The organism is Halorubrum sp. F4 (assembly GCF_027257195.1).
Classification (GTDB): Archaea; Halobacteriota; Halobacteria; order Halobacteriales; family Haloferacaceae; genus Halorubrum.
This window is the reverse complement of record NZ_JAPDFS010000002.1, coordinates 513,771-566,453: the sequence shown is the minus strand read 5'-3', so window position 1 is coordinate 566,453 and position 52,683 is coordinate 513,771. Positions and strand designations below refer to the sequence as shown.

General features: G+C 68.2%; 63 protein-coding genes, 1 tRNA gene and 1 pseudogene (2 of these 65 running past the window's edge). 34 read left to right on the top strand and 31 right to left on the bottom strand.

The window, feature by feature from the left end; translation table 11 throughout:
- The 3 genes in view from OKW78_RS07645 to OKW78_RS07635 are tightly spaced (at most 1 nt apart) and all read left to right on the top strand, a layout consistent with a single transcriptional unit that may run on beyond the window.
- Positions 1-65: the 3' portion of a sulfurtransferase TusA family protein gene (locus tag OKW78_RS07645; RefSeq protein WP_281194591.1), read on the top strand. It extends 178 nt beyond the left edge of the window; the window shows 65 of its 243 coding nt (coding positions 179-243); the start codon falls outside the window, past its left edge; its stop codon occupies positions 63-65.
- A gap of 1 nt (position 66) precedes the next feature.
- A complete protein-coding gene (locus tag OKW78_RS07640; protein WP_281194590.1) occupies positions 67-1,212 on the top strand; it encodes an FAD/NAD(P)-binding oxidoreductase in 1,146 nt (381 codons plus the stop codon).
- 1 nt (position 1,213) lies between these two features.
- Positions 1,214-1,864: a DUF1641 domain-containing protein gene (locus tag OKW78_RS07635; RefSeq protein WP_281194589.1), complete on the top strand. Its 651-nt coding sequence runs from the start codon at positions 1,214-1,216 to the stop codon at positions 1,862-1,864.
- 91 nt (positions 1,865-1,955) lie between these two features.
- Here the strand turns inward: OKW78_RS07635 and OKW78_RS07630 are convergent, their stop codons facing one another.
- The 3 genes from OKW78_RS07630 to OKW78_RS07620 form a co-directional block, all read right to left on the bottom strand.
- Positions 1,956-3,767, bottom strand: coding sequence for a GLUG motif-containing protein (locus tag OKW78_RS07630; protein ID WP_281194588.1), 1,812 nt, complete (start codon positions 3,765-3,767; stop codon positions 1,956-1,958).
- Positions 3,768-3,979: 212 nt separating this feature from the next.
- A complete protein-coding gene (locus OKW78_RS07625) occupies positions 3,980-4,567 on the bottom strand; it encodes a DsrE/DsrF/DrsH-like family protein (RefSeq protein ID WP_281194587.1) in 588 nt (195 codons plus the stop codon).
- A gap of 1 nt (position 4,568) precedes the next feature.
- A complete protein-coding gene (locus OKW78_RS07620; RefSeq protein ID WP_281194585.1) occupies positions 4,569-4,823 on the bottom strand; it encodes a sulfurtransferase TusA family protein in 255 nt (84 codons plus the stop codon).
- Between the two features lie 265 nt (positions 4,824-5,088).
- On the opposite strand from OKW78_RS07620, the gene OKW78_RS07615 reads away from it, so the two are divergent.
- The 6 genes from OKW78_RS07615 to OKW78_RS07590 all read left to right on the top strand — a co-directional run bounded on the left by OKW78_RS07615 (position 5,089) and on the right by OKW78_RS07590 (position 10,415).
- Positions 5,089-6,291 (top strand): MBL fold metallo-hydrolase, encoded by a 1,203-nt coding sequence (locus tag OKW78_RS07615; protein ID WP_281194584.1) that lies wholly within the window; start codon positions 5,089-5,091, stop codon positions 6,289-6,291.
- Between the two features lie 57 nt (positions 6,292-6,348).
- Positions 6,349-6,873 (top strand): YeeE/YedE family protein, encoded by a 525-nt coding sequence (locus tag OKW78_RS07610; RefSeq protein ID WP_281194583.1) that lies wholly within the window; start codon positions 6,349-6,351, stop codon positions 6,871-6,873.
- 17 nt (positions 6,874-6,890) lie between these two features.
- Positions 6,891-7,328 carry a YeeE/YedE family protein gene (locus OKW78_RS07605; RefSeq protein WP_281194738.1) on the top strand — a complete coding sequence of 146 codons (438 nt, stop codon included), beginning with the start codon at positions 6,891-6,893 and terminating at the stop codon, positions 7,326-7,328.
- 112 nt (positions 7,329-7,440) lie between these two features.
- Positions 7,441-8,724 (top strand): M20 family metallopeptidase, encoded by a 1,284-nt coding sequence (locus tag OKW78_RS07600; protein ID WP_281194582.1) that lies wholly within the window; start codon positions 7,441-7,443, stop codon positions 8,722-8,724.
- Between the two features lie 53 nt (positions 8,725-8,777).
- A complete protein-coding gene (locus tag OKW78_RS07595) occupies positions 8,778-9,152 on the top strand; it encodes a co-chaperone YbbN (RefSeq protein ID WP_122103962.1) in 375 nt (124 codons plus the stop codon).
- Positions 9,153-9,197: 45 nt separating this feature from the next.
- Positions 9,198-10,415 carry an MFS transporter gene (locus tag OKW78_RS07590; protein ID WP_281194581.1) on the top strand — a complete coding sequence of 406 codons (1,218 nt, stop codon included), beginning with the start codon at positions 9,198-9,200 and terminating at the stop codon, positions 10,413-10,415.
- Positions 10,416-10,451: 36 nt separating this feature from the next.
- Here the strand turns inward: OKW78_RS07590 and OKW78_RS07585 are convergent, their stop codons facing one another.
- From OKW78_RS07585 to OKW78_RS07565, 5 genes are all read right to left on the bottom strand, one after another.
- Positions 10,452-11,015 carry a class I SAM-dependent methyltransferase gene (locus OKW78_RS07585; protein ID WP_281194580.1) on the bottom strand — a complete coding sequence of 188 codons (564 nt, stop codon included), beginning with the start codon at positions 11,013-11,015 and terminating at the stop codon, positions 10,452-10,454.
- Between the two features lies 1 nt (position 11,016).
- Positions 11,017-12,135 carry an aminotransferase class V-fold PLP-dependent enzyme gene (locus tag OKW78_RS07580; RefSeq protein WP_281194579.1) on the bottom strand — a complete coding sequence of 373 codons (1,119 nt, stop codon included), beginning with the start codon at positions 12,133-12,135 and terminating at the stop codon, positions 11,017-11,019.
- Between the two features lie 26 nt (positions 12,136-12,161).
- On the bottom strand, positions 12,162-12,506 hold the full coding sequence (gene trxA / locus OKW78_RS07575; protein ID WP_281194577.1) for a thioredoxin: 345 nt from the start codon (positions 12,504-12,506) through the stop codon (positions 12,162-12,164).
- Positions 12,507-12,594: 88 nt separating this feature from the next.
- On the bottom strand, positions 12,595-13,677 hold the full coding sequence (locus OKW78_RS07570; RefSeq protein ID WP_281194576.1) for a sulfite exporter TauE/SafE family protein: 1,083 nt from the start codon (positions 13,675-13,677) through the stop codon (positions 12,595-12,597).
- Positions 13,674-13,835: a hypothetical protein gene (locus OKW78_RS07565; protein ID WP_281194575.1), complete on the bottom strand. Its 162-nt coding sequence runs from the start codon at positions 13,833-13,835 to the stop codon at positions 13,674-13,676. Before OKW78_RS07565 ends, OKW78_RS07570 begins: the two co-directional genes overlap by 4 nt.
- A gap of 405 nt (positions 13,836-14,240) precedes the next feature.
- Here OKW78_RS07565 and OKW78_RS07560 point away from each other — a divergent pair, with 405 nt between their 5' ends.
- Positions 14,241-14,465 carry a hypothetical protein gene (locus OKW78_RS07560; RefSeq protein WP_281194574.1) on the top strand — a complete coding sequence of 75 codons (225 nt, stop codon included), beginning with the start codon at positions 14,241-14,243 and terminating at the stop codon, positions 14,463-14,465.
- Between the two features lie 158 nt (positions 14,466-14,623).
- Positions 14,624-14,971 carry a DsrE family protein gene (locus tag OKW78_RS07555; protein WP_281194573.1) on the top strand — a complete coding sequence of 116 codons (348 nt, stop codon included), beginning with the start codon at positions 14,624-14,626 and terminating at the stop codon, positions 14,969-14,971.
- 12 nt (positions 14,972-14,983) lie between these two features.
- On the opposite strand, the gene OKW78_RS07550 is transcribed toward OKW78_RS07555, so the two are convergent.
- From OKW78_RS07550 to OKW78_RS07530, 5 genes are all read right to left on the bottom strand, one after another.
- Complete coding sequence (locus tag OKW78_RS07550; RefSeq protein WP_281194572.1) at positions 14,984-15,388, bottom strand: helix-turn-helix domain-containing protein; 405 nt, start codon at positions 15,386-15,388, stop codon at positions 14,984-14,986.
- A 103-nt stretch (positions 15,389-15,491) separates the two neighbouring features.
- Positions 15,492-16,343, bottom strand: a complete 852-nt coding sequence (locus OKW78_RS07545) for a universal stress protein (protein ID WP_281194571.1) — start codon at positions 16,341-16,343, stop codon at positions 15,492-15,494.
- A 110-nt stretch (positions 16,344-16,453) separates the two neighbouring features.
- Positions 16,454-17,254, bottom strand: a complete 801-nt coding sequence (locus tag OKW78_RS07540; protein ID WP_281194570.1) for an ABC transporter ATP-binding protein — start codon at positions 17,252-17,254, stop codon at positions 16,454-16,456.
- Positions 17,242-18,045 (bottom strand): ABC transporter permease, encoded by an 804-nt coding sequence (locus OKW78_RS07535; RefSeq protein ID WP_281194569.1) that lies wholly within the window; start codon positions 18,043-18,045, stop codon positions 17,242-17,244. The genes OKW78_RS07540 and OKW78_RS07535 overlap by 13 nt, the downstream gene beginning before the upstream one ends.
- On the bottom strand, positions 18,045-19,067 hold the full coding sequence (locus OKW78_RS07530) for an ABC transporter substrate-binding protein (RefSeq protein ID WP_281194568.1): 1,023 nt from the start codon (positions 19,065-19,067) through the stop codon (positions 18,045-18,047). The genes OKW78_RS07535 and OKW78_RS07530 overlap by 1 nt, the downstream gene beginning before the upstream one ends.
- A gap of 238 nt (positions 19,068-19,305) precedes the next feature.
- On the opposite strand from OKW78_RS07530, the gene OKW78_RS07525 reads away from it, so the two are divergent.
- Complete coding sequence (locus OKW78_RS07525; RefSeq protein ID WP_281194567.1) at positions 19,306-20,217, top strand: 1,4-dihydroxy-2-naphthoyl-CoA synthase; 912 nt, start codon at positions 19,306-19,308, stop codon at positions 20,215-20,217.
- 567 nt (positions 20,218-20,784) lie between these two features.
- Here OKW78_RS07525 and OKW78_RS07520 read toward each other — a convergent pair.
- Together OKW78_RS07520 and OKW78_RS07515 are read right to left on the bottom strand one after the other, a co-directional pair.
- Positions 20,785-20,869 (bottom strand) — tRNA-Leu (locus tag OKW78_RS07520).
- Between the two features lie 78 nt (positions 20,870-20,947).
- Positions 20,948-21,310 (bottom strand): ferredoxin, encoded by a 363-nt coding sequence (locus OKW78_RS07515; RefSeq protein ID WP_281194566.1) that lies wholly within the window; start codon positions 21,308-21,310, stop codon positions 20,948-20,950.
- Positions 21,311-21,494: 184 nt separating this feature from the next.
- Here OKW78_RS07515 and OKW78_RS07510 point away from each other — a divergent pair, with 184 nt between their 5' ends.
- Positions 21,495-21,866, top strand: coding sequence for a 30S ribosomal protein S8e (locus tag OKW78_RS07510; protein WP_281194565.1), 372 nt, complete (start codon positions 21,495-21,497; stop codon positions 21,864-21,866).
- Positions 21,867-22,188: 322 nt separating this feature from the next.
- Entirely contained in the window at positions 22,189-22,866 is a 678-nt protein-coding gene (gene rnhB, locus OKW78_RS07505) for a ribonuclease HII (RefSeq protein ID WP_281194564.1), read from the top strand.
- A gap of 44 nt (positions 22,867-22,910) precedes the next feature.
- Here the strand turns inward: rnhB and OKW78_RS07500 are convergent, their stop codons facing one another.
- The 6 genes from OKW78_RS07500 to cofH all read right to left on the bottom strand — a co-directional run bounded on the left by OKW78_RS07500 (position 22,911) and on the right by cofH (position 28,450).
- Positions 22,911-23,897, bottom strand: coding sequence for a replication factor C small subunit (locus OKW78_RS07500; protein WP_122103976.1), 987 nt, complete (start codon positions 23,895-23,897; stop codon positions 22,911-22,913).
- Between the two features lie 91 nt (positions 23,898-23,988).
- On the bottom strand, positions 23,989-24,933 hold the full coding sequence (locus OKW78_RS07495) for a DUF5995 family protein (protein ID WP_281194562.1): 945 nt from the start codon (positions 24,931-24,933) through the stop codon (positions 23,989-23,991).
- Between the two features lie 8 nt (positions 24,934-24,941).
- On the bottom strand, positions 24,942-25,184 hold the full coding sequence (locus OKW78_RS07490; protein WP_281194561.1) for a hypothetical protein: 243 nt from the start codon (positions 25,182-25,184) through the stop codon (positions 24,942-24,944).
- Positions 25,185-25,272: 88 nt separating this feature from the next.
- The gene (locus OKW78_RS07485) at positions 25,273-26,226 is read right to left on the bottom strand and encodes an electron transfer flavoprotein subunit alpha/FixB family protein (protein ID WP_281194560.1); all 954 of its coding nucleotides are present in this window, start codon (positions 26,224-26,226) and stop codon (positions 25,273-25,275) included.
- Positions 26,226-27,014: an electron transfer flavoprotein subunit beta/FixA family protein gene (locus tag OKW78_RS07480; RefSeq protein ID WP_281194559.1), complete on the bottom strand. Its 789-nt coding sequence runs from the start codon at positions 27,012-27,014 to the stop codon at positions 26,226-26,228. Before OKW78_RS07480 ends, OKW78_RS07485 begins: the two co-directional genes overlap by 1 nt.
- A 44-nt stretch (positions 27,015-27,058) precedes the next feature.
- The gene (cofH, locus tag OKW78_RS07475) at positions 27,059-28,450 is read right to left on the bottom strand and encodes a 7,8-didemethyl-8-hydroxy-5-deazariboflavin synthase subunit CofH (protein WP_281194558.1); all 1,392 of its coding nucleotides are present in this window, start codon (positions 28,448-28,450) and stop codon (positions 27,059-27,061) included.
- 216 nt (positions 28,451-28,666) lie between these two features.
- Between cofH and OKW78_RS07470 the strand changes: the two genes are divergently transcribed.
- Positions 28,667-29,299: a LysE family translocator gene (locus tag OKW78_RS07470; protein ID WP_281194556.1), complete on the top strand. Its 633-nt coding sequence runs from the start codon at positions 28,667-28,669 to the stop codon at positions 29,297-29,299.
- 33 nt (positions 29,300-29,332) lie between these two features.
- Here OKW78_RS07470 and OKW78_RS07465 read toward each other — a convergent pair whose 3' ends face one another.
- Positions 29,333-30,295 carry a M48 family metalloprotease gene (locus OKW78_RS07465; RefSeq protein WP_281194555.1) on the bottom strand — a complete coding sequence of 321 codons (963 nt, stop codon included), beginning with the start codon at positions 30,293-30,295 and terminating at the stop codon, positions 29,333-29,335.
- A 105-nt stretch (positions 30,296-30,400) separates the two neighbouring features.
- Between OKW78_RS07465 and OKW78_RS07460 the strand changes: the two genes are divergently transcribed.
- The 3 genes from OKW78_RS07460 to OKW78_RS07450 all read left to right on the top strand — a co-directional run bounded on the left by OKW78_RS07460 (position 30,401) and on the right by OKW78_RS07450 (position 32,674).
- Positions 30,401-31,480 carry an aminopeptidase gene (locus tag OKW78_RS07460; RefSeq protein WP_281194554.1) on the top strand — a complete coding sequence of 360 codons (1,080 nt, stop codon included), beginning with the start codon at positions 30,401-30,403 and terminating at the stop codon, positions 31,478-31,480.
- A gap of 62 nt (positions 31,481-31,542) precedes the next feature.
- Positions 31,543-32,337, top strand: a complete 795-nt coding sequence (locus OKW78_RS07455) for an MBL fold metallo-hydrolase (protein ID WP_281194553.1) — start codon at positions 31,543-31,545, stop codon at positions 32,335-32,337.
- Positions 32,338-32,386: 49 nt separating this feature from the next.
- Positions 32,387-32,674, top strand: coding sequence for an amphi-Trp domain-containing protein (locus OKW78_RS07450; RefSeq protein ID WP_281194552.1), 288 nt, complete (start codon positions 32,387-32,389; stop codon positions 32,672-32,674).
- A 49-nt stretch (positions 32,675-32,723) separates the two neighbouring features.
- Here the strand turns inward: OKW78_RS07450 and OKW78_RS07445 are convergent, their stop codons facing one another.
- Positions 32,724-33,347, bottom strand: coding sequence for a response regulator (locus tag OKW78_RS07445; RefSeq protein ID WP_281194551.1), 624 nt, complete (start codon positions 33,345-33,347; stop codon positions 32,724-32,726).
- 260 nt (positions 33,348-33,607) lie between these two features.
- On the opposite strand from OKW78_RS07445, the gene OKW78_RS07440 reads away from it, so the two are divergent.
- From OKW78_RS07440 to OKW78_RS07425, 4 genes are all read left to right on the top strand, one after another.
- On the top strand, positions 33,608-34,831 hold the full coding sequence (locus tag OKW78_RS07440; protein ID WP_281194550.1) for a proteasome-activating nucleotidase: 1,224 nt from the start codon (positions 33,608-33,610) through the stop codon (positions 34,829-34,831).
- A gap of 383 nt (positions 34,832-35,214) precedes the next feature.
- The gene (locus OKW78_RS07435; RefSeq protein ID WP_281194549.1) at positions 35,215-35,760 is read left to right on the top strand and encodes a pyruvoyl-dependent arginine decarboxylase; all 546 of its coding nucleotides are present in this window, start codon (positions 35,215-35,217) and stop codon (positions 35,758-35,760) included.
- 120 nt (positions 35,761-35,880) lie between these two features.
- A complete protein-coding gene (locus tag OKW78_RS07430) occupies positions 35,881-37,224 on the top strand; it encodes an NAD(P)/FAD-dependent oxidoreductase (protein ID WP_281194548.1) in 1,344 nt (447 codons plus the stop codon).
- A 102-nt stretch (positions 37,225-37,326) separates the two neighbouring features.
- Complete coding sequence (locus tag OKW78_RS07425; protein ID WP_094534549.1) at positions 37,327-37,704, top strand: DUF5811 family protein; 378 nt, start codon at positions 37,327-37,329, stop codon at positions 37,702-37,704.
- Between the two features lie 155 nt (positions 37,705-37,859).
- Here OKW78_RS07425 and OKW78_RS07420 read toward each other — a convergent pair.
- Positions 37,860-38,512, bottom strand: a pseudogene (locus OKW78_RS07420) (RNA-guided endonuclease TnpB family protein); the annotation flags it as partial.
- A gap of 81 nt (positions 38,513-38,593) precedes the next feature.
- On the opposite strand from OKW78_RS07420, the gene OKW78_RS07415 reads away from it, so the two are divergent.
- A complete protein-coding gene (locus tag OKW78_RS07415) occupies positions 38,594-38,830 on the top strand; it encodes a hypothetical protein (RefSeq protein WP_281194547.1) in 237 nt (78 codons plus the stop codon).
- Positions 38,823-39,176 carry a type II toxin-antitoxin system PemK/MazF family toxin gene (locus OKW78_RS07410; protein WP_281194546.1) on the top strand — a complete coding sequence of 118 codons (354 nt, stop codon included), beginning with the start codon at positions 38,823-38,825 and terminating at the stop codon, positions 39,174-39,176. Before OKW78_RS07415 ends, OKW78_RS07410 begins: the two co-directional genes overlap by 8 nt.
- Before the next feature lie 114 nt (positions 39,177-39,290).
- Here the strand turns inward: OKW78_RS07410 and OKW78_RS07405 are convergent, their stop codons facing one another.
- On the bottom strand, positions 39,291-39,587 hold the full coding sequence (locus OKW78_RS07405; protein WP_142985739.1) for a chorismate mutase: 297 nt from the start codon (positions 39,585-39,587) through the stop codon (positions 39,291-39,293).
- Entirely contained in the window at positions 39,584-40,501 is a 918-nt protein-coding gene (locus tag OKW78_RS07400; protein ID WP_281194545.1) for a shikimate kinase, read from the bottom strand. The genes OKW78_RS07405 and OKW78_RS07400 overlap by 4 nt, the downstream gene beginning before the upstream one ends.
- A gap of 136 nt (positions 40,502-40,637) precedes the next feature.
- Between OKW78_RS07400 and OKW78_RS07395 the strand changes: the two genes are divergently transcribed.
- Positions 40,638-41,096 (top strand): DUF5796 family protein, encoded by a 459-nt coding sequence (locus OKW78_RS07395; RefSeq protein WP_281194544.1) that lies wholly within the window; start codon positions 40,638-40,640, stop codon positions 41,094-41,096.
- A 13-nt stretch (positions 41,097-41,109) separates the two neighbouring features.
- On the top strand, positions 41,110-41,352 hold the full coding sequence (locus OKW78_RS07390; RefSeq protein WP_281194543.1) for a hypothetical protein: 243 nt from the start codon (positions 41,110-41,112) through the stop codon (positions 41,350-41,352).
- Between the two features lie 20 nt (positions 41,353-41,372).
- Here OKW78_RS07390 and OKW78_RS07385 read toward each other — a convergent pair whose 3' ends face one another.
- Entirely contained in the window at positions 41,373-42,275 is a 903-nt protein-coding gene (locus OKW78_RS07385; protein WP_281194542.1) for a hypothetical protein, read from the bottom strand.
- A 247-nt stretch (positions 42,276-42,522) separates the two neighbouring features.
- Here OKW78_RS07385 and OKW78_RS07380 point away from each other — a divergent pair, with 247 nt between their 5' ends.
- The 6 genes from OKW78_RS07380 to OKW78_RS07355 all read left to right on the top strand — a co-directional run bounded on the left by OKW78_RS07380 (position 42,523) and on the right by OKW78_RS07355 (position 48,341).
- The gene (locus OKW78_RS07380) at positions 42,523-43,620 is read left to right on the top strand and encodes a PstS family phosphate ABC transporter substrate-binding protein (protein WP_281194541.1); all 1,098 of its coding nucleotides are present in this window, start codon (positions 42,523-42,525) and stop codon (positions 43,618-43,620) included.
- Positions 43,621-43,690: 70 nt separating this feature from the next.
- Positions 43,691-44,626 carry a phosphate ABC transporter permease subunit PstC gene (gene pstC, locus OKW78_RS07375; RefSeq protein ID WP_281194540.1) on the top strand — a complete coding sequence of 312 codons (936 nt, stop codon included), beginning with the start codon at positions 43,691-43,693 and terminating at the stop codon, positions 44,624-44,626.
- A 1-nt stretch (position 44,627) separates the two neighbouring features.
- A complete protein-coding gene (pstA, locus tag OKW78_RS07370) occupies positions 44,628-46,250 on the top strand; it encodes a phosphate ABC transporter permease PstA (protein WP_281194539.1) in 1,623 nt (540 codons plus the stop codon).
- A gap of 3 nt (positions 46,251-46,253) precedes the next feature.
- Positions 46,254-47,090 (top strand): phosphate ABC transporter ATP-binding protein PstB, encoded by an 837-nt coding sequence (pstB, locus tag OKW78_RS07365; protein ID WP_281194538.1) that lies wholly within the window; start codon positions 46,254-46,256, stop codon positions 47,088-47,090.
- Positions 47,091-47,798, top strand: a complete 708-nt coding sequence (gene phoU, locus OKW78_RS07360) for a phosphate signaling complex protein PhoU (protein WP_281194537.1) — start codon at positions 47,091-47,093, stop codon at positions 47,796-47,798.
- A gap of 78 nt (positions 47,799-47,876) precedes the next feature.
- A complete protein-coding gene (locus OKW78_RS07355; RefSeq protein WP_281194536.1) occupies positions 47,877-48,341 on the top strand; it encodes a low molecular weight phosphatase family protein in 465 nt (154 codons plus the stop codon).
- 41 nt (positions 48,342-48,382) lie between these two features.
- Here the strand turns inward: OKW78_RS07355 and OKW78_RS07350 are convergent, their stop codons facing one another.
- The 4 genes from OKW78_RS07350 to gatB form a co-directional block, all read right to left on the bottom strand.
- Entirely contained in the window at positions 48,383-48,829 is a 447-nt protein-coding gene (locus OKW78_RS07350) for an RDD family protein (protein WP_281194535.1), read from the bottom strand.
- A gap of 132 nt (positions 48,830-48,961) precedes the next feature.
- On the bottom strand, positions 48,962-49,426 hold the full coding sequence (locus OKW78_RS07345) for a GNAT family N-acetyltransferase (RefSeq protein WP_281194534.1): 465 nt from the start codon (positions 49,424-49,426) through the stop codon (positions 48,962-48,964).
- Complete coding sequence (locus tag OKW78_RS07340) at positions 49,423-49,650, bottom strand: ubiquitin-like small modifier protein 2 (protein ID WP_281194533.1); 228 nt, start codon at positions 49,648-49,650, stop codon at positions 49,423-49,425. The genes OKW78_RS07345 and OKW78_RS07340 overlap by 4 nt, the downstream gene beginning before the upstream one ends.
- Before the next feature lie 36 nt (positions 49,651-49,686).
- Positions 49,687-51,174 (bottom strand): Asp-tRNA(Asn)/Glu-tRNA(Gln) amidotransferase subunit GatB, encoded by a 1,488-nt coding sequence (gene gatB, locus OKW78_RS07335; protein WP_281194532.1) that lies wholly within the window; start codon positions 51,172-51,174, stop codon positions 49,687-49,689.
- A gap of 148 nt (positions 51,175-51,322) precedes the next feature.
- Here gatB and OKW78_RS07330 point away from each other — a divergent pair, with 148 nt between their 5' ends.
- Positions 51,323-52,018, top strand: a complete 696-nt coding sequence (locus tag OKW78_RS07330; protein ID WP_281194531.1) for a phosphoribosyltransferase — start codon at positions 51,323-51,325, stop codon at positions 52,016-52,018.
- A gap of 3 nt (positions 52,019-52,021) precedes the next feature.
- Positions 52,022-52,683 carry the 5' portion of an HD family hydrolase gene (locus tag OKW78_RS07325; RefSeq protein WP_281194530.1) on the top strand. It continues 76 nt past the right edge of the window, so only the first 662 of its 738 coding nucleotides appear in the window; the start codon lies at positions 52,022-52,024; its stop codon lies off the right edge, out of view.

The following is a 52,683-nucleotide window of genomic DNA, read 5'->3' as shown; positions in this document are numbered from 1 at the left end:
AAAACGAGCTGCTCGAGGTCGACGAGACGGACGACGACTACCGCTTCTACGTGGAGGTGGCGTGACGTGACCGAGCGGATCGCGATCCTCGGCGGCGGCACCGGCGGGACGGTGCTCGCGAACGGCCTCGCCGACCGGCTCGCCGCGGAGATCGACGCCGGCGACGTCGAGGTGACCCTGGTCAACGACGATCCCGACCACGTGTACAAGCCGGTGTGGCTGTACGTCCCCTTCGGTCAGCGCGAGCTCGCCGACGGCCGGCGGCCGCTCCGCGAGCTCGTCGACTCCCGGATCGACCTCGTCATCGATCGGGTGACGGAGATCGACACCGAGGGAAAACGGCTCGAGCTCCGCGACACGCCGGACGCGCTCGATTACGACTACCTCGTCGTCGCGACGGGCTCGACGCTCGCGCCGGACGAGGTCCCGGGGCTGGCCGAGGGCGGCCACGACTACTACTCGGAGTCCGGCGCGCTCGCGCTGCGCGACGACTTGCTCTCGATGACCGAGGGGCACCTCGTGGTGAGCGTCGTCGGGACGCCGCACATGTGCCCGGCCGCGCCGCTGGAGTTCGCGTTCATGGCCGACGACTGGTTCCGCGAGCGCGGGTTGCGCGAGGACGTGGAGATCACCTACACCTACCCCATCGGGCGCGTCCACGGGAATCCACACATCGGCGAGTGGGCCGAGCCGATCATGGAGGAGCGCGACATCGACGTCGAGACGTTCTTCAACGCCGACTCGGTCGACCCCGACGCGAAGACGGTGGCGTCGATGGAGGGAACCGAGATCAACTACGACGTCCTCGTTGGCGTCCCGCCGCACCGCGGCGTCGACGTCGTCGCGGACGCCGACCTCGGCGACCGCGGTTGGGTCGACGTGGACAAACGCACGCTGGAGGCCGAACGTGCCGAGGACGTGTACGCGATCGGCGACGCCGCGACGACCGGCGTGCCCAAGGCGGGAAGCGTCGCCCACTACCAGGCTGGCGTCGTCGGCGAGCGGCTCGCGAGCGAGGTCCGGGACCGCCCCGCGACGGCGACGTACGACGGCAAGACGTTGTGTTTCATCGAGACGGGAATGGACGCGGCGTCGTTCGTCGAGTTCGACTACGAGAACGCGCCGTCGCCCGCCCCGCCGTCGGAGAAGCTTCACTGGTCGAAGCTGGCGTACAACGAGTCCTACTGGCTCACCGCACGGGGGTTGCTCTGAGATGTCGGGAGAGAATCCCGACGAGAGAGACGGAGCGGACGAGGTCGACCGCGACGATCTCGAGGCGATCGTCTCGGAGAATCCCGAGGCGGTCGCGGCGTTCGTCGACCGGCTCGACGCGGTCAACGAGCTGCTCGACGTCGTCGCGCTCGGGGAGAGCGCGCTCACCGACGAGATGGTCGTCGAACTCGCCGGCACGGCCTCGACGCTCGCGGAGTCGGCCGACGGGTTGGCCACCGACGAGACGGTCGGCCTCGCGGCGACCGTCGGCGAGAACGGCGACGAGCTCCGCGAGGCGATGGAGACCCTGATCGAGCTCCAGCGGAGCGGAACCCTGGACGAACTCGCGGAGCTCGGAGCGGTCGGATCGCTCGCGACCGCCGCCCTCGACGACGGGATGGTCCGCTCGCTCGCGGGCACCGGTGCCGCGCTCGGCGAGGTCGCGGACACGGCCGCGGACGACGAGGTCCGCGAGGGAACCAAGACGCTCCTCGAGGGGCTCGGCGCGGCCCAACGGAGCGAGCCGTCGAAGGTGGGTGCTCTGGGGCTCGCACGCGGACTCCGCGATCCCGAGATACAGTACGGCCTGGGGTACGTGCTCGCGCTCTCGAAGGCGATCGGACGGTCGCGGTCGCCAGAGGGCGATTCCTGACGGTCCCGACGGACCATCGGGCATGCTGCTGCAAACGTCGTCGAAAAGATCTCGCCGAGAGAAACCGCCGTAGCGGGTCACAGAACCCGGTTCACTCTCGTTCGGGACGGCGAGATACCGCGAGGATCGTGGCGACAGTGAGCGCGACGAGAGTGACGATAGCACCCAAACCGGGAACACCATCGTCGGTTGCTGCCGGTTCTTCGGGCGCGTCCGTCGGCGTTGCTTCCGAGCTGTCCGCTGACGGATCCTCGGAGGTCTCCCCGGACGGATCCTCGGAGGTCTCCCCAGAGGAACCCTCCGAGATGAGCGCCGGGTAGTCACCGGACTGCGTCCTCCAGACCGTTCCGAACTCGAACGCGGACATATTGGTGCGGGCTGCTTCGCCCGTCATTTGAGACGTATCGAGGCCAGTGGCACTCTCAGCGGATGTCTGCTGGTTCGTCGCCCGGGTATCCCAGTATGACGCGGTCACGGTTCCTCGGGATCCAACCAACCCGCCGACCTGCTCAGAGCCGGTAACGGGACCGGCGGCATACGATCCGCTCACGGTTCCCGGATTACGGCCGACCAGTCCGCCGACGTACTCTTCACCAGTGACCGAGACAGTAGCGAACGACGCGATTACCCTTCCGGAGTTGGACCCCACCAGGCCGCCAGTGTTCTCAGTACCAGTGACGTTGCCCGCGGCGGAGGACCTGTTTACGTTTCCGGAGTTGGACCCCACCAGCCCACCCGCTTCACCAGAACTAGTGACGTTGCCTGCGGCGGAGGACCTGCTCACGTTTCCGGAGTTGGAGCCAACGAGTCCGCCCGCCTCATCAGAACTGCTGACGGCAGCGGTAGCGGACGACCGGCTTACGGTCGCTTCGGCGTTGTTTCCCACGAGCCCACCGACGGTGTCTTCACCGGAAACGGTCCCGGAAGCGGAGGAGTCCGTTATGATCGCTTGACTGTTATCGCCGACGAGCCCGCCGACACCCTGGCCGCCGGTGATGGTCCCGGCGGCGGACGAGTCGTGTACCGTGCCGCTGTTGGTCCCAACCAACCCGCCGGTACTCAGCACTGGACCGTCAGTCCCATCACCGGTGACGGTAGCGGTGGCGGATGATCCATCGACGGTGCCTCGATTGAGACCGACCAGCCCGCCAATAAAGTACTGGCCAGTGACCCTCCCTGTGGCGGACGAGTTACGTACGATACCTGTCGGATTCCCGCCGACCAGTCCCCCGACGCTCTCCTCACCCACAACGTCTCCGGCGGCGGACGATCCCTCCACCGTTCCCCTGTTGAAGGCGACCAACCCGCCAACACCCTGTTCGCCGGTAACGCCTCCAGTGGCGGACGATCCACTTACGCTTCCGACGTTTCTACCCACTAGCCCGCCAACACCTCGATCGCCAGTGACGGTCACGTCGGTGAGAGTAACGTTCGTTATATTGCCGTTGGACGCACCAAACAGGCCGATAACGTCCTCACTCCTCCGATCGATGGCGACCGCCGTGATGTCGTAGCCCTGTCCATTGAACACGCCGGTGAACGGTCTCGAAGCGTTACCAATCGGATCAAATCCGTCCCCGTCCTTCCACTCCGCAGTCCCGTTAGCATCGATATCGTTCCCGAGTGCGTAGTTCGCTGCGAGGTCATCCTCCATCGCTTGGAGTTCGGAGGCGTTAGTGATGATATAGGGGTCGGTCTCCGTACCAGCACCCTCCAAGTCGTTCGGATCAACGTCCACCTCCCCAGTATCGATCGCTGTGTCGTTCTGAGCGCTCGCAGCTCCGACGAGCCCGCCCCCGACCAGCACACTGACGAGTGCAAGGCCCACCCCGATCACGAGGACAGCATGGAGAACTTGCAGCGACCCAACCTGTAGTTTGTCGGTGATCTCGGTCTCCGTCACGAGACATCGCCTCCCTCTCGCTTGGGATGGGTTGAACCTATTCCGTTCCATACATAATACTGAACACCATGACAACACATATCATACTCTTGTGGGATATTATATATAAATTTTTGAAATGGCGAACTGACACCGACAACTCACGCACAATCCTCTGAGAACTCCGACGTGATCTCGATTCTCGTCGAAACGTGACCGAGATGTGTGCGAAGCTATACGAGCAGTTGGATGTCGGCGTCGGCCATGTCCTGGAAGGCGGAGGCCGCGCCCACGCCGGTCGTCACGCCGTCGTAGAAGTCGTCCTCGTCGTAGCCGAGGAGGTCGATCGTCATCTGACACGCCTGGAGGTCGACGCCGCTCGCGAGGGAGGTCTCGATCAGCTCCTCGATCGAGGCGACGTCGTTGTCCTCGATCCGGTTTCGCATCATCCGTGCCGTCATCCGGTCCATTCCCGGAAGCGCGGCGATGGCGTTCGGCAGCGGCATGTTGGGGTTTCCGACGGAGCTCAACCCGAGGTCCTTCGAGTTCTCCTCGTGGAGGATCTCGAGCCCCCAGAAGGTGTGGAAGACGGTGACGTCGTAGCCGAAGGCGGCGGCCGTGCTCGCGAGGATGAGCGGCGGGTACGCCATGTCCAGCGTTCCCTTCGTGGCGATGATCACCATCCTGTCGGCGCTCCCCTCGTCGACCTCGTTCCGGAGGTCGGAGACCTCGGTCTCCAACGCCTCGATCTGTTCGCGCAACTCGGCGAGATCGTCGGGCGAGAACTCGCCGTCCGACGACGGCGGTGTGTCCGCGCTCATCTCACTCCGCCTTCCGGACGTAGTGTTTGTACACCGGCGTCCCGTCCTCGGTGGCCTCCTTCTGGTCGACCAGCTCGGCACCCTCGGTCGACTCGGCCCAGCCTTTGATGTCGCTCATGCTCCCCGAATCCGTCGAGACGACCTCGAGAACGTCGCCGGCCGCGAGGCCGTCGAACGCCCCCTTCGTCTTGATGACGGGCATCGGGCAGTTCTGTCCTTTCACGTCGAGCGTCTCGGTCGCGGTTTCCGTGCTCATGATTGGATCCCCGTGTTGGGGCTATCACACAATATTGGATGTTCGATGATAAGTGTGTCGATTCTTGTGGTTGACCTGAACTACTGAACGACACCGAAGTCCCATTCCGACGGATACAACGTGTCATTCGCACATGTCCACGTATATGCGTGTTTTGGGACGCTTATCGTCAATCTGAGTCTGTCCCGGATCTACTATGTATTGCATAGTATGTACATTACTATGGGAAGTCTTAAGTCGATACGTCCGATAGTGGAGAGCGTACATGGACGCAGACGAGATGGACTTTCCGACGCCGGACTCGGACGTTGACTCGATCGCCCCCGAAACGCTCAAAGACCGCATCGACGCCGGAGAGTCGGTGACGCTGCTCGACGCCCGGATGTCGAGCGACTACGAGGAATGGCGCATCGACGGTGATACCGTCGAGTCGATCAACGTGCCCTACTTCCACTTCCTCGACGAGGAGATCGACGACGACGTCCTCGCGTCGATCCCGGACGACGAGCACGTCACCGTGCTCTGTGCGAAGGGGGGCGCGAGCGAGTACGTCGCGGGCGCGCTCGCCGACCGCGGCTACGACGTCGACCACCTCGAGGACGGGATGAACGGCTGGGCGTCGATCTACGAGGCCCACGAGGTGACCGACTACGACGGCCCGGGGACGCTCCTCCAGTACCAGCGCCCCTCCAGCGGCTGTCTCGGGTACCTCCTGTACGACGGAGACGAGGCCGCCGTCGTCGACCCGCTGCGGGCGTTCACCGACCGCTACCTCGCGGACGCCGCGGAGCTCGGCGTCGATCTGACGTACGCGTTCGACACGCACGTGCACGCGGATCACGTCTCCGGGCTCCGTGAGTTGGCCGAGGAGGGCGTCGAGGCGATCCTTCCGTCCGCCGCCGCCGACCGCGGCGTCACCTACGCGGACGAGGTCACGTTGACGGAGGACGGCGACGAGTTCGCCGTCGGATCGGCGACGATCGAGACGGTGTTCACGCCCGGCCACACCACGGGCATGACCTCCTACCTGCTCGGCGGGAGCCTGCTCGCGACCGGCGACGGTCTCTTCATCGAGAGCGTCGCCCGTCCCGACCTCGAGGAGGGGGACGAGGGCGCTCCGGAGGCCGCCCGCCTGTTGTACGACTCGCTCCAGAACCGCGTGTTGCCCCTCGACGACGACGTCCTCGTCGGCGGCGCGCACTTCAGCGACGCGGCCGAGCCGGCCGCGGACGGCACCTACACCGCGCCGATCGGCGAGCTCCGCGAACGCATGGACGCGCTCTCGGTCGACGAGGATACGTTCGTCGAGACCGTCCTGGCGGACATGCCGCCCAGACCGGCCAACTACGAGGAGGTCATCGCCACCAACCTCGGGCAGAACCCCGTCGACGACGACGAGGCGTTCGCGCTCGAGCTCGGCCCGAACAACTGCGCCGCGAGCCAGGATGCGCTCACGAGCGACGACTGATCCGTCCGTGACGTCCCGCTCGCCCGCGACGTCAGGTCCCACCGGGGGTGACGGCGCGTGATCGACGCCGCGGCCGCCGACCTGCTCGGAGCCGGCACCGTCGACGCGCTGTTTCCCAACGGCATCTCGCGGTACGCGATCGGCGGGCTGCTCGTCGGGCTCGGAACCGTCCTGATCTACCTCGGCACGGGGATCACGGCGGGCGCGAGCACGTTCCTCGAGTCGACGCTCTCGTACGTCTCGGGGCGCTCGCGGTTCGCACAGTACCGCGCCTCGCGCGACTGGCGCGTCGTGTTCACCCTCGGGATAATCGGCGGGGCCGCCGTCTACGCGCTGATATACCAGGGCGACCCCTGGTCCGTCGCTGGCAGCGCCTGGACCACCGAGGTCTCGCCGTGGCGGCTGTTCCTCGGCGGGATCCTCGTCGGGATCGGCACCCGCGTCGGAAAGGGGTGTACCTCCGGACACGGGATCTGCGGGGTCGGCTCGGTCTCGCGCACCTCGCTCGTGGGCGTGGCGACGTTCCTCGTCGTCGCGATCGTGACCGCGAACGCCGTCTCGGCGTTGGGGGTGGGACTGTGAGCCGACACCCGTTCTTCATGCCGCTGATCCTCGTCGGCGGGCTCGTCTTCGGCTTCGGGCTCGGGTTCAGCCACATGGCCCGTCCGGAGGTCGTCCTCGACTTCCTGACGTTCGACGACTTCGGGCTCCTGTTCGTGATGTTCGGCGGCTCGATCGTCGCCGGGATCGCGTTCTGGACCCTGCCGAAACTCCGCGGGTCGGCCCCGCTTACGGGGCGGCCGTACGGTCGCCGGCTGAAGTCGTTCGACCGGGACGTCCTCGTCGGCGGGTCGATATTCGGCGTCGGCTGGGGGCTCTCCGGGATCTGTCCCGGGGCGGCCTACGCCAGCCTCGGCGTCGGCAACTGGCCGATCCTCTACGCGATCGGCGGGATGTTCGTCGGCGCGTACGCACAGGGCGTCTGGCGCAGCCGTGACGCCGGCGACGCGCCCGCCGCCGCACCGGGCGACGACTGACCGGCGCGTTCCCGCGTCCACACGTTTCCGCTTCCGTCCCCGGTCGGTGTCCGTTTTTCGCTCACCCTCCGCGGATATCCTCTCTCTCGGCCTCCCCTCGAGATACACCACCATGACAGACGATCCATCCGACCCGACCCGCTCGACCGATCCGGCCGATCCGACCGTCTCGACCGACCGCATCGTCGATATCGCGACCGACCTGATCGGGCTCGACACGCGAAATCCGCCGGGAGACGTCCGTGAGGCCGTCGACTACGTCGCCGACCTGCTGGCGGCCGCCGGTTTCGAGACCGAGCGCGTCGTCACGGACCCGGCGAAGCCGAACCTGCTCGCGGTCCTGCCCGGTCGAACGGACCGGACCCTGCTGTACAACGGCCACGTCGACACCGTCCCGTTCGACGCGGACGCGTGGAGCCACGACCCGCTCGGCGAGGGGGACGGCGATCGAGTCTACGGGCGCGGGGCGACCGACATGAAGGGGCCGCTCGCGGCGATGCTGGCCGCCGGGGAATCGATCGCGGCGGCCGACGCCGAACCCCCGGTCACCCTCGCGTTCGCGGTCGTGAGCGACGAGGAGACCGGCGGCGACGCCGGCGTCGACACCCTCGTCGCGAGCGACGCGTTCGCCCGGCTCGCGCCCGAAGCCTGCGTCATCGGTGAGACGACCTGCTCGCGCGGGCGGCACTCGGTCACCGTTGCCGACCGCGGGAGCATCTGGTTGACGCTCCGCGCCGAGGGAACCGCCGCACACGGCTCGCGGCCGTCGCTCGGCGACAACGCGATCGACCGGCTGTGGGAGGCAGTCTCGCTGCTTCGCTCGCGGCTCACGGCCCGGGAGTTCGACCTCGACGCGGCGCTCCGCCCGATCGTCGAGGAGTCGGTCGAGTACTACGAGCCGACGCTCGGCGCGGACGACGCACGTGACCTCTTCGAACACCCGACGGTAAACCTCGGGACGATCGAGGGCGGCGAGGCGGTGAACACCGTGCCGGACGCGGCGACCGCCCGCCTGGACGTGCGGCTGACCGCGGGCGTCGAGACCGCGGACGTGCTCGCGGACGTCCGCGAGTGTCTCGCCGACTTCCCCGCGGTCTCGATCGCCGACGTGAGCTGGTCGGTGGGGAGCTACGAACCCGTCGACGGGCCGCTCGTCGGAGCCGTCACCGACGCCGCGGCCGCCGTTTCCGGCGAGCGCGTCTTCCGTCGGAGCGCCACCGGCGGCGGGGACGCGAAGACGTTCCGACACGCCGGCATCCCTACCGTGGAGTTCGCGTTCGGTACCGACACGGTCCACGCGGTCGACGAGTACACCACTCGCGAGGCGCTGGCGCGGAACGCCGAGGTGTACGCTGCACTGCCGTCGAGATGGGCGGAGCGGTTCGACGAGCGATAGGGGCGGATCCCTCCGAGGCAAGCCTTTATATTGGTCCGAGAACAATAGTGTGTATGGAATCCAATACTGTATCGACCGGAGAGGACCACGCGAGGGACGCCCCGCGCGGTCGTCCGACCTCGCTCGCCGACGAGTCCGCCCTCGACGACTTCCTCGCCGACACCGACGCCGCGCTCGTCGAGTTCTACACCGAAGGGTGCGGGATCTGCGCGAGCATGGAGCCCGTCCTCGGCAACGTCGCCCGCACGGTCGACGTCGACGTGGCGCTCGTGAATCCCCGCGATGACCCGCCGCTCGTCGAGCGGTTCGACGTGCGCAGCGTGCCGCTCTTCGTCCTCTTCGTCGACGGCGAGCCGGTCGCCCGCCGCGCGGAGGGGTTCATCCCCGGCGACGACCTCACGGCGTGGGTTCGCGAGGTCGTCGAGTAACGGATCGGTAGTCGGATTTTTGTCCCCGGTCGACTCCGCGTACGCATGGCGACCATTGCTAACGGGAAGTGGCGTGCGCTCGTTCTCGTCGGGATCGCGGAACTGTTCGCGATGACCCTCTGGTTTAGCGGCACGGCGGTCGGCCCGGAACTGGCCGAGGCGTGGAGCCTCTCCGCCGCCGAGACGGCGTGGCTGACGAACGCCGTCCAACTCGGGTTCGTCGTCGGTGCGCTGCTGTCGGCGTCACTCACCGTCGCTGACGCCGTTCCGCCACGGTATCTCTTCGCCGGCTCGGCGCTCACGGGCGCCGCCGTGACGGCGCTCATCGCCGGCGTCGTTTCCAGCGGTCTCCCGGCCATCGCTCTCCGATTCCTCACCGGCGTCACCCTCGCGGGCGTCTATCCGACGGGCATGAAGATGATGGCGGCGTGGTTCGACGAGGGACGTGGTCTCGCCATCGGCGTCCTCGTCGGCGCGCTCACCGTCGGCTCGGCGTCGCCACACCTCCTCCGAGCGATCGGCGGCGTCGGTCGTCCCGACCTCGTCCTCTACGGGACCGCGGGGCTCGCCGCCCTCGGCGGGCTTCTCGTCCTAGCGTACGAGGACGGCCCTCACCAGCCCGAGACGTCCCCGTTCGACCCCGGCGCGATCCGGCGTATCGTCACCGACCGCGGCGTCGTCCTGGCGAACGTCGGCTACTTCGGCCACATGTGGGAGCTGTACGCCGTCTGGACATGGGTCCCGATATATCTCGTCGCCAGCCTCGAGGCCGGGGGCACGGCGAACGCGGGACGGCTCGCTTCGCTCCTGGCGTTCGGAACCATCGCGATCGGCGGCGTGGGGGCCTGGATCGCGGGGTCGGCGGCCGACCGCTGGGGACGATCCCTGGTGACGAGCGTCTCGATGGGCGTCTCCGGCACCGCCTGTCTCCTCGCCGGCCTCGTCTACGGCTCGTCGCTTCTCGTGGTCGTTCCGTTCGTCCTGGTCTGGGGGTTCTTCATCGTCGCGGACTCCGCACAGTTCTCCGCGGCCGTCTCGGAACTCGCCGACTCGAGCTACGTCGGCTCCGCGCTGACGCTCCAGACCGCCGTCGGCTTCCTCATCACCATGGCCTCCATCCGGCTGATCCCCGCGGTTCGGAACGTCGTCGGCTGGCGATGGGCCTTCGTTCCGCTCGTGGTCGGTCCCCTCGTCGGGACGGGCGCGATGCTGTGGCTGCGGTCGCTCCCGGAGGCCGACCGACTGGCGGACGGCCGCGGGTAGGGTTCCATCCGACTGACGGACGGCGGCAGGGTTCCGTCACCCTCGCGGCGCCAGCGCGACGACCGCGAACGTCTCGGTGCGGGTCGTCCCGTGGACGACCTCGAAGCCGGCTCCCTCGAGCATCGCGGTCGCGTCCGCGAGGTCGTACCGCTCGTCGAGCGGCGGCCCGGCGGCGGCGTCGCCGTCGGCGGACCAGTCGAAGACGACGAACCGCCCCTCGGCCCGTAGCACTCTGGCGACCTCGGCGATCGCGTCGTCGTCGGCGAACTCGTGGAACGTCATCGTCGAGAAGGCGGCGTCGAGTTCGCCCGCCGCGAACGGCAGGTCGGCCACGTCGCTCTCGACGAGTTCGACATTCTCGGGGAGTCCCTTCTCGCGGTACGCCGCGTGCATCTCCGCCTGGAGGTCGACCCCGTACACCGTCTCGGCGTGGGGGGCGACGTCGTCGGTGTAGAATCCGGTCCCGCTGCCCAGGTCGGCGACGGCGTCGTCGGGCGTCGGCTCGACCGCGTCGACCAGCTCCTCGCGGGAGACCCAAGCGTAGCGCTCGGGGTCCTCGAGCTTCGCCGCGCGATCGGCGTCGAACGTGTGAAACCCCACGCTACCGCTCCCCGTTCAACGCCTCGCACACCTCGTCGATCTCCCGCTCCGTCGAGATCGCGTGGACCGACACTCGAACCGCGTCCGGGTGCGGCAGGTCGCGGATCACGATCCCCTGATCGAGGAGCCGCTCGACGGTCGCCTCGGGTTCCTCGACGTCGAACGTGACGAGCCCGGTCTCGTACTCCCGCGGGCTCAGGAGGCGCTCGTCGTCGACGCCCTCCTTCAGGCGGTCGGTGAGCGTCTCGATCCGGCTCTCGATCGCGTCGAGACCGATCGACTCGATGGCGTCGATCCCCTCCAACAGGGCGACGTGTGCCGCCGGGGTCGTGGTGCCGATCTCGAAGCGCTTCGCGCCCGGGGCGTACTCGATGTCGTGAGCGGTCGGCGTCTCCACGCCGCGGTAGCCGACAGTGCCGGGGGTCATCCCCTCGGCGACCGCGCGGTCGACGTAGAGGAAGCCCGCCCCCCACGGCCCGAGCAGCCACTTGTGGCCGGCGGCCGCGACCGCGTCCGCGCCCCACGCGTGGACGTCCACCGGGACCTGTCCCGGCGACTGGACCGCGTCGACGAGCGTGAACGCGTCCGCGTCGTTCGCGACCTCGACGAGTTCCCGGACGGGGAGACGCGTGCCGTGCGTCCAGGTGATCGCGCTGAAACAGACGAGTCGCGCGTCCGCGACCGCGTCGGCGAACGCGTCGCGGTCGATCCGGCCGCCCTCGGTCTCGACGACGCGGACCTCGATCCCGACCTCCTCCTCGAGCTGTCGCCAGGGAAGCACGCCCGCCGGGTGTTCGACGTCGGTTCGGACGACCACGTCGCCGGGCTCCCAGTCGATCGCGGCGGCGATCCGCGCGATCCCGTCGGTCGTGCTCTCGGTCAGCGCGATCTCCTCGGGATCGGCCCCCAGCAACGCCGCGATCCGCTCGCGGACCGTCTCGTAGGTCCCGAACGCGTGCTCGTACGGGTCCGTCTCGGCCACGCCGTACTCGTGGCCCGCGAGGAAGTCGGCGGCGGCGTCGACGACGAACTCCGGGCTCGGTCCGTGCGCGCCGTAGTTGAGGTAGGCCGTCTCCTCGTCCAGCGCGGGAACGTCCGCCCGAAGCTCTCGCGGAGTCATGCGGACCCCTCCGGCTTCGCGGTCATTCACTCGAGCCGCCCGCTGACGGCCTCGCGGAGGACGTCCTCGGTCTGTGCGCCGACCATTCGGTCGGCGACCTCGCCGTCGGCGAACACCAGGAGCGTCGGGATCCCCTGAACGCCGTACTCGCCGGCGAGTCCCTGATGCTGGTCCACGTCGACCTTGAGGACCGCCGCGTCCGTCTCCGCCGCGACCGCCTCGACCGACGGCTCCATCATCTGACAGGGGCCACACCAGTCGGCGTAGAAGTCCACGAGCACCACGTCGTGCCCGGTCACGAAGTCGTCGAAGTCGTCGGCACTCTCGAGCGCGACGGGTTCGGTCGGCACGGGTTCGCTGGTTTGTGTCATCATCGAGACGTACGCGCCCCACGCCCATAACGGTTTTGGATATTTAATACAATACTCCCGGCCGGCTGATCTCCGGTCGGAGCGCCGTTCACTCGCCGCGCTGGGCCGATCCGGGGACGCCGCGGGTCCGTCGCACGGCGAGCGCGCCGTGATAGAGGATCGTCGTACAGACGAGCAGCGCGGACCCGATCAGGAGGACGAAGCTGAGCCGGTCGAGGACCGGCATCGACAGCCACGAGGAGAGCTCGCCGATCCCGACCGCGGCGCTGGCGACGAGCAGCATGAGCCCGAAGTAGATCGTCACGTCGTCCTCGTCGACGTAGGCGGTCGCGCTCGAGCCGATCCGCGCCCCGAGCGCACTGCCCACGAGCAGCGCCGTGACGATCCCGAGGTCGATCACGCCCGCGCGGCCGTAGGTGAACGCGCCGACCGCCCCGGACATGAGCCCCCCGAAGAGGCTCGTCCCGACCGCGGCCGCGAGCGACGTGCCGATCACGTAGTAGATCGCGGGCATCCGGACGAACCCGCCGCCGACGCCGAGGAACCCGGAGACGAGCCCGACGCCGCCGCCGACGCCGGAGATGGTCCACAGTGACGCCCGGCTGCCGTCCGCGAGCGTCATCATCGGCGGGACCTCGTACGACTGGATCTTCCGGGCGATCGCCGGGACCTCGTCGGCGTCACCTTCGGACTCGTCGCCGCCTTTCTCGCCCCCGTCGTCGGTCCCGTCCTCGTCGCCGTCGTCATCGCCGGTATCGAGCGCGCTCCGCGTGAACAACACGCCTATCGCCGCCAGCAGGAGCACGTACGCGACGCCGACGACGACGTTCGCGATCCCGAGCACCTCCAGTCCGAAGACGAGCCGGCTTCCGAGCTCGATGCCGACGGAGATCCCGACGAACATCAGCGCGCCGAGCTTGTAGTCGACCTGCCCGGCGTCGTGGTGTTTCATCGTGGCGATCGCCGCGGTCCCGAACACGAACGCCATCGAACTGCCGATGGCGACCGGGGCGGGATAGCCGAGGATCAACAGCGCGGGCGTGACGAGGAACGAGCCCCCCATCCCGAAGAACCCGAAGAACACGCCGACCATGAAGCCGAAGGCGACGAACAGGCCGAAGATCTCCGGGCCGAGACCGAGGAGCTCACTCGCCGCGATGGAGCCGATCATCTCGCCTTCGCGAGCCGATCCAGGACGGTCGGTCCGATCGCCTCCTCGACGGCCCCGTACCCGACGTAGAGGGCGATCGCCTCGAGGAGGACGATCCCGATCACCGCGAGTGCCTGTACCGACGGCGACGCGCCGGCGAGGAGCTCCGTGCCGATCATCGGCTCTCCCCGACATCCGACGCCAGCGTTTCGTATCGGATCGATCGATCGATGTCAGTCATGTACTCGACGATAGCCGACAGGGAGATATAACGGTTTTGGGTTAGTTGTACAATACTATATTCGCGTGAGAGACGGGGAACGATGAATAACGTATTCGTATTATTCACCGTGATACGATACGATCACGCCGATCCGTCGAACCGGCGCGTTTCCCTCCGGATATCTCGGCAGTCCGCGTCGAGGGATCGTTCCGTCCCCTCGAGACGTCGATTCGACGGTCGATCGTATACTGTGTTTCCATGGGACCATCTCACACGACATTTCGTGACTCCGAACCAACGTGTTCCCCGTCCGTGGGAATCTCCATCCCTCCATTTATGTGCGGAACGCGTACTGGAGGGTATGAGCCACTCATCGCGTTCCCCTCGCATCGATCTCGACGCGGTATTCAAGGCGTTCGGTGCGGTGACGATCCTGATCGGGGTCGTCCTCACCGTCGGCGTGCTGGCGCTCACCGACCCGTTCGGCGAGTACGTCACGACCACGCCGGCGGCGACCGGAAGCCTCCTCTTCACCGGGCTGCTCGCCGCGGTCGGTTACGCGGCCTACGCGCTCCGCCGCCGCTGAGGCCCGCGAAGCGCGTCGACGGTCCGCCCGACGTCGACGGTCGATCCGATCCGACCTGATCCTCCCCGAACCACCGCGTCGATCCGTTCTCCGTTCCGAATCACGTCCGCTCGTCGACGACGACAGGATTATATAATATTGGATGTATTGTACAATACATGTCCGACACACCGGACGACGTAGAGACGTTAGGGATCGTGCTCGAAACCGCCGACCCCGAGCGCGCCTGGAACGCGTTCCGGCTCGGACTCACCGCCCTGGAGGACGGACGGGACGTCTCCGTGTTCCTCCTGGGTGAGGGAGTCGAAGCCGAGGAGATCACGGACGACCGGTTCGACGTGCGGGACCGCATGGAGGCGTTCGACGAGGCGGGCGGGGAACTGCTCGCGTGCGGGACGTGTCTGGAGATGCGGAAACGCGACGGAAGCGAGGTCTGTCCGATATCGACGATGAACGACCTACTCGAGGTCGTGACGACCGCCGATCGAGTTCTGACCGTCGGCTGAGCGGCCGGCGTCCTAACTCGACGCCGGTACCGACTCGGCCTCCTCGTCCTCGTACTTGTCCTCGAACTCCTGGATGAGCTGGCCCATCTTCGCGTACCAGTCGTTCAACATCCGCTGCATCTCTCCCGAGATCTTCTCGGGATCGGTCGGCTGGTAGACGTGGTAGTAGCCGCCCTGGTCGTAGTTGATCTGTTCCTTGCTGATGAATCCGGTCTGGAGGAGTCGCTGGACCGCACGGTAGGCGGTCGAGCGCTCCCGGTCGACGGCCTCGCCGATCTCGTCGATCGTCAGCGGTTCCTCGCTCTCGACGAGTACCTGGAAGCACTCCCGGTCAAGCGGTTTGAGGCCGTGAAAACACTCCAGTAACCCCTCACACTCCATGTCGCTCCGGAGCTGTTCGGCCAACGAGTCTGGCATGGTATTGCCCGCAAGTACGCCCCGTGTGCGTAAAAGGCTTGTGTATAGAACACACAATTCCGCGCGAGCAGCCCAGAACGCTCCGATATCTCCGATCTCGCGCTCAGGCCGACCGCGGCGGCGGCACCAGGAAGACGTTGCCGGCCGCGTTCACGACCACCTCCTCGCTCACGCTGCCGAGGAGGAGTCGCCGCAGGCGGCTCCGGCCACGCGATCCGAGGAGCAACGTGCTCGGCTCGTGTTCCCGCTCCGCGGCGAGGATCTCCGCCGCGGGGTCGCCGCGTCTGACGTCGGTGCGGGCCTCGAGCCCCCACTCGTCGAGCCGGTCCCCGAGCTCACCGAGTCGTGCCTCCACGTCGCCCTCGTCGCCGGTGTCGTCCTTCGGCGACCGCACGTGGACCAGCGTGACCTCCTCGGTCGCGTGCCGGAGGTACTCGAACGTCTCGAAGGCGCGCTCGGCGTTCTCCGAGAAGTCGGTGGCGAAGAGCGTCCGCTTGAACAGGTGTCGGCGCACGGTCTCGGGGTCGTCGACGCCGCGTTCGATCCGGTCGACGAGCAGCGGCACCACCGTGGTCCTGGCCAGGTTCCGCGCCGTCGACCCGATGACGCGGTTCCCGAGCGGGCTCTTTCCGCGGGAGCCGACGAGGATCAGGTCCGCGCCGACCGCCCCGGCGATCCCGTTGATCCGCCGATGTGGCGTCCCCCGGACCACGTGCGTCTCGACGTCGAACCCGGCGGCCTCGATCGTCTCCCGATAGCGGCGGAGTCCGCGTTTCCGACGCTTCTCGAAGTCGATCCCGGGCATCCCGGAGTGGACGTTCGAGGGCACCACCGTCACGAGATGGATCCGATCGACGCCGATCCGCGAGAGACAGTTCAGCCCGGTCTCCGACTCGACCATCGTCTCGCTCGCCGTCGAGAGGTCGGTCGCGAGCACGGCCGACTTCCCGCTCATCGGCCCTCCTCCCGTCCCGGTCCCGCGGCTCCACGCCGCCACACAGTATTCTCCATATCGTACAATACTCGTCTCCGGAGATAAAACCCGCGGTCGGGCCGTCGACGCGGTCAGCGGTGCGCGCCGATCAGCTCCCGAACGCGGGCGACGTGCTCGCCGAAGGCCGGATCACCGCGCTCACGCGGGCGATCCACGTCGACGTCGACGACCTCGCGGACGCGACCTGGCTCGGCGGCCATCACCACGATCCGGTCGGCGAGCGTCACCGCCTCGGCGACGTCGTGGGTGACGAAGAGCACGGTCTTCCCCGTCGACCCCCACACGTCGAGCAGTTCGCGCTGGAGCATCTCGCGGGTCTGTGCGTCGACCGCGCCGAACGGCTCGTCCATCAACAGGAGGGTCGGATCGACGGCGAGCGCCCGTGCGATGGCGACGCGCTGTTTCATCCCGCCCGACAGCGACTTCGGATACGACTCGCGGAACTCCGACAGCCCGACGAGTTCGAGCATCCCGTCGACCCGTGCCGCGCGTTCGCCGGCCGACCGGTCGCTCCGATCGAGTCCGAACCCGACGTTCTCCTCGACGGTGAGCCACGGGAACAGATGGTACTCCTGGAAGACGACGCCCATGTCGGTCGTGGGCCCCGTCACCGGCAACCCTCCCAACCGGACCTCGCCGTCCGTGGCGTCGGCGAGCCCGGCGATGATCCGGAACAGCGTCGTCTTCCCGCAGCCGGAGGGACCGACGAGACAGACGAACTCCCCGTCTTCGACCCCGAACGACACCTCCTCGAGCGCGCGGACCGGGTCGCCCTCCCCGTCGTACGTCTTCCCGACGCCGTCGACGACGACGCCCGTCTCGCTCGAATCACCGCCCGTCTCGGCCGCCGGATCCCCGTTCACGCCTGCCATATCAACACCCGCCGTTGAGCCGCACGGAACGCCACGTCGACGAGGAGGTACATCAGGCTCAACACGAGGATGTACGCGATCACCTTGTCGACGAGGAGGTTGTTGCTCGCCCGGAGGATCTCGCGTCCGACGCCCGGCACGCCGAATATCTCGGAGGCGACGACGAGCATCCAGCAGCGTCCGAGACCGGTTCGGATCCCGGTCATGATCCCCGGCAGCGACGCCGGGAGAACGATCGACCGAACCATGTCGAGGTCACCGCGGACTCCGAGCGTCCGGCCCACGTCGAGGAGGTCCTTCGACACGCCCTCGACGGCCCCGTAGGCCGCGTAGAAGTTGATCCAGAACGCGCCGACGGCGATGATGAACGCCGCGCCCGCGTCGTTGATCCCGAACCACGCGATCGCGAACCCGATCAGCGCGAGCGGGGGGACCGGCCGAAGGGTCCGAACGAGGGGTGCGGTCACGTCGTCGAGGAGCCCGCTCCAGGCGAAGGCGACGCCGGCGCCGACGCCGAGCCCCGTCCCGACGATCGTGCCGGGGATCCAGTGGCGGACGCTCGACCACAGCGCGGCGGTCATCGTGCCGGACGCGAGCTCCTCGAGGAAGGTCTTCGCGACCGCGGCCGGCGAGGGTAACACGTACGCGGGCTGTGTGAGCGAGACGAGATACCAGAGGGCGAGGAACCCGACGATGCCAGCGATCCCGCGGAGGATCCGGCGTGGACCGTCGAGATCGAACCCGGTCCGCAGACCGTTTCCGTCGAGTTCCCGTCCGATATCGGTGGCCATCAGAGCGACTCGTAGACGCTCGGATCGAAGAGCTGCTCGTTCGTGAGCTGCTCGTCGATCTGTCCGTTGTTCGCCGCGAACTCCGAGAAGACGGGCGTCGCGTCGGTGATCTCCGCGGGATCGGTGACGAAGTTCGACAGCGGCGAATCGAGGGCTTTCCGGGCCCGGTCGGTGGGCATTCCGATTCCCTCCTCGACGTGGGCCGCGGTCGCGTCGGGGTTCTCGTTGATGAAGTCGGTGGCACGGACGTGCTCCTCGAGGAACTGTGCGGCGAGTGGGGAGTCGCGGACCGCGTCGCTCATCAGGGTGACGGCGGCCGGCTGTCCGGGGAGGATCTCCGCGGCGGTCCGGAGCATCGTGACGGACGACCCTTCCTCGTCGGCGATCGTGGGAACCGGCTCCATGATCGAGGTGCCGTCGATCTCGCCGTTGGCGATCGCCTGCCACACCGCGCTCGCGCCGTTGATCTCGATGATCTCTACATCGTCGTTCGAGCCGGGATCGACGCCGACCTCCCCGAGCCAGTACCGGAGCAGTACGTCGGGGACGCTGCCCTGTGGGAAGGTGCCGAAGCGGAAGGGGCGGTCGTTCTCCTCCGCCCACATCGCGAACGCCTCCGCGCCGTGCTCCTCGAACGTCGGATGGAACGACGACTCCGCCATGATCCCCATCGGCTCGCGGACGTTCGCAGCCGTCACCCGGGCCGGGATGTCGCGATCGATGACGATCATCGCCGGTACGATGCCGAACATGGCGACGTCGATGTCGCCGCCGCCGAACGCCTGGATGATCGCGGGGCCGTCGGTGAACTCCTCGCCGGTTATCTCGGCGTCGATCTCGGAGAAGTAGCCCTCTCCCTCCATCACGTACCACTGGAGGTCCGGATATATCGGCATGTGCGCGACGGTCAACTCCTCCAGTCCGGTATCGCCGCCGAGACATCCGGCGAGCCCCGCCGTCGCGGTTCCGCCCGCGGCCGCGAGGAAGGACCGCCGTGAGACTCCCGGGTTTCGCTGGTTCATGTCGACCCAACGGGATCGGGGATCAATACCCTCGCGCCACCAGCAATCGCCGACCGTACCGGTGACGAGGTCCCGTCTCGATATGCGGCCATTCACGCCGATTGAGCGACTCTTCGAGCGATCCACCCGATCTCCCGTGTCCCCGATAGCCGTAACGATTGCCGGTCTTCGGGACGGGGATCCCGTTCCGGCGTCTCGACCCGCGGTCGTTTATGCTTCCCGCGCGCAACGGTCCGGCATGGTCTCGGAGATCTTCGACCCCGACGCGTGGGAACCGGTCACCGACGAGTTCGAGGACGTGACGTACCATCGGGCTCGCGACGCGCCCGTCGTCCGGATCGCGTTCGACCGACCCGAGGTCCGGAACGCGTTCCGTCCGGGGACCGTCGACGAGCTGTACGCCGCCCTCGATCACGCACGCAAGCGGGCCGACGTCGGCTGCGTCCTCCTGACGGGCAACGGTCCCTCGGAGGAGGACGGCGGCTGGGCGTTCTGTGCGGGCGGCGACCAGTCCGTCCGGGGCGGCTCGGGCTACGAGTACCGCGACGACGACGAGGCGAGCGACGCGGACGACCCGCTCGTGCGCGAGGCGAAGGCTGGCCGGCTCCACGTCCTCGAGGTCCAGCGGCTGATCCGGTTCATGCCGAAGCCCGTCGTCGCGGTCGTGCCGGGCTGGGCGGTCGGCGGCGGCCACTCGCTCCACGTCGTCTGTGACCTCACGCTCGCGAGCGCGGAGCACGCGAAGTTCCTCCAGACCGACCCCGACGTCGCCTCCTTCGACGGCGGGTTCGGCTCGGCGTATCTGGCGAAACAGATCGGTCAGAAGAAGGCCCGCGAGGTGTTCTTCCGCGGGAAGACCTACTCCGCGGAGGAGGCCGCGGACATGGGGATGGTCAACGAGGCGGTCCCACACGAGGAGCTCGAGGCCGTCGCGCTCGAGTGGGCCGAGGAGATGACCGCGAAGTCGCCGACCGCGATGCGGATGCTGAAGTACGCCTTCAACCTGACCGACGACGGCATGGTCGGCCAGCAGGTGTTCGCCGGCGAGGCCACCCGACTGGCGTACATGACCGACGAGGCCCAGGAGGGTCGCGACGCCTTCCTCGAGAAGCGCGATCCCGCGTTCGACGAGTACCCCTGGCACTACTGACGGACCCGATCGGAGATCTCCGGGTCACCGGTCGGCGCGCCCGGGAGCGGGCCGACGGCCCGCGACCGGCCCGCGAGGGAGTCAGTCGCCGAGGGCGACTGACGAGGCTGGGGAGGCGTGAGGCGCGGTTGCGGTGGGGAGGCGGTACCGCGTGGGGTGGGACTCGAAGGGGCGGGCGGGTCGGTCCTGACCGGACGACGCAAGCACTCGGGCCCGGAACGGCGAGCGAAGCGAGCCGCACGCCCGGACCGGGCGCGCAGCGAGTCTCGGAGGGTCGACCCGCCCGGGGCTTCGGCGGTCGTGTTCCGGATCTCGTGTCCCGGCTCCACCACTCACGGATCACTCGTCGAGGTGTTCGCTTCGCTCGCGCCCGCGCTCCTCTCCCCGCTGGGTTCTCTTCCCGATCACGTCCCTGCGGCTCGCGAGTTGCTCGCCGCAGGAGTGCGGGGGAAGGGATTCGAACCACGGTCGCTCCCGTTCGCTCGCGACGCTCGCTCACCTCCCGCTCCCTGATTCGAATCCCTTCGATCCGAGCCGCGACGCTCACGGTGTGTGAGCGCCGCGACGTGCGGGGGAAGGGATTCGAACCCTCGAACCTCTACAGGAGCGGATCTTAAGTCCGCCGCTTTTGGCCAGGCTCAGCCACCCCCGCGCGGATCCGGGTACCGCCGGCGGGGTCAAACCCCTTTCGGAACCCGGCGTCGGGTCGGAGCCGCCTCGCCAGCCCGCCTCACCAGTCGACCGACAGCGTTCCGTCGCCGTGCGGGTCCGGCGCGATCTCCTCGTCGGTCCGCCGGTCGACGACGTGGATGACGCCGCGCTCCTTCTTCGCCGGGCAGACCTCCGCGGCGCGGACGTTCTCGGCCAGGTCGTCCTCGCCGACGTAGTAGGTCCGGGGCTTCGCCATCCCGCTCACCACGTCCATCTCCCAGTTGTCGGCGACCTCCGCGCACTTGCCCGCGCCGAAGCACTTGTTCGCCTCGAAGACGATCTTGTACGGCTTCTCCTCGATCGGCGGCCCCTCGCCGCCGATGTCGCTCGCCGAGAGGACACCGTCGTCTCCGTTGACGCTCCCCTCGTTCTCGTCGCTCATATCCGTCGATCGGTCGCGGCGGGACTTTCGTCTGTCGGTCGGGCGGTCCCGGATCGGCTCGACGGACGCGTCCAGGGGCCACGCGGACGACCGGCCGTCGGTCCGACATCGCTCACGAGCGCCCGCGAGACGCCCGCCGACCGGAGTCGAACGCTTCAAGTATTCGCTGGCTGTTCGTAGGGACATGAAAGACCAGGGACGCTCCACGCGCAAGCGAACCGGCGGCCGACTGAAGCCCGCCGCGAACAAGAAGCGCCACCAGCTCGGCCGCGAGCCCGCCGAGACGACGGTCGGCGAGACCCGCGTTCAGTACATCGACTCCCGCGGCAACGACCGGAAGGTCCGCGCGCTCGCGACGAACGTCGCGCAGGTCGCCGACGGCGGCGAGGTCGTCGAAGCCGAGATCGAAGACGTCGTCGAGAACCCCTCGAACGTCAACTACGTCCGCCGGAACATCGTCACCAAGGGTGCCGTCATCGAGACGAGCGAGGGGCGCGCCCGCGTCACCTCCCGACCCGGCCAGACCGGCCAGGTCAACGCGGTCCTGATCGAGTAACTTCGGCTGTTCGAAACCCGAGATGCGCCGACTGAGAACGTTTTCAAAGCTCCAGCCGCTCGGCTGTACGCAGTTGCTGTCGAGAACACTTTGAATCCCACTCGAACCACACAGCACCGCGCCTCACACCTCCCCAACCTCGGGCTCGACGACCCGCCGGAACCGCCGTCGGGTCGTCTCGCCCTCCCTCGCGCGGTCCGGCTCGCGCCCCGCCGGGCGCTCGCGGGCACGCGCCACGGTTCCGGTTCGATTCCACGGGACGATTTCACGGGACGAGCGACCGATCTCAAGCTATTTGTCCCTCCACTCGCCCGGTACGGGCATGTACGTCGGCGTCGACGAGGCCGGGAAGGGGCCGGTGCTCGGACCGATGGTCGCCGCGGCGGTCCGCACGGACCCGGAGAGCCTGCCGGCCGACGTCGACGACTCGAAGCGCGTCGCACCCGCACGGCGACGGGAGATCGCGGCCGCGCTCCGCGCGTCCGACGCGGTCGGCGTCGCGGTCGCGACCGTCGAGACGAGCGAGATCGACGCGCCCGACACGGACATGAACACGCTCACCGTCCGCGGACAGGCGCGGGCGGTTCGGGGAGTGGCCCGCGCCGGCGACCGGGCCGTCGCCGACGCGGGTGACACCTCCGAGGACCGGTTCGCGAGGCGGCTCCGGGAGTTCGTGACCGACCCCGAACGAGAGACCGCTCCTCCCGTCGAGAACGTCGCCGTCGAAGCCGCCCACGGCGCGGACGAGTCCGACCCGGTCGTCGGCGCGGCGAGCATCGTCGCGAAGGTGGCCCGTGACGCCCGGGTCGCCGCCATCGACGCGGCGTACCCCGCGTACGACGGCGTCGGCAGCGGCTACCCGAGCGACCCGACGACGCGCGCGTTCCTCGCCGCGTACGTGGCCGACCACGGCGACGTTCCGCCACACGCACGGCGGTCCTGGTCGACGTGTGCGGACGCGCTCGCGGCCGCCGAACAGTCGGGACTCGACGAGTTCTGAAGGCGAGAGAGTCCCGACAGAATCACTCCGAAACTAACTCCGAACTACTCTTCACGCAGCGCCAGCGCAGCCAACAGCGCCTCCAGTTGGACCTGCTCGTTCGCGCCCTCGGCGATCCGGTAGTCGGTCTCGCCGATCCGCTCCATCAGCCGGACGGCCTCGCGCTCGTGGAGGTCGAACTCCCAGACGGAGCGGTGAAGCTGGTCGATCACGTCGCCGCCGGCCATCCCGGTGTCGGTGAGCAGGGTGTCGAGGGTCGCGCGCGCCTTCGTGAAGTCGCCCGCCAACGCGTCGGTCACCATCGACTCGATCTCCTCGGGCCGGGCGGTCGCGGTGATCGCGTACACCGCCTCCTCGTCGACCACGTCGCCGGTCGTCGCCGCGGCCTGAAGCGAGTTGATCGCCCGGCGCATGTCGCCGTCGGCGGCGTAGACGAGCGCGTCGACGCCCGCGTCGGTCACTTCGATCCCCTCGGCGGCCGCGATCTCACGGGTCTGACTGGCGACGGCCTCGTCGGAGAGCGGCGAGAAGCGGAAGACGGCACACCGCGACTGGATCGGGTCGATGATCTTCGAGGAGTAGTTACACGAGAGGATGAAGCGGGTGTTGTCGGAGAACTGCTCCATCGTCCGGCGGAGTGCCGACTGGGCGTCATCGGTGAGGCTGTCGGCCTCGTCGAGGAACACGATCCGGAAGTCGCCGCCGAACGACGAGCGCGCGAACCCCTTGATCCGGTCGCGGACCACGTCGATCCCGCGCTGGTCGGAGGCGTTGAGCTCGAGGAAGTTGCCGCGCCAGTTGTCCTCGCCGTAGATCTCGCGGGCGATGGCGGTGGCCGCGGTGGTCTTCCCTACGCCTGCTGGACCACTGAAAAGAAGGTGCGGAACGTCGTCCTGCTCGATGTAGCTCCCGAGGCGCTCGACGATCTCCTCCTGGCCGTGGATGTCCTCGAGCGTCTGTGGCCGGTACTTCTCGATCCAGATCTCACGGCCCGTCGCGGTCGCAGCCGGCTGCTCGTCGGCCTCGCTCATTGAGGGATCGGAGGGTCGGCGGGGTGATAAACGAACCGAGAGTCCGCCGGGGACGATCGGGGCGGCGGAGGGGTCGAGGACGCCGGTTCGATCACGCGTCGCCCGCCATCGACGCGGTCCGCCGTCGGAGCTCGTCGTGGAACTCGGTCAGCGCCGGAACGTTCGCTTCGAACGCCTCGAGCCGCCGTCGGTCCTCCGGATCGATCCGGGGCGTGGCGATCAGGGTCGCGACCCCGGTCGAGACGGTCCGAGCGCGCCAGCCGACGTATCCCGTCGCGATCCACGGCGGGAGGTCCGCGAGCGACACGGCGTTCCGCCAGGCGAACTCGCGGCTTCCCCTCAGTCCCAGGAGGGCGATCCGGTCGTCGAGCGGGTCGAACAGCGCGTCGACTCCGGCGACGCCCGCGGCGTCGTACACCTCGACGAGCGCCTCCTGGACGACCGAAACGAGCCGGGCGAGGACGTCGTTGATTCGGTCGTGATCGGCCCGCTTGTCCCCGCGGTCCGGGTCGATCCCGACGTCCCGGAGCGTGTACGTGAGGTCGTAGCTGATGTGCGCGTTGATCCCGAGGAGGGCGTCCTGGGCGACGAGGGTGTCGCCGCGGGCGGCCGCGCCGAAAGCCACGATCCACGCCCGCGGGAGCGCGTCGAACTCGCGGCGCTCGAACGCGAGGAACGCCCGTCGGTAGTGCTCCGCGAACGCGACGAGGTACGACGCGACCCACTCGTCGTCGACGAACTCGCCGGCTTCGATCGCCGCCGCGACCGCCTCGGTCATCCGGACGTACACCGTGAGGAACACCGACCGGCGGTCGCCGCGGTCGCGGAGGCGCGACTCGGCTCGAGCCAGCCGGTCGGCGACGTCGTCGACGGACGAGAAGGGGTCCGCGAGGGGGTCGACGAGCCCGGCGTCGGGTTCAGTGTCGGCTACCTCCGCGACGAGTCGGTCGGCGTTCACGCCGGTCCCCGGTCGGTAGGCGGCCAGCAACGCCCTGGCCTCAGTGGTCGTCGGGAGCGCGGCGCGGATCGGGATCATTCGATCCGTCAGAGCCGCTGGAGCTCGTAGGCGAACACCCAGATCCCCATCAACACGCCGACGGGGACGACGACCTCGGCGATCTCCTCGGAGACCGGCAGTTCGGCGACGTCGACGATCAGCCGGGTCGTCGTCGCGGCGATCTGTGCGAACAGTTCGAACTCCTCCCGGATCGTGTTGGTCAGCATCGATCCGACGACCAGCGTCACCATCGCGGCAACGCCGTGGATCGTCCCCCGGACGTGTGGCATATCCAAGACATCCCGAACGGGGAGTATAGGGTTTTCGCCGGAAGGGGCGGACGGCACCGTCCGCCGGCTCTCGTCGGTCCCGTCCCGATCACTCGAACTCGGCGACGAGTTCGGGGACGACGTCGAAGAGGTCGCCGACGATCCCGTAGTCGGCGATGTCGAAGATGGGCGCGTTCGGGTCGGTGTTGATCGCGACGATCGTGTCCGAACCCTTCATGCCCGCGACGTGCTGGACCGCTCCGGAGATACCGACCGCGATGTACACGTCGGGGGTGACGACCTTGCCCGACTGGCCGACTTGACGGTTCTTCGGGAGCCATCCGTTGTCGACGATCGGCCGCGACGACGAGAGCGTCGCGCCGAGCGCGTCCGCGAGTTCCTCGACGAGGTCGAGGTTCTCCTCCTCGCCGATCCCGCGCCCGACCGAGACGAGCACGTCGGCGTCCGCGATGTCGACGTCGCCGCCGCCGACCTCCTCGAAGCCCTTGACGCGCGCGCCCGACTCGGGGGCCTCGATGTCGACCGACCCGACCTCGGCGTCCCCGACGCCCTCGGCGGGAACGAACTCGCCGCCGCGAACCGTGAGACAGAACCGGTCTCCCTCGACCGCGACGGTCGTCTCCACCTTCGAGCCGTACATCTCGCGGGTGACCGTCAGACCGCCGTCGGCGTCGTACTCGAAGCCGAGGACGTCGGCCACGAGCGGAACGTCCAGCCGCTCCGCGACCGCGGGCGCGTAGTCGAGCCCGTTGACGGAGTTGGGCGTGACGATCGCGGCCGGGTCGATCCGCTCCGCGAGCGCCTCGACGGCGGCCGCGTAGACGGTGTGGTCGAACTCCTCGCCGTTCTCGACGGCGTGGATCCGGTCGACGCCCGGCCGGTTCAGCTCGTCGGCGAACCGCTCGACGTCGCCGGCGACGACCGCGACGTGGAGGTCGCCATCGAGGGCGTCCGCCAGCTCGCGACCGGCGGTGAGCAGTTCGAGCGAGACGTCGCGAAGCTCGCCGCGGCGGTGCTCGGAGACGACGAGAACGTCGCTCATCACGCGCCCACCCCCTTGTCACGCAGGACCTCGGCAAGGCGTCCCGCGGCCTCGCCGGCGTCGCCCTCGATGATCTCCGCGTCGGACTCGCTCTCGGGCTCGTACATCTCCGTCAGCGTCAGCGTGCTCTCGACGTCGGCGGCAGAGAGCCCGAGGTCCTCCAACTCCGTCACGGCGATCTCCTTGCGCTGGGCCTGCCGGATCCCGCGGAGGCTCGCGTATCGCGGCTCGTTGAGCCCGGTCTGGACGGTCAACACGGCGGGCAGGTCGACCTCGGTCAGCTCCTCTATTCCCCCCTCCAGCTCGCGGTGGACGTTCGCGACGCCCGCGTCGGCGTCGAGCTCCAGGTCGTTGACGACCGCGGCGTGCTCGAACCCGATCCGCTCGGCGAGCGCGACGCCGGTCGCGCCGAAGGCGGTGTCGGCCGCCTGGACGCCGCTCAAGACGAGCTCCGGCTCCTCGTCGTCGACGACCGCCTCGAGGACGTCGACCTTCGAGGAGACGTCGGCGAAGGTCCCCTCGAAGGCGTCGTCCCAGACGCGAACGGCGCGGTCGGCACCCTTCGCGAGGGCCATTCGGATCGTCTCCTCGGCGCGCTCGGGGCCGATAGTGACGGCGACCACCTCGTCGGCGATCCCGGCCTCCGCGAGCTGGACGGCCGCCTCCACGGCGTAGTCGTCCCACTCGTTGAGATCGTACTCGAGGTCCGACGCCGCGATGTCGGTCCCCTCGATCTCGAAGTCGTCGTCGGGCTCCCCGACCTCCTTTACGGTCACGAGGACTTTCATGAACGATCCTCCGGCGGTCGGGAGGTAATGGTTTTCGAAACGCGTCAGTCGTCCGCGCTCGCGGGGTCGCCGTCGCCGCCCGCCGTCCCGTTCGGGAGCATCGGCGTGCCGTCGGCGCGAGGGCCGAGCCGCGGTCCGTGCGGGCCGTCGTCGGGGTCGATCCGCCGGCGCGTCCGGTAGTCGGTCGACCGTTCGACGGGAACGCGACCGATCGCCGTGATCATCTCGACGTAGTCGTCGAACGAGCGGTACTCGCCGTACTCGCCGCCCGCGCGCTTCGTGATCTCCTCGGAGAGGATCGTCCCCATGAAGTCGTCCGCGCCGCAGTTGAGCAGTTTGAGCCCGTGCGCGTCGCCCGACTTCACCCACGACGCCTGGACGTGGTCGACGTTGTCGAGGAAGAGCCGGGCCACCGCGACGACGAGTTCGTCCTCGTCGCGGGAGGGTCCGGAGTCGACGACGCCCTGGCGGTACAGCGGCGTGTTCCGATGGATGAAGGAGAGCGGCACGAACTCGGTGATCCCGCCGGTTCGGTCCTGGAGGTCCCGGATCACCTCCAGGTGCTCCGCGCGGTGTTCGACCGTCTCGACGTGGCCGTACATCATCGTCGAGGTGACGTCGAGGCCGGCCGCCATCGCGCCCTCCATCGCGGCGACCCAGTCGTCGGTGCGGATCTTTCCCGGACAGATCACGTCGCGCACCTCGTCGACGAGGATCTCGGCCGCGGTGCCCGGCGCGGAGTCGAGCCCGGCGGCGGCGAGGCGGTCGTACACCGCCTCGTACTCCCAGTCGGTCCCTCGCCTCGCGTGGTAGGCCTCCTCCGGCGTCATCGAGTGGAGGTGGACGCCGCCGACCGACATCGCCTCCATCTGCTCGAGGTAGGTTCCCGGGTCGGTCGCGTACGCCGCCGGCGGCTTGTAGTTCACCTCGCTCGCGGGGTCGTCGTAGCCTTCGAGGATCTCGTGATGCTCCGCGTTCAGCGCGAACGCCGGGTGGAGCCCGGAGACGGAACACACCTCGTAGATGCCCAGATCGAGGGCGTCCTCGACGACCGCCCGCGACTCGGCGGGCGGCTTGGTGAAGCCGGCGTGGTCGACGTCGCTTTCGGCCTCGAACGCGTGTGCGGAGTCCTTGAAGTTACAGAACAGACACCCCGTGTTGCAGGCGGTGGTGACGTTGTTGTTGAGGTTGGCGACGAAGGTGATCTCGTCGCCGACTTCCTCGGCGCGTCGGCGGTCGGCGAGTTCCAGGACGGCCTCCTTCCTGACCGGATCGATCCCGTCGGCGTCGGTCCCGGTCGCGAGCAGTTCCGTCGCGTCGTCGACGGAGAGGCGAGTCCCGTCACGGGCCTTCGCGAGGGCGTTCTCGAACGACTGGTCGGTCGCCGGCTCGGCGAAACCGAAGTCGTTCGGATCCAGATCGGACTCCGTCGTCATCCCCCTACCGTCCCGGCCCCACGGATAAAAACGGGACGGTCACGGCACTCGCGGGCGACGTGGCGGGGGTGAGTGCGCCTCGCGGGCGACGTGGCGGGCGTGCTATGCTTTGCGGGCGACGTGGCGGTTTCGATCGTCCTCGGAAGCCGACGCGGATCCCGGATCTCCCGAACGTCGATCGGTTTTTATCCGGTCCGGCTCCCTCTCTCGGATACGATGGTCGCCGCCGAATTCGCCCTCGATCCCCCGACGTACGCCCTCTTCGTGGTGGCGGCCGCGACGCTGATCGTCACGCCGGGACCCGACACGCTGTTCGTGCTCTCGCGGGGGATCGACGGCCGGACGGCCGGACTCCGCGCCGCCCTCGGCGTCACGGTCGGGATCCTGTTTCACACCGCGCTCGTCGTCGTCGGCGTCGCGGCGGTCTACCGGGCTCTCCCCGGTGCGGAACGGATCGTCCGCGTCGTCGGCGCGATCTACCTCTGTTATCTCGGGATCGACACGCTCCGCTCGGCCGGAAACGGGGGGTCGGCGGCGGCTGAGGGTGGGATTCTCGAGGGCTTCCTCGTCAACGCGCTCAATCCGCAGGTCGCGCTGTTCTTCCTCGCGTTCCTCCCCGGGTTCGCCGCGGGAAGAGGCGGCGAAGCCGCCGGGGGACCGGGAAGCGAGGCGGCGATCGCGGTCCTCGGAGCCACTTATGCGGTGCTTACCGCGGTCTACCTCGGTGGCGTGGCGGTCGCCGCCGACGGGGCCGCGGACCTCCTCCGGGCGGAGCGGACCGGCCGCTGGCTGGACCGAGCCGCCGGCGGGATCCTGTTGTTACTCGGCGTGTGGCTGTTGACCGGGTGAGCGAGGACGCGAGCGCTCCCCTCACGCTCCGCCTCACCTGACGGGCACGCCGGTCCAGCCCTCGCGACCACGACGGGGACGTTCCGCCTCGGCGCGTCGCCGGAGTCGATCGATCCGCTCGGCCGTCGGCGGATGCGTCGAGAGCCAGCGCTCCAGCGGGTCGTCCGCGTCGCGGTGCGTGGAAAGCGGCGCGAACGGCCAGACCGGGTCGGCCGTGCGGTCGATCCGCCGGAGCGCCCGAGCGAGCGCCAGCGGATCGCCGGTCACCTCGGCCGCGCGGTCGTCGGCGGCGAACTCCCTTCTGCGCGAGCGGGTCCGCGCGAGAAGCGTCACGAGGACGAACCCGGCCGCCAGTCCCCCGGCGAGGAGGCGGTGGAGCCGGGCGAACGCTCCGGAACGGTCACCCGGTCGGCCGCGGATCCACGCTGACCCGCCGGCGAGTCCCGACAGCGCCAGCAACGCGGGCAGCGTCGCGAGCGTGAGGATCCCGACGACGGTCCGAACGAGACCGTCGACGATCGCGGCCGCGAGCCCGTCGTTCGTCTCGAGGTGGGCGAGCTCGTGTGCGAGGATCGCCTCGAGCTCCCGCGGCGGGAGCAGCCGGAACAGCGACCGGTCGACCACGAGTGCGCCGCCGCCGGACCCGCCGACCGCGAAGGCGTTCGGTGCGCGTACGTCCGCGACGTACAGGACGGGCCGTTCGACGTCCATCCGCGTGAGGAGGGCATCGAGCCGCCGATGGAGCTCCGGGGCGCGCTCGCGCGGGATCGGGTCGGCGTCGACCGCCGCGAGGAGCCGCGCCGTGCCGAACCGATAGCTCAGGTACGCGGACCCGAGCGTGGCGACGACGAGCAGGCCGACCAGCTCGGCGGTGCCGGGTCGGAGCGACCAGAGCACGCGAAGCGCGTCGAAGACGAGGAACGCCGCGGCGAGGTACCCCGCGAGGAGGACGATGCCCACGGTCGCCGTCGCGAGCCGAAAGGCGATCCGGGCCATACGCTCGCTACGCGACGGGTGGACAAACGCGTTGCGTCGGGGTCGCTCGTTCGAGGAACGCCTTCGAGGGAAACGGTCATCATCCGCGGCGAGAAGACGGGATACATGGACCCACGCGTACGCGAACACGCGGAGACGATCGCGAACCACTCGACCGGCATCGAGGCCGGCGACGACGTCGTCATCCAGCTCCCGAAGGAGGCCGAGGACCTCGCGGTCGCGCTCCACGAGATCTGTGGCGACCGCGGGGCGAACCCGATGTACCTCAACTACTCGAAGCGGGCGGACCGGGCCTTCAAACGCGCCGCCGACGGGTTCGAGGAACCCTCCCACCGGCGCGCGCTCTACGAGGAGACCGACGTGTTCGTGATCGCTCGGGGCGGCCCCAACGTCACGGAGGACGCCGACGTCGACCCGGAGACGAACGCCGCGTACAACCGCGCGATGGAGGAGGTCAAACGGACCCGTCTCTCGAAGACGTGGTGTCTCACGCAGTTCCCCACCTCCGGACACGCCCAGCTCGCCGGAATGAGCACCGAGGCGTACGAGGACTTCGTGTGGGACGCAGTCTCGCTCGACTGGGAGGCCCAGCACGAGTTCCAGGCGGCGATGGTGGAGATCCTGGACGACGCCGACGAGGTGCGGATCCGGTCGGGTGAGGGGACGGACCTGACGCTCGACGTCTCCGGCAACACGACGCTCAACGACAAGGGCGAGAAGAACCTCCCCGGCGGCGAGGTGTTCACCGCGCCCGTCCGCGACGGCGTCGACGGCGAGGTGTACTTCGACCTGCCGCTGTACCGCTACGGCCGCGAGATCGAGGGCGTCCGTCTACGGTTCGAGGACGGCGAGGTCGTCTCCCACGCCGCCGAGCGCAACGAGGACCTGCTGGCCGGAATCCTCGACACCGACGAGGGCTCGCGACGCCTCGGCGAGTTGGGGATCGGAATGAACCGCCAGATCGACCGGTTCACCTACAACATGCTGTTCGACGAGAAGATGGGCGACACCGTCCACATGGCGGTCGGCTCCGCGTATCCCGAGACCGTCGGCGAGGAGAACGAGGTCAACGAGTCCGCCGAACACGTCGACATGATCGTCGACATGAGCGAGGACTCGGTCATCGAGGTCGACGGCGAGGTCGTCCAGCGAAACGGCACGTTCGTCTTCGAGGACGGGTTCTAGGACCGTTGGAGACGGGACGGACCACCGCTACATTGATTGACCGAGGGCCTCGACGGGACACCGTGAGTACCGTCGAGATCCTCGGGTCAGCACAGGACGCCGGCGTCCCGCATCTCGGCTGCCGATGCGCGAACTGCGAGGCCGCGCGTGAGAGTTCCGATCGGACGCGATACGCGAGCGCGATCCTCCTGGAGGACGACGGTCGATTCCTGTTCGATGCGACGCCCGACGTTCGCTTTCAGCTGGCTGAGATCCCCGACGGCGTGTTCCTGACGCACGCCCACCTCGGGCACCTCTCCGGACTGCTGTATCTCGGACGCGAATCGGCGGACACGGACGAGGTTCCGGTCTACGCCACGGCCGGGCTCGGGGACGTGATCGAGGAGAACGACCCGCTGTGCTCGCTCGTTTCGAACCGGAACGTCGACCTGCGGTCGGTCGCCGACGGGGCTTCCGTTTCGCTCGAGACGACGTCGATCACGCCGATCCGGGTCGACCATCGCGAATCGCTCCCGACGGGGACCCTGTCGTACCGGATCGACGGTCCGGACCGGTCGCTCCTGTACATGAGCGATATCGACACGCTGACGACACATGCGGAGTCACTGATCCGAAACGTCGACGTCGCCCTCGTCGACGGGACCTTCTGGAATCGAGACGAGATCGATCGCGTCGCGGACGTCCCGCATCCGACGGTCCGGTCCTCGATGGACGTCCTCGACGACGCCGACACCGAGGTCGCGTTCACCCATCTGAACCACACGAATCCACTCCTCGATCCGGGATCCGACGCGCGTGCCCGACTGGAGTCGGCGGGGTTTCGCGTCGCTGAACGCGGCGACACCTTCGAACTATGAACCCGCTCCGGCGACGAGGTTTATCACCCGCCGCCGTCTATGTGGGCGTATGCCCGAGGAAGTCCTCTTCGAATCGGAGAGCCGTCGGAGCCGCGAGGAGATCGCCTCGTATCTCCGAACCGTCGCCGACTCGCTCGACGCCGGCAACGCGATCACGCTCACGCGGGGCGAGCAGTCGGTGACGATGGAGCCGCCCGTTCGGCCGACGTTCGAGGTGAAAGCGGAACGGGAGGGACCGGCGGACGGCCCCGGCGAGTTGAGCGTCGAGTTCGAACTCGAGTGGGACGAGGACGCCGGCGACGGCGGAAGCGACGGGAGCGACCTCGAGATCGAGTAGCGCCGACGAACGCGAACGGCGTCGGACGGGAAGACGCTCGGTCGACCTCTCAGGAGACGTTCGTCGATATCTCGGCGAAGGCGTCCTCCACCGAGAGGCGGTCGAGCGTCTCGTCGACCTCCGTTCGAACCGCCTCCATCCGCTCGACGAGCTCGTCGTACTCCTCCGTGTCCGTCGTCCCCGAGGCCTCGAGCGCCGCCTTCTTCGAGGCGAGCGCGAAGAACTGCTGGCTCCGTTCGTCGAAGGCGGCACGCTCGAGGAGCACCTCGACGAGCGCGATGAGGCCCTCGCGGGTGACGGGTTTGGTCTTGTAGTCGTCGAACGGCATGTCGACGATGTCGACGTCGGGCTCGACCGCGGTCAACATCGCGACCCGCGCGTCGTACCCCGCCGACCGGATCTCGGAGAGCACCTCGTGACCGGAGAGGTCCGGCATCCGCCGGTCGAGGAGGACCACGTCGACGTCGTCGTCAATCTCCTCGAGGGCGGTCTCGCCGCTCGTGGCGATCCGGACGTCGTAGCGTCCGTCGAGGTAGACGCGGCACAGCTCGGCCAGATCGGGCTCGTCGTCGACGGCGAGGACGGTCGGAGTCGAGCCGTCCGGAGATGAGCCGTCCGAAGACGATCGGGCAGGGGACGATCCGTCGGGATCGGAGGGCGAGCCGTCGGTCATGGCCGAACGGGTGCGTCGAGGTGGTCTCGCTCCGTACCCGTCGACGCGGCGCGCTGTGAAACGGTTCGTCCGCTCATGCCCGGCCGTACGGACCATGGCGGTATAAAATCTGTCGGGTGGGTATCAAAACGGATAATCCAGCTCCGGGTCCGGAGTCGGGTCGGAGTCTCGAACCGAGGCGGGAAAACCCTCCCGGCGCGGTCGTCGAAGCGCCGTGACCCAAAGGCACATTTACGCGCGTGCCGTATCGGGGACAACGAATGTCTCATAGCCCCTCACTGCCGGACCGCCCCCGTCTCGAGCTCGATCCGGAGATGAGCGAGGCGGAACGGCTCGAGGCGATCCGGCAACACTACCGACGGATCGTCCACGTGAACGACGAACTCGAGGACCGCCTCGAGGACGCGCAGGGACGGCGGGGCGACCTCAAAGCCGACGTCGACGAGTTGAAACGCGAAAACGAGGTGTTGAAGACCTCCTCTCTGTACATCGCCTCCGTCGAGGAGCTCACCGAGGACGGCGTCGTCATCAAACAGCACGGCAACAACCAGGAGGTGCTGACCCAGACGGCCACTCGGCTCGAGGCCGACCTCCGTCCCGGAGACCGGGTCGCGATCAACGACTCCTTCGCGATCCAGCAGGTGCTCGACGACGAGACCGACTCCAGAGCGCAGGCGATGGAGGTCACGGAGTCGCCCGACGTCGAGTACGCCGACATCGGCGGGATCGACGAGCAGATCCGCGAGGTGCGTGAGGCCGTCGAGGACCCCCTCGAGAACCCCGAGCAGTTCGAGGCCGTCGGCGTCGAGCCGCCGAGCGGCGTCCTCCTTCACGGCCCGCCGGGGACCGGCAAGACGATGCTGGCGAAGGCGGTCGCCAACGAGTCCGACGCCACGTTCATCAAGATGGCCGGCTCCGAGCTGGTTCGGAAGTTCATCGGGGAGGGATCCCGGCTCGTCCGTGACCTCTTCGAGCTCGCGGCCGACCGCGAGCCCGCGGTGATCTTCATCGACGAGATCGACGCCGTCGCCTCCAAGCGGACGGACTCGAAGACGAGCGGCGACGCCGAGGTCCAGCGCACGATGATGCAGTTGCTCTCGGAGATGGACGGCTTCGACGAGCGCGGGGAGATCCGCATCATCGCCGCCACCAACCGCTTCGACATGCTCGACGAGGCGATCCTGCGTCCCGGCCGATTCGACCGGCTCATCGAGGTGCCCGAGCCCGACGCCGAGGGACGCGAGCGGATCCTCGAGATCCACACCCAGGAGATGAACGTCGACGACGACGTCGACGTCGGCAGGATCGCGAGCGACCTGGAGGGATACAGCGGCGCGGACATCGCCTCGATGGCGACCGAGGCGGGGATGTTCGCGATCCGCGAGGGCCGCACCGAGGTGGTCCAGTCCGACTTCGAGCGGGCCGGAGAGAAGCTCCAGGACGTCGAAGGAACCGACGAACAGGTCATCCACTACCAGTACTGACCGGACCGCGTCGTCATTGTCGCGGACACCGTTTTCTGGACGTCGCTCGCTCGACTGCAGGAGCGGGGACACGTCAGCGCGGTGAACGGGTTAAAAGACTCGGCCGCTCAGTCATCCGAGATCATCAGTTGGATCGCCGCGAACGCCACTTCCAAAGCCCCAGTCGCGAGGCGGTCGTACGCTCGCTGTGCTCCTCACTCGGTCGCTAGCTCCCTCGTTGCGGTGCTTGCGTCGCCTACGACTCGCGACTGCCCCTTTGAATCCCACCCACCTGCACGGACCCGCACCTCACGTCTCCCCAGCCTCGCGGCTCGCCCGGTGTCGCTCGCGGCCTGCCGGCCGGTCCGTAACCCCTTACCCCCCGCGCCGTCGACCTCTCGCCGATGAACACCATCCACGTCGCCGGCGGCGTCGGCGTCGCCGACACGGCGATGGCCTCCTACGACGCCGCGCTCGCGGACGCGAACCTCCACAACTACAACCTCGTCGCCGTCTCCTCGGTGATCCCCGCGGAGGCGACGGTTCGGTCGGTCGAGGCGGTCCCGGACCTCGGTCCCGCGGGGAACGCGCTCACCGTCGTGGAGGCGCGTCGGACGGTCGGACCGAGCGACGAGGTCGACTTCCGCGAGGGCGGGCGCTCGGGCGCGGAGGACGCCGCCGACAAGCGCGCACCCCGACGGCGGCCGGACGTCGCCGCCGGACTCGGCTGGGCGACCGGTCCCGGGCCGGGGATCTTCTACGAGGTGACCGGCGAGAACGCGGATGCCGTCCGCGACCGGATCCACGCCGGGCTGGACGCCGGATCGTCGCTTCGAGACTGGGAACTCGCCGAGCGGGAGATCCACGTCGAAACCGCGACGGCTGAACCCGAACGATACACCACGGCGGTCGTGATCGCGGCGTACGGCGAGTCGGAACCGGCGCTGTAGGCGTCGACGAGACCCCGTTATGCGTCCGCGTCGGCACCGCCCCGACACGTGGGCGTCAAGGCTCTCAAGGATCGCCAAGGTTGATTTGGATCGAGTCGTTACTCGGTTCCGACGCGATCCATGGTACTCGAGAACGTGGACCGGTACGACCCGGACCGAACCTCGACGCTCGGGGACCGGGCGGTCGTCGTCGGGGGGAGCGTGGCCGGGCTGTGTGCGGCTCGCGTGCTGGCGGACGCGTTCGGGGAGGTCGTCCTCATCGAGCGCGATACGATCCCGGAGACGCCGCGCCCCCGGGACGGCGCTCCACAGACCAGCCACCCTCACGCCATGCTGGAGGCGGGACGGGCGACCATCGAGGACCTGTTCCCGGGGTTCGGTGAGCGGGTCCTCGGTGGCGACGGACTCCTGATCGACGCCGCCCGGGAGATGCGATACTTCGACGGGGGGGACTTCCTCGCGGACGGTCCCGAGCGGCTTCCGATGTACTGTGCGAGCCGCGCGCTGTTCGAGCATGCGATCCGGCAGGGGCTCGATCGGACCCCCTCGGTGAGCCAGCGTGGAAACCGTGCGTTCACGACCTACCGGACCGACGCCGACGGGAACGTGACGGGCGTCGAGTTTCGCGACGAGGACGGCACGTCGGCGACGCTGGAGGCGGACCTCGTCGTCGACGCGACCGGTCGCACGAGCCGGACTCCCTCGTGGCTCGAGGCGGAGGGATACGACCCGCCGGCGGAGTCGTCCGTCGAGATCGACGTGACCTACAGCACGATCCGGGTGGCGCGCCCGGAGTCGGTCCGTCACGCGCTCGTCGTCCCGCCGGACCCGCCGCGGACGCGGGGCGCCGCCGCGATCCCGATCGAGGGCGACCGGTGGGAGGTGATCCTCCAGGGCGTCCACGGCGACGACGCGCCGACCGACCGGGAGGGACTCGTCGCGTTCGCCGAGGCCTTCCCGGTGGACGAAGTGGCGGAGCTCGTCCGCGACCGCGAGTGGACGAGCGAGGGGATCCACCACTACCCGTTCCCCGCGAGCGTCCGGCGACACTACGACCGACTGGACCGTTTCCCCGACGGGTTGGTCGTCACCGGCGACGCGATCGCGAGTTTCAACCCCATATACGGCCAGGGGATGTCGGTGGCGGCGCTGGACGCCCTGTTGCTCCATCACGCGCTGGCGTCGGGCGGGCTCGACGACCTCGGACCACGCTTCTTCGACCGCGCGGCGGACGTCGTCGACGCGGTCTGGAACGTCGCCGTCGGCTCCGACTTCGAGTTCGAGGCGACGACGGGCCCGAAACCCGCCGGAACCGACCTGTTCAACCGGTACGTCGACCGACTCGTCTCGACCGCGCACGACGACGGCCGAGTGACCGACGCCTACTACCGCGTGTTCCGACTGGAGCGGGAACCGACCTCGCTCCTGCGACCGGGCGTACTGTGGCGCGTGCTGGCTCCGTGAACGGGCTTCGTTGACGTCGAGGCGGCCGCTCGTCGCCGATGGAGAGCGATCGCCGTCGCCGACGCCTTTTTGAGTCGGGTCCGCGTACACCGGGTGTCTTCGATGAACGGCAACAACCCGTACGCCGGACCGCCGGGCGTGACCGACGCGGGCGAACCCGCGCCGGTCGACCTCTCCCCGGAACAGGAACGGCGACTCAGGCGGACGGTGGCGGGGATCGTCTCCCGTACCGAATCGTATCTCCCGGACGGCTACGCGGTCGGCTCGGAGCTCTCTGTCGGAACCGACGGCCCCCAGGCGACCGTCGCCGTCAACCCGCCGGCCGGCCATCCGGTCACTGCGGGGTTCACGCCGGACCTCGACGAGCTCGAGGCCGGCATCGCCGACTCCGACGCCGACGAGGTCGCTCGCGGGTTGGCCGCCAGCGCCGCGATCCAGGTCATGGACGCCGTCGGCGACGTGACGCCGACCGCGAAGTAACGACGTGACGGCTCCGACCTCGAAGCGACCGCGTCGGCGTCGGCGTAGTCAGGTCGTTCCCACTGGACGGGATCGACGGAAAGACCCTTGAGTTGACATCCTCTCGCGCCTGAAGACGCGGGAATCCCACGGTACCGTACCGCTGGGTTGGGATATTAGGGTTTGCAGTCTACCACTTGTGCCTGCGGTTGGAATCCGCTAGACAGGTCATGAAGGTAGACTCCGGGCTGTGCCAACCAGCCGGTACTCCTATCTTCAACCAAACTGGCCGAAGACTCGGAGTTACTTTGATTCATGTCGAGACGGATGTTCTCCGCCCCATTTACGTCCGCGTTGAACGCTGCGTCACACTCATCGCACACGTACAACCCGCGCTCAACACGCTGACTCTCGTCTTCTCTCCCACACACGCAACACGTCTTACTCGTGTCACGCTCAGACACTTCCACGACTTCGATCCCCTCTACTTTTGCTTTGTACTTGAGGTCGACGTGAACCGGTCGAACGCCCAGCCGTGCAAGTCGAGATTCCCATGACGGCCCCAGTTCTTTGCGTCGCCGGTCTCGTCTTCACGGACGCCTTCGAGATCACCGACGTTGATCCGGCCCACTTCGTTCTCAACACACCGCTCAACGATATGTTTCGCGAGGCTATGGAAGAAGTGCGTGCGCCGATCTGACCATGTGTGGTGAAGCTGAGTGGCCCGATCGCCACTCGAATCATCGCACTTCGCGATCTCCTTGGGGAAATAGTAGCCGTCCTGTTTCAAGCGGTTGCCGGGATACAGGTCGGCTTCCTCGGTACTGTATAATACATACCGCAATCTCCGCCGGACGTTGTGGGTAATAGTGGGCAACACATATCAGCGGTGGGTCCGTACCGTATGTCCATGAAAGTGGATGCAACAGACCTCAAAACGAACGAGACGGACGACCGAGGCCGAGTCTATCTCGGTACCGAGTACGCAAACAAGCGTGTAACCGTCGCTGTCGTCGAGGTGGAGTCCGACCGCCCGGACGACGACAAACTGGCTACCGCCTACCGGGAAGCGTCCGAAAGCGCAGAGGAACTCGCCGAGGAGTGGGACGAAACGTCCGACGAAGCGTGGGAAACTCTCGATGGGTGACGATAGGGACGTGCGACGGGGCGATGTCGTAGTCGTTCGTCTCGACCCTGCCGAAGGCCACGAGATGAAGAAGACTCGACCTGCGGTGGTCGTGCAAAACGATATCGGAAATCGCAACTCCAGTACGACCGTCGTTGCTCCGGTGACAGGTACGCACCGAGGCTACCCGTTCGAGGTGCTGGTCGAAGCGGACGGGTCACCGTTCGAGAAGGACTCCTCAGTTCGCCTCGACCAGATTCGCGTCGTCTCTATCGAAAAACGGATCCACTCGATTCTCGGGAGTCTAAGCGAGCCAACGATGGCCGAGGTGGACGAGGCACTGAAACTGAGTCTCGGGCTGAATTGAGTCACCGATCTCCCGGCTGCTCATCGACCCCGACGGAACGCGGCGAACTCCTCAGACCGATTTTCGAATCACTAATCGGGAGATAGAGACCCCCATAAAACCGACTTGAGACCGCTACCGACTCTCCCGTTGCTCCGCCTTGTTCAACTCGATCAGGAGCCTGAAGATCGCCTTCACGAGGTTGACGTCGACGTCGAACTGTTCGGCGTTCTCGCCGGCCCGGTCCATCACGCGGGCCTCCTGTGACTCGTCGGTGGTCGGGAGGTCCCGCTTCTCTTTCACCTGCGCGACCGTGTCGGCGACGTACGTCCGGCGGGCGATCAGTTCGACGATCTCGTGGTCGATGTCCTCGATCTCCCGGCGGAGTTCGTCGAGGCTCATCTCTTCGGGGTCGGATGTGTCAGTACTCATGGTGAATCACCGATGTACGCGCCGTCGTTCCGCGTCGTCGTCCGTCGAAGGGTTCCCGCCCGGTCGGCCCACAGGTCCGTGAGCGCGTCGAGGTCGGCGTCGGGGTCGGCGGCGTCAGCGACGGCGACGACGCTCGGTCCGGTCCCCGAGAGCGACACCCCCGACGCGCGGGGCATCGCCTCGACCGCGGGGTCGGTATCGAATCCGAGCGCGGCCGAGAAGGCGAGCCCGTTGACGGTCATCGCCTCCGTGTAGCGTCCGTCAGCGGCCAGGTCGTCGACGAGGTCGGCCATCGGCGCGACCGCGCCACAGCGCTCGACGTCGGCGTCGGCGCTGTAGGCCCGCTCGGGGGGCGTCCAGACGAGGACGTCCCAGTCGACCGGGTCGCGGGCGCGGAGGCGGTCCTCGCCGTTGTCGGTGAGACAGACGCCGCCGAGCATCGAGGCGGACGCGTCGTCGAACGCGCCGGTGACGGTGACGCCGGCCTCCCGTGCCGCTCGGACGCCGAGCCGACAGGCGTCCAGCCGGGTCACGTCGACCGCGGAGTCGTCGGCGTCGACGGGGTCGTCGGCGTCGCCGACGGAGAGGCCGAGCGCGTCACAGGTCGCGAGGACGGTCGCGTTGGCCGCCGCACTGGAGCTCTTGAGGCCCGCCGCCAAGGGAACGTCGCTATCGGTCCGCACGGATCCGCCCTCGCCGTCGCCCCACCGCTCGGTCGCGAGCGCGACACAGCGTTCGATCAGCGCGGTGTCGCCGTCGGGGTCCTCCGCGATCGCTCCCTCGACGGCGTCGCTGTCGGGGTCGAGCTCGACCGTCGCGCGCGTCTCGACGTCGAGCCCGAAGGCCGCTCCCGTCCCCGTCGCCAGGGCGTTCAACACGGTTCCGGCGCCGAGCGCGGCCGCCCGTCCCTCCATACACGCACTCGCGCCGAGGGCCCTCAAAGGGTTAGCGGTCGCGGCGAGCCTGTCGGGACGGGCCCGACGGACCGGGACCCGCGTCGACGCTCCCGCGAGCGCGGTCCTTTTCACGTCGGCGGTCGGAGCGGGCGGTATGTCCGCATCCGCACCCGGCGACGTCCCGCCGACCTCGATCGGCGTCGACCTCCGCGAGGAGGGAGTCGTGATCGAGTACCTCGACGGCCGAACCACGCTGTACCGTGGGATCCCCGAGGCCGCGGAAGGGACGGTCACCGCGGGACCGGGCAAGGAGACGCACGTGCTCGTCACCGACCCGACCGAGACCGAGGGCGTGATGACGTACGTGAACGATTACAACACCGGCGAGGATATCCTCCGCGACTCGGGAGTCGGCCGCGTCGTCGTCGAGTCCGGCGAGACCGACGAGGTGTTCCCCGGCGTGATCGTCGGCCGAGACGGACAGCGCAACCGGGTGATCGCCGATCCCGAGGTCGCCGGCGGCCGCGTGTTCGTGTTCGTCGAGGACGGCTGGACGGAGGAGAGCTACGAGATCGTCTCCGGCCCCGAGGAGGGGCTCGACGCGCACCGCTGAGAGGGATCCGACCGTGAGTCTCGCGAAACCCTGGCGCGACCTCGATCGATCGACCGTCGGGAGCGCTCCGGCCCGCTACGGGCTCTACGAGCTCGGCGACGACGGGAGAGAAACCGTGCGGTTCGGAACGGGCGTCCTCCGCGACGAGCTGAAGGAGGCGCTCACCTACGAACCGGACGCGACCCGCGTCCGGTGGGAGACCGCGGATTCGGCGGCACACGCCGAGCGGCTCCTCGCGGAACACGTCGACGAGTGAGCCGGCTCCGCCGCCCGCGGTCAGTCGTCGTTCGTTGATCCGTCGTCGGGGTCGTCGTACGAGTCGGCATATATCATCTCCCGCTCGACGTCGATCCGGACCGACTCGATCCGACCGCCGACCGCGGCGACGGCCGCGAGGACGGGATACGTGACCGGCAGGTCCCGGTAGAGATACGCCTGGACGTCGGAGACGACCTCGCCGACGTTCGTCGACCGCTCCCCGTCCATGCGCTCCCGCTGTCTGCGGGCCGCGATCTCGTCACACGTTCCGTCGAGGACGTTCAACCGCGCGCGGTACGCGTCGAGCGCACCGAACCGCTCGGCACCGAAGTCGTGGCGTGCGAACGTCGTGACCTCCTCGACGATCGGCGAGAGGTCCTCGCGAGCGCGGGCGATCGACGCCGACTCCGACTCGACGACGTCGACGAGCTCCTCGCGGCGCTCGATCGCCTCGGTCGTCCTCGCCAAAAGCGACGAGCGATACCGCTCGTGAAGCGTCGGCTTGCGAGTGAGCGCGACCGCGAGCTCCGGGCCGAACTCCTCCGCGAGGCTGCGTTCGTAGGTGTCGTTGTACTCCTCCTCGTAGTGCGGGACCGACATGACCGTCTCCCGGTAGGCGTTCCGGACCGCGACGAGGCCGGGACCGGTACTCCCCGTTCGTCCTCGAAACCGCGGGCGATCCGCCGTCGTTTCCGTCATCCTCATCGATCCCGTTCCGGCTCCCGATCTCGCCGTCGGCGTCGCCGCCGCGTCGATCCTTCGAAGACGCGACCGGAACGCCTCGAAGGCCTCCCGTTCGTCGACGGTTCGCCGGCGCTCGACGCGGAGCGCGTCACGGGCGGCACGCAGGACGGACTCGGCGCTACGTAGTCTCTCGCCGATGGCGGAATCGGGTCCGTCCGTGGGGTCGATCGTCGCCATATCCGGTGAGATACGGTCATCAACCATAACCGATTATATGAGCCGTATATCGTCCGGTAGAGGACATCATATGGCTATATATTCCAGATCGGTTTTCGCTCCGACCGGTCTTCGATCCGAGCACGAACCTGCTCTCTAACCAGTACTATATAGTATATGTAGTTCTGTATAGTGCTATCGGTCACTACGCCCCCTCGTATATTCCTCATAGCATGGTATTTACGTGGTCTTCGTCCACGATCCGGTGATGGCACCCAGCCAGAACCTGGAGACGGAGGGTATTACCCGACGGAGATCGCTCGCGGCGCTCGCCGGTGCCGGTGCGCTGGCGCTCGCGGGTTGTACGTCCGATAGCGGCGGAAACGGGGGCGATGACGGGTCCGGTGACGGCGGGTCCGACGACGGTGGCTCCGGCGATGACGGGTCCGGTGACGGCGGATCTGGCTCGATATCCGGAGACATCCGCATCTCGGGAAGTAGTACCGTCTACCCGGTCGCCCAGGAGGTGACGCGTTCGTTCGCCGAACAGAACCCGGAAGTGGACTTCAACCTCTCTCGGGACGGCAGCGGCGGCGGGTTCGAGAACGTGTTCATCCCCGGCGACAGCGACATCAACAACGCGAGCCGTCCCATCAGCGAGGACGAGATCCAGCGCTGCCGCGACAACGGCATCGAGCCGGTCGAGTTCTTCGTCGCGCGGGACGCGCTCACCGTCGTCGTCAACAACGACGCCGACTTCATCGACTCGATCTCGCTGGAGGACCTCCAGACCATCTGGTCGCCGGACACCGCGCCCGAGCGGTGGTCCGACGTCAACTCGGACTGGCCGGACGAGCCGTTCGACCTCTACGGGCCGGCGAGCACGTCGGGCACCTACGACTACTTCACCGAGACGGTCATCGGCGAGACGGAAGCGGACCAGCCGATCCGCGAGGACTTCGAGGGGACCGAGGAGGACGACCTGATCGCACAGGGCGTTCAGGGGAACGTCCACGCGCTCGGGTACCTCCCCTTCGCGTACTACGTGAACAACCCGGACTCGGTCAAGGCACTCAGCCTCAGCGTGGACGGCGGCGACCCCGTCGAACCGAGCCTCGAAGGTGCGGCGAGCGGAAACTACCCGCTGGCCCGGCCGCTGTTCTTCTACGGTAACATGGACATGATCCAGGAGAAGAACCACCTCCAGGCGTTCCTCGAGTACTACGTCAACGAGGCGGACGAGGAGTACATCGCCGAGGACATCGGCTACGTCCCGAGCAATCAGGACATGGTCGACGCCAACCTCGAGAACCTCGAGGCGGCGGCCGCCGGCGAATACGAATACGAGCCGATCTCGACGCGATAGTAGGGCCGATCCCGCTCTACTAACGCAATAATCAATAGGAACGTTACCCTGACCAAATCTATGGGCCACCATGAGTAGCGAATCAAACGAGACGGCGTCGCTCCAGCGCAGCGGGTTCGTCGTCCGCAAAGAGCGACTCTACGGCCGGTTGATCGCGGCCTGTGCCGTCCTGACGATCGTCGTGACCGTCGGAATCATCCTGGCACTGTCGGGACGCGCCCTCTCGTTCTGGTCGCAGATCTCGCCGATCGCGTACTTCACCGGAACGAGCTGGAGCCCCGTCATCGCGCAGAACTACGGCGTGCTCCCGCTCATCAGCGGGACGCTCATCGTCACCGTCTGTTCGGCCGTGATCGCGCTGCCGATCGGCTTGGCGGCGGCGGTCTACCTCAGCGAGTACGCGAGCGACAAGGCCCGATCGATACTGAAACCGTCCCTGGAGATCCTCGCCGGCGTGCCGACCGTCATCTACGGCTATATGGCGCTCGTGTACATCACGCCGGCGTTCAAGGGTGTGTTTCCGTCGCTCCGGACGTTCAACGCGTTGTCGGCGAGCATCGTCGTCGGGATCATGATCATCCCGATGGTGTCGTCGATCAGCGAGGACGCGCTGAGCGCGGTCCCGGACAGCCTCCGGCAGGGCGGGTACGGGCTTGGCTCGACGAAGTTCGACGTCTCGACGAAGATCGTCGTTCCGTCGGCGACCTCCGGCATCGTCGCGTCGTACGTGCTCGCGATCTCCCGGGCGATCGGCGAGACGATGGCGGTCACGATGGCGATGGGAATGAGCCCGCAGATGCCGTACTTCCCGGACCTCTTCCGGAACCTCGCTGAATCGGGACAGACCATCACGGCGGCGATGGTCCAGATCGCCAACGCGGACTCCCTCGGTACCGGCCCCACCTACGAGGCGATGTTCGCGCTCGGGATGACGCTGTTCGCGATCACGCTGACGATGAACGTCTTCGCCGAACTGGTCAGACGGCGATTCCGGGAGGAGTACTGACATGGCAACGGAAGAGAGTACCAGCGACGGACTCGGACGAAGCACGGCACTCCGGCTTCAACACCTGAAGGGACGGCTCTTCGAGGTCGCGCTCGTCGCGGCGACGCTCGTCGGGATCGTCTCGCTGCTCGCGTTGTTCGCGCAGATCTCGATCGACGCGTTCCAGCCGGGGAGCGCGTCACCGACGTGGTTCCTCGTCTACCTCGGCACCCTCGTAGCACCGACGGCCGCGTTCACGCTGTACGCCCGTCGGAGACCGGCAGTTCGGGAGACGAACGCGAAGGCGTTCGCGGCGGTGTTCGGCGGGCTCCTGTTGAGCTTCGTCACCTACGCCGTCGTCGATTCGCTCAGCCCGTACGACGTGTTCACGTACGTCTTCTTCACGTCGCTTCCGCCGGCGATCGTCGTCGCGTACGACCGGACGACGGACGACAGAACGTTTACCGGACCGGCCATCCCCGCGTCGATCGTCGTCGGTCTCGCCGTCGCGGCGTTGCTGTACGACGTCGTCCGTGGGCCGATCGGGATCGCCGCGGAGTGGATCATGTACTTCGGCCTCGTCACCGTTCCGGCTGCACTCCTCATCGGAACCTTGACCGCTTCCCGTCGCGGTCGCCGTTCCGGCGTCGTCGCCGGGGGGAGCGTTATCGTCGGTGGTCTCGCCGTCGCCGTGGCGTCGATCGTCACCGGGACCAACGCGGCGTTTCCGGTCGTCCTCTTCTCGGCGTTCGTCGTTCCCACTGGATACGTCCTCTGGCGGTCGGTTCGAACGGACCCGGAGGGTCGTGTCGGCGTTGCTGGACCGTTCGTCCTCTTGGGCGGCACGTTGCTCGGCGCCGCTGTCGTCGGGCAGTTCGGAATCCAGAACCCGGACACGTTCCTCACGCCGACCCTGCTCTTAGAGTCGTGGGACGGGTTGAGAGCGAACAACGCGGGCGTCTACCCACAGATCGTCGGATCGATCATTATCGTCGGGTTCATGGCGGTCCTCGCGTTCCCGGTCGGGATCGGCGCGGCGATATACCTGGAGGAGTACGCGCCGGACTCCGGGCTTCGCGGACGGCTCGCGACGCTCTTGGAGATCAACATCTCGAATCTGGCCGGCGTCCCCTCCGTCGTGTACGGACTGCTCGGGCTCGCGCTGTTCCGGAGGACGCTCGGGTTCGGTACCGGGATCGTCTTCTCCGCGGCGGGAACTCTCGGCCTGCTCATCCTCCCCATCGTCATCGTCTCGACGCAGGAGGCGCTGCGGGCCGTCCCCGACGCCCTCCGACAGGGATCGTACGGAATGGGCGCGAGCCGGTGGCAGACGCTCCGCGAGGTCGTCCTGCCCGAGGCGATCCCCGGCACCCTCACCGGGACGATCCTCGCGCTGGCACGAGCGATCGGCGAGACCGCACCGCTCGTCATCATCGCGGTCGCCACGACGAAGTACAGTCCGCCGAGCGGGTTGTTCTCCAGCGCGACGGCACTGCCGCTTCAGATATTCGCCGCGTCGGCGAACGCGAAGCCGGAATTCCGGCACGGCGTCGTGCCGGCGGCAGCCGTCGTGTTGCTGATACTGATGCTGTTGATGAACGCGACGGCAATCGTTATCCGGAACAAGTACGGACGTGAGCACTAACCAATGAGCGAATCAGGCACTTCCCCGAAGATACAGACGACGATCGAGACCGGCGACGAGGACCGCCGAGACGCTCCCCTCGACGCCCGGGAGACGGTCATCGAGACGCGTGATCTGGACGTCTACTACGGTAACGAGCAGGCGTTGGACGGCGTCTCGATGGAGATAAACGAACACGACGTGACGGCGCTGATCGGTCCCTCGGGCTGCGGCAAGTCGACGTTCCTCCGGTGTATCAACCGGATGAACGACATGATCGACGTCTGCCGGGTCGAGGGCGACGTGGAGTTCGCCGGCAAGAACGTGTACGACGACGACGTCGACCCGGTCGCCTTACGCCGGAAGATCGGGATCGTGTTCCAGAAGCCGAACCCGTTCCCCAAATCGATCCGCGACAACGTCGCGTACGGGCTGAAGATCCAGGGGTACGACGGCGACGTCGACGAGCGCGTCGAGGAGTCGCTGAAGCGCGCGGCCCTGTGGGACGAGGTGAGCGGCCAGCTCGACTCGTCCGGACTCGAACTCTCCGGCGGCCAACAACAGCGGCTCTGTATCGCCCGGGCGATCGCGCCCGACCCCGAAGTGATCCTGATGGACGAGCCCACCTCGGCGCTCGATCCCGTCGCGGCCTCGAAGATCGAGGACCTGATCGACGACCTCGCCGAGGAGTACACGGTCATCATCGTCACGCACAACATGCAGCAGGCGGCCCGGATCTCGGACCGGACCGCCGTGTTCCTCACGGGCGGCCAGCTCGTGGAATACGACGACACGGCGAAGATCTTCGAGGACCCCGAAGAACAGCGCGTCGAGGACTACATCACGGGGAAGTTCGGGTAGATGCCCAGAGAGAACTACCAAAAGTGGCTCGAGGACCTCAGCGAGGACGTCGTCGGCATGGGCGACCTCGTCCTCGAGCGGTACGACGCCGCGATCGAGGCGGCCGAGACCGGCGACGGCGACCTCGCGCAGGACGTGATCGAGGGCGACCACGAGGTCAACGAGCGCTACCTCGAACTCGAGGAGGAGTGTACCCAACTGCTCGCGCTCCAGCAGCCGGTCGCGGGCGACCTCCGGCTGGTGACGGCCTCGTTCAAGGTGATCACCGACCTCGAACGCGTCGCCGACCTCGCGACCAACCTCGCCGGCTACGGCGGCGACGACGGCGGACTCCACCCCGCGGTCGAGTTCCGGAAAATCGGCCACGCCGCCGGCGACATGGTCGCCGACGCGGTTGCCGCCTACGAGACGAGCGATCCCGAGGCGTGTCGAGCGGTCGCCGCTCGCGACGACGACCTGGACGAGCGCTGTCGGCGGGCGAGCGAGGCGGTCGTCCGCGACCTGCTCGAGGCCGACCGCGCGCGGGTCGAGGCGGCCGGAGCGGACCGGAACGTCGAGACGGAGGCCGACGAGCTGGCCGCCGCGATCGACGACGTCTCCCGCGCGCTGCTGGCGATACGGGACATCGAGCGCGTGGGCGACCACGCGGTCAACATCGCCGCCCGAACGCTGTACATGGTCGAGAACGACGACGAACTGATCTACTGAGCGGGCGACGAACTGATCTACCGAGGCGGCGACGAACCGATCTGCCGAACCGACGCCGCACGACACCGGGAGGACGCCATGACATCCACTGACACCGCGGACGACGATACGGAACCGACCGGCGGCGACGCCGAACCGACGACGCTCACGTTCATGTGCGTGCGGAACGCCGGCCGCAGCCAGATGGCCACGGCGTTCGCGGAGCGCGAACGCGCCGAACGCGGGCTCGAGGACGCAGTCGAGATCGTCACCGGCGGGACGGCTCCCGCCGACGAGGTCCACGACGTGGTCGTCGAGGCGCTCGCGGAGGTCGGCCTCGACGTGAACGGACGGACCCCTCGACACGTCTCGGAGACGACGCTCGCGGCGTCCGACTTCGTCGCGACGATGGGGTGTTCGACGCTGGAGCTTCCGGGCGTGGACACCGACGACTGGGACCTCGACGACCCCGGCGAGCGCCCGATCGAGGAGGTCCGGGAGATCCGCGACGAGATCGAACGCCGGGTAGTCGCCGTCTTCGACGAGCGCTTCGGGAAGCAGTAGGCGGCCGGCCTCCTCGAAACGACCCGTCCTTTTCGACCCGTTCAGCTCTCGATCCGGCCCGCTCGGTCTCCGTCGCGCACGACTCGCGTCCCCGCGACGTGGTCGCCGACCCGCCGGTCGCCGTCGGTGAGGGCGACGACCGCGGCTCCGACCAGGTAGAAGGCCGCGCCGTCGACGAGGCGGAGCAGGTTTCGGACGAGTGCCGCCCGGGGACCACACGACGACCCGTCGCGTTCGAGAACGACGAGCCCGAGGAGCCCCTTGCCGGGCGTCCGTGCGAAAAGGCCCTCGAGGGCGACGTGGTAGCCGAGGTACGCGATCGGGAAGGTCCATCGTCCCGAGAGCGGGGCGACGCCGGCGAGAAGCGAGAGCGCGACCCCGGCGAGCCCGAGGAGGAGCCCGACGAGCATCGCGTCGACGACGACGGCGCCCCCGCGCCGGAGGAGCAGTCCCGCGTCGGTGTCGGTATCGAGTCGGGGCCGGTTCATGCGGATCGGCCGCCCGGTCCGAGGATAAAACGATCGGGAACCGGACGACGGTCGACGTCGCCCGGTTCCGCCGGCGTGAGAGTCAGTCCTTCTCGCCGGCGTGAGAGTCAGTCCTTCTCGCCGGCGTGAGAGTCAGCCCGTCTCGTCGATCGGGTCTCCGAGCTCCCGTCGACCGGAGAGTCGGCCGTCCCCGGCGTCCCCCGCTGACTCGACCGCGAACCCGAGGTCCGCGTAGAACCCCGCCAACTCCGCGTCGAACGCCGCGGTGACGCGATCGGTCTCCGGGTCCGACTCGGCGGCCCGAACCGCGCCGGCGACGAGCGCGGACCCGATCCCCCTGCCGCGTCGCGCCCGCCTGACCGCGACCGCGTCGACGTGGCGACGTCCCGGCTCCGGGCGGGTCGCCACCAGCGCCCCGAGGACCGAACCGGTGCGCTCGAAGCGGGCGACGAGAACGTCCCCGGCGTCGATCCGGTCGACGAGGCCGTCGGCGTCGGTCTCGAGCATCGCGGCGTCGAGCACGCGGAGGACGTCGATCCGGTCGTCGGGGGTCGCGGCCTCGACGTCGACGCCGTGCGGCGGGGAACGGTCGCTCACGCGTCCCGGTCCGACCTGCCGCCCGCTCCGCCCTTGACGAGCCGGAGCAGCCGGACCCGGTCGGCGTCGACGGGGCGGTCGCCGGGGACGGGGGCGCCGTCGACGAGGACCGACGCCTCCTGGGGGTGGAAGCCGGCCGCGCGGATCAGGTCGGCGTAGGTCGCGTCGTCGTCGACGGCGTGTACCTCCTCGTCGCCGCCGACGACGTCGACGGTCACGTCCATGCGTCGATCTCCGAACCCCCTCGCGTCCCCATTCGCTTACCCGTCCAGCCGCTCGCGGAGGAGTCCGTTGACCTGGCCGGGGTCGGCGCTCCCGCCGGTGGCCTGCATCACCTGTCCGACGAGGAAGTTGATCGCGCCGTCGTCGCCGTCGTGGTAGTCCGCGACCGCCTCCGGGTTGTCGTCGATGGCGGCGTCGACCGCGGTCTCGACCTCGCCGGCCCCGGCCTTCCCGAGTTCCTCGCGGTCGATCACGGCGTCGGGGTCGTCGCCCTCGTCGAGCATCTCGCGGAGGACGACCTCCTCGGCGTTCTTCGTCGTCACCTCCCCCGCGTCGACCAGCTCGACCAGTCGTTTGAACTCGTCAAGGCGGTCGGTCACGTCCGTGATATCCAGCTCGCGGTAGTTGAGCTCGCCGAGCAGGTTGTCGGCGACCCACGTCGCCGCCAGTTCGGGGTCGTACTCGCCGGCGACGTCCTCGAAGAAGTCGGCGACCTCCTTCGTCGAGGTCAGCTTCGAGGCGGCCTCCCCGTCGAGGCCGTACTCCTCGCGGAAGCGCTCGCGGCGGGCGTCGGGCAGCTCGGGGATCGGGATCCGTTCCTTCCAGTCGGCCACCTCCAGGGCGGGGAGGTCCGCCTCCCGGAAGTAGCGGTAGTCCTTCTCGGCCTCCTTCGAGCGCATCGAGACGGTGACGCCGCGCGCCTCGTCCCAGTGGCGGGTCTCCTGTTCGATCTCGCGGCCGCGCCGGAGCACGTTGCGCTGGCGGGTGATCTCGTAGGCGAGCGCCTTCTCCGCGCCCCTGTGACTCGAGATGTTCTTCACCTCGGCGCGGTTGGCGTCGGCGAGGACCGACTCGGGGACCGATCCGTCCTCGGCCACCTCGTCGGCGTCGACGAGCGAGACGTTGGCGTCGACGCGGAGGCTTCCGTCCCGCGTCGCGTCGAAGACGCCGAGGTACTCGAGCACCTCCTCGAGCTTCGCCAGGAACGCGCGAGTCTCCGCCGGCGACCGGAAGTCGGGCTCGGTGACGACCTCCATGAGCGGCGTCCCCGCGCGGTTGTAGTTCACGAGCGTGTGGGTCGCCGACTCGATGGAGCCGCCCGCGTGCTGGATGCTGCCCGGGTCCTCCTCGAGGTGCGCGCGCGTGATCCCGATGGTGCGGCGCTCGCCGTCGACGGACACCTCGAGCTCGCCGGACTGGCAGATCGGCGCGTCGTACTGGGTGAGCTGGAAGTTCTTCGGCAGGTCGGGGTAGTAGTAGTTCTTCCGGTGGAACGTGGTCGTCTCGGGGATGTCGGCGTCGAGCGCCTTCCCGATCTTCACCGCGCTCTCGACGGCGGCCTCGTTGAGAACCGGCAGCGCGCCGGGCAGCCCGAGACAGGTCGGACAGGTGCGCGTGTTCGGCTCCTCGTCCTCGGCCGGCTCCGTCGAACAGCCACAGAAGACCTTGGTGTCGGTCTCGAGCTGGACGTGGACCTCCAGCCCGATCACGACCGCCCGCTCCTCACTCGCGGTCCGTGTGCTCATTAGCGGGTCGTTGCGGGCGGGCCACCTAAATCGTGTCGGCACGGGCGGACGCGAGGGTACGGCGGCGACGGGACGGCGCGTGCGGTCGACGGCTACGGACGACCGCGGTTCCACAAACCCTTATGCTCGCGCGGGCGACTCCCGACGTATGAGCGATCTCCCGGACGACTTCGACTGTACCGTGACCAACTGGGAGTACATCTACGGGCTCTGTCGGAACGTCTCGAACGAGGTGAAACGCGCGGACTTCGAACCCGACGTCGTCGTCGCGCTCGCTCGAGGCGGCTGGTTCGCGGGTCGCTGTATCTGTGACTTCCTCGGTCTCGACGACCTGACGAGCCTCAAGATGGAACACTACGTCGGCGCGGCCGACAAGGCGGACGAGCCGCAGATCCGCTACCCGATGCCGGAGGGAAGCGTCGAGGACAAGGACGTGTTGATCATCGACGACATCGCCGACACCGGCGGCTCGATCCGCCGCGCCGAGGAGTACGTCGAGGAGCGCGACGCGGCCACGGTCCGCACCGCGACGCTCCAGTTGCTCGACACCTCCGAGTTCGACCCCGACTTCGTCGGCGAGCGGCTCGAGACGTGGACGTGGGTGGTCTACCCGTGGAACTTCATCGAGGACATGATCGACATCATCGCGGGCGCGATGGATCGCGTCGACGCGACGACGTTCGACCGCGAGGCGGTCCGACACCACCTCGAGGCGGACCACGGCGTCGGTCGAATCGAAATGGAGGTCGCCCAGCCCGGACGACTCGACGAGGTGCTCGCGGAGATGGAGCGTCGCGAGGTGATCGAGGCGGTCGGCGAGGGGACCTGGACGCTCGCGGAGTGAGTGATGGACGCGGAGGACTCGGATGACACGGGAGATCCGGACGCCGTAGACGACACTGACGCCGCAGACGACACTGGCGCCGCAGACGACACTGACGCCGCCATCGACGCGATCCTCGGGGCGTACGCGCTCAAGGACGAGGGCCGAACCGGGTGGCAGCTCCGCGGCGTCGACGCCCCGGAGTCGGTCGCCGCGCACACGTGGGGCGTCGCGTATCTCGTCTTGGCGCTCGGCGACCGGTTCCGCGAGGACCTTCCCGGCGTCGACCTCGACCGCGCGCTCCGGCTCGCGGTCGTCCACGACGTCGCCGAGGCGGAGACGGGCGACGTGGCGACGCGCGCGGACTCGACGGCCGATCGAGTCGACCACGCGAGCAAGGAGGCGACCGAACGCGCCGCGATGGTCGACCTCGCGGGGCCGCTCCCCGACGACGTCCGGGACGCGTGGGAGGCGTACGAGGCGCGCGAGACGCCCGAGGCCGTCCTCGTCAAGGAGTGCGACCTGCTCGACACCTGCCTCCAGGCGGTCCTCTACGAGCGCGAGGACCGGTACGATCCTGCGGACGGAAAGCCCGAGGCGTTCGCGGAGTACGACGCGCTCGAGGAGTTCTTCGCGACGACGGAGTCCCGTCTCCGGACGGGGACCGGACGAGCGCTCTTCGAGCG

Coding starts and splice junctions, on each gene's coding strand:
- OKW78_RS07635 (WP_281194589.1), top strand. CDS start 1,214: ATGTCGGGAGAGAATCCCGACGAGAGAGACGGAGCGGACGAGGTCGAC.
- OKW78_RS07625 (WP_281194587.1), bottom strand. CDS start 4,567: ATGAGCGCGGACACACCGCCGTCGTCGGACGGCGAGTTCTCGCCCGAC.
- OKW78_RS07620 (WP_281194585.1), bottom strand. CDS start 4,823: ATGAGCACGGAAACCGCGACCGAGACGCTCGACGTGAAAGGACAGAAC.
- OKW78_RS07615 (WP_281194584.1), top strand. CDS start 5,089: ATGGACGCAGACGAGATGGACTTTCCGACGCCGGACTCGGACGTTGAC.
- OKW78_RS07605 (WP_281194738.1), top strand. CDS start 6,891: ATGCCGCTGATCCTCGTCGGCGGGCTCGTCTTCGGCTTCGGGCTCGGG.
- OKW78_RS07600 (WP_281194582.1), top strand. CDS start 7,441: ATGACAGACGATCCATCCGACCCGACCCGCTCGACCGATCCGGCCGAT.
- OKW78_RS07595 (WP_122103962.1), top strand. CDS start 8,778: ATGGAATCCAATACTGTATCGACCGGAGAGGACCACGCGAGGGACGCC.
- OKW78_RS07590 (WP_281194581.1), top strand. CDS start 9,198: ATGGCGACCATTGCTAACGGGAAGTGGCGTGCGCTCGTTCTCGTCGGG.
- OKW78_RS07580 (WP_281194579.1), bottom strand. CDS start 12,135: ATGACTCCGCGAGAGCTTCGGGCGGACGTTCCCGCGCTGGACGAGGAG.
- trxA (WP_281194577.1), bottom strand. CDS start 12,506: ATGACACAAACCAGCGAACCCGTGCCGACCGAACCCGTCGCGCTCGAG.
- OKW78_RS07570 (WP_281194576.1), bottom strand. CDS start 13,677: ATGATCGGCTCCATCGCGGCGAGTGAGCTCCTCGGTCTCGGCCCGGAG.
- OKW78_RS07565 (WP_281194575.1), bottom strand. CDS start 13,835: ATGATCGGCACGGAGCTCCTCGCCGGCGCGTCGCCGTCGGTACAGGCA.
- OKW78_RS07560 (WP_281194574.1), top strand. CDS start 14,241: ATGAGCCACTCATCGCGTTCCCCTCGCATCGATCTCGACGCGGTATTC.
- OKW78_RS07555 (WP_281194573.1), top strand. CDS start 14,624: ATGTCCGACACACCGGACGACGTAGAGACGTTAGGGATCGTGCTCGAA.
- OKW78_RS07550 (WP_281194572.1), bottom strand. CDS start 15,388: ATGCCAGACTCGTTGGCCGAACAGCTCCGGAGCGACATGGAGTGTGAG.
- OKW78_RS07545 (WP_281194571.1), bottom strand. CDS start 16,343: ATGAGCGGGAAGTCGGCCGTGCTCGCGACCGACCTCTCGACGGCGAGC.
- OKW78_RS07540 (WP_281194570.1), bottom strand. CDS start 17,254: ATGGCAGGCGTGAACGGGGATCCGGCGGCCGAGACGGGCGGTGATTCG.
- OKW78_RS07535 (WP_281194569.1), bottom strand. CDS start 18,045: ATGGCCACCGATATCGGACGGGAACTCGACGGAAACGGTCTGCGGACC.
- OKW78_RS07530 (WP_281194568.1), bottom strand. CDS start 19,067: ATGAACCAGCGAAACCCGGGAGTCTCACGGCGGTCCTTCCTCGCGGCC.
- OKW78_RS07525 (WP_281194567.1), top strand. CDS start 19,306: ATGGTCTCGGAGATCTTCGACCCCGACGCGTGGGAACCGGTCACCGAC.
- OKW78_RS07515 (WP_281194566.1), bottom strand. CDS start 21,310: ATGAGCGACGAGAACGAGGGGAGCGTCAACGGAGACGACGGTGTCCTC.
- OKW78_RS07510 (WP_281194565.1), top strand. CDS start 21,495: ATGAAAGACCAGGGACGCTCCACGCGCAAGCGAACCGGCGGCCGACTG.
- rnhB (WP_281194564.1), top strand. CDS start 22,189: ATGTACGTCGGCGTCGACGAGGCCGGGAAGGGGCCGGTGCTCGGACCG.
- OKW78_RS07500 (WP_122103976.1), bottom strand. CDS start 23,897: ATGAGCGAGGCCGACGAGCAGCCGGCTGCGACCGCGACGGGCCGTGAG.
- OKW78_RS07495 (WP_281194562.1), bottom strand. CDS start 24,933: ATGATCCCGATCCGCGCCGCGCTCCCGACGACCACTGAGGCCAGGGCG.
- OKW78_RS07490 (WP_281194561.1), bottom strand. CDS start 25,184: ATGCCACACGTCCGGGGGACGATCCACGGCGTTGCCGCGATGGTGACG.
- OKW78_RS07485 (WP_281194560.1), bottom strand. CDS start 26,226: ATGAGCGACGTTCTCGTCGTCTCCGAGCACCGCCGCGGCGAGCTTCGC.
- OKW78_RS07480 (WP_281194559.1), bottom strand. CDS start 27,014: ATGAAAGTCCTCGTGACCGTAAAGGAGGTCGGGGAGCCCGACGACGAC.
- cofH (WP_281194558.1), bottom strand. CDS start 28,450: ATGACGACGGAGTCCGATCTGGATCCGAACGACTTCGGTTTCGCCGAG.
- OKW78_RS07470 (WP_281194556.1), top strand. CDS start 28,667: ATGGTCGCCGCCGAATTCGCCCTCGATCCCCCGACGTACGCCCTCTTC.
- OKW78_RS07465 (WP_281194555.1), bottom strand. CDS start 30,295: ATGGCCCGGATCGCCTTTCGGCTCGCGACGGCGACCGTGGGCATCGTC.
- OKW78_RS07460 (WP_281194554.1), top strand. CDS start 30,401: ATGGACCCACGCGTACGCGAACACGCGGAGACGATCGCGAACCACTCG.
- OKW78_RS07450 (WP_281194552.1), top strand. CDS start 32,387: ATGCCCGAGGAAGTCCTCTTCGAATCGGAGAGCCGTCGGAGCCGCGAG.
- OKW78_RS07445 (WP_281194551.1), bottom strand. CDS start 33,347: ATGACCGACGGCTCGCCCTCCGATCCCGACGGATCGTCCCCTGCCCGA.
- OKW78_RS07440 (WP_281194550.1), top strand. CDS start 33,608: ATGTCTCATAGCCCCTCACTGCCGGACCGCCCCCGTCTCGAGCTCGAT.
- OKW78_RS07435 (WP_281194549.1), top strand. CDS start 35,215: ATGAACACCATCCACGTCGCCGGCGGCGTCGGCGTCGCCGACACGGCG.
- OKW78_RS07430 (WP_281194548.1), top strand. CDS start 35,881: ATGGTACTCGAGAACGTGGACCGGTACGACCCGGACCGAACCTCGACG.
- OKW78_RS07425 (WP_094534549.1), top strand. CDS start 37,327: ATGAACGGCAACAACCCGTACGCCGGACCGCCGGGCGTGACCGACGCG.
- OKW78_RS07415 (WP_281194547.1), top strand. CDS start 38,594: ATGAAAGTGGATGCAACAGACCTCAAAACGAACGAGACGGACGACCGA.
- OKW78_RS07410 (WP_281194546.1), top strand. CDS start 38,823: ATGGGTGACGATAGGGACGTGCGACGGGGCGATGTCGTAGTCGTTCGT.
- OKW78_RS07405 (WP_142985739.1), bottom strand. CDS start 39,587: ATGAGTACTGACACATCCGACCCCGAAGAGATGAGCCTCGACGAACTC.
- OKW78_RS07400 (WP_281194545.1), bottom strand. CDS start 40,501: ATGGAGGGACGGGCGGCCGCGCTCGGCGCCGGAACCGTGTTGAACGCC.
- OKW78_RS07395 (WP_281194544.1), top strand. CDS start 40,638: ATGTCCGCATCCGCACCCGGCGACGTCCCGCCGACCTCGATCGGCGTC.
- OKW78_RS07385 (WP_281194542.1), bottom strand. CDS start 42,275: ATGGCGACGATCGACCCCACGGACGGACCCGATTCCGCCATCGGCGAG.
- OKW78_RS07380 (WP_281194541.1), top strand. CDS start 42,523: ATGGCACCCAGCCAGAACCTGGAGACGGAGGGTATTACCCGACGGAGA.
- pstC (WP_281194540.1), top strand. CDS start 43,691: ATGAGTAGCGAATCAAACGAGACGGCGTCGCTCCAGCGCAGCGGGTTC.
- pstA (WP_281194539.1), top strand. CDS start 44,628: ATGGCAACGGAAGAGAGTACCAGCGACGGACTCGGACGAAGCACGGCA.
- pstB (WP_281194538.1), top strand. CDS start 46,254: ATGAGCGAATCAGGCACTTCCCCGAAGATACAGACGACGATCGAGACC.
- phoU (WP_281194537.1), top strand. CDS start 47,091: ATGCCCAGAGAGAACTACCAAAAGTGGCTCGAGGACCTCAGCGAGGAC.
- OKW78_RS07355 (WP_281194536.1), top strand. CDS start 47,877: ATGACATCCACTGACACCGCGGACGACGATACGGAACCGACCGGCGGC.
- OKW78_RS07350 (WP_281194535.1), bottom strand. CDS start 48,829: ATGAACCGGCCCCGACTCGATACCGACACCGACGCGGGACTGCTCCTC.
- OKW78_RS07340 (WP_281194533.1), bottom strand. CDS start 49,650: ATGGACGTGACCGTCGACGTCGTCGGCGGCGACGAGGAGGTACACGCC.
- gatB (WP_281194532.1), bottom strand. CDS start 51,174: ATGAGCACACGGACCGCGAGTGAGGAGCGGGCGGTCGTGATCGGGCTG.
- OKW78_RS07330 (WP_281194531.1), top strand. CDS start 51,323: ATGAGCGATCTCCCGGACGACTTCGACTGTACCGTGACCAACTGGGAG.